This window comes from Paraliobacillus sediminis (assembly GCF_003426055.1).
In genome coordinates, this window is record NZ_QJSI01000002.1 from 1,095,758 (window position 1) to 1,153,428 (window position 57,671).

Annotated in this window: 56 protein-coding genes and 2 pseudogenes (1 of these 58 cut by a window edge); 8 read left to right on the top strand and 50 right to left on the bottom strand. The window is 35.0% G+C overall.

What is annotated here, in order from left to right; translation table 11 throughout:
• Window positions 1-14: 14 nt before the first annotated feature.
• From D2K60_RS11560 to D2K60_RS11585, 6 genes are all read right to left on the bottom strand, one after another.
• Complete coding sequence (locus tag D2K60_RS11560) at window positions 15-848, bottom strand: cupin domain-containing protein (RefSeq protein ID WP_338048370.1); 834 nt, start codon at window positions 846-848, stop codon at window positions 15-17.
• A gap of 365 nt (window positions 849-1,213) precedes the next feature.
• Window positions 1,214-1,924, bottom strand: coding sequence for a M23 family metallopeptidase (locus D2K60_RS11565; protein ID WP_117170137.1), 711 nt, complete (start codon window positions 1,922-1,924; stop codon window positions 1,214-1,216).
• A gap of 35 nt (window positions 1,925-1,959) precedes the next feature.
• On the bottom strand, window positions 1,960-2,349 hold the full coding sequence (locus D2K60_RS11570; protein ID WP_117170138.1) for a tautomerase family protein: 390 nt from the start codon (window positions 2,347-2,349) through the stop codon (window positions 1,960-1,962).
• Window positions 2,350-2,547: 198 nt separating this feature from the next.
• Window positions 2,548-3,816, bottom strand: a complete 1,269-nt coding sequence (locus tag D2K60_RS11575; protein WP_117170139.1) for a hypothetical protein — start codon at window positions 3,814-3,816, stop codon at window positions 2,548-2,550.
• A 237-nt stretch (window positions 3,817-4,053) separates the two neighbouring features.
• Window positions 4,054-4,395, bottom strand: a complete 342-nt coding sequence (locus D2K60_RS11580; protein WP_240335301.1) for a hypothetical protein — start codon at window positions 4,393-4,395, stop codon at window positions 4,054-4,056.
• Between the two features lie 21 nt (window positions 4,396-4,416).
• Window positions 4,417-4,833: an HIT family protein gene (locus D2K60_RS11585; protein WP_117170140.1), complete on the bottom strand. Its 417-nt coding sequence runs from the start codon at window positions 4,831-4,833 to the stop codon at window positions 4,417-4,419.
• 582 nt (window positions 4,834-5,415) lie between these two features.
• Between D2K60_RS11585 and D2K60_RS11590 the strand changes: the two genes are divergently transcribed.
• The gene (locus D2K60_RS11590; RefSeq protein WP_117170141.1) at window positions 5,416-5,613 is read left to right on the top strand and encodes a DUF2281 domain-containing protein; all 198 of its coding nucleotides are present in this window, start codon (window positions 5,416-5,418) and stop codon (window positions 5,611-5,613) included.
• Window positions 5,606-5,950, top strand: a pseudogene (locus D2K60_RS11595) (type II toxin-antitoxin system PemK/MazF family toxin). The gene D2K60_RS11590 and the pseudogene D2K60_RS11595 overlap by 8 nt, the downstream one beginning before the upstream one ends.
• 84 nt (window positions 5,951-6,034) lie before the next feature.
• On the opposite strand, the pseudogene D2K60_RS21320 reads toward D2K60_RS11595, so the two are convergent.
• The 5 genes and pseudogenes from D2K60_RS21320 to D2K60_RS11610 all read right to left on the bottom strand — a co-directional run.
• Window positions 6,035-6,144: pseudogene (locus D2K60_RS21320) on the bottom strand (DNA mismatch repair protein MutT); the annotation flags it as partial.
• Window positions 6,145-6,166: 22 nt separating this feature from the next.
• Entirely contained in the window at window positions 6,167-6,577 is a 411-nt protein-coding gene (locus D2K60_RS11600; RefSeq protein ID WP_162880766.1) for a DUF4306 domain-containing protein, read from the bottom strand.
• Window positions 6,578-6,674: 97 nt separating this feature from the next.
• Window positions 6,675-7,157 carry a DUF4825 domain-containing protein gene (locus D2K60_RS11605; RefSeq protein WP_117170143.1) on the bottom strand — a complete coding sequence of 161 codons (483 nt, stop codon included), beginning with the start codon at window positions 7,155-7,157 and terminating at the stop codon, window positions 6,675-6,677.
• A 113-nt stretch (window positions 7,158-7,270) separates the two neighbouring features.
• A complete protein-coding gene (locus D2K60_RS20690) occupies window positions 7,271-7,447 on the bottom strand; it encodes a hypothetical protein (protein WP_162880767.1) in 177 nt (58 codons plus the stop codon).
• Window positions 7,448-7,821: 374 nt separating this feature from the next.
• Window positions 7,822-9,513, bottom strand: a complete 1,692-nt coding sequence (locus D2K60_RS11610) for a methyl-accepting chemotaxis protein (protein WP_117170144.1) — start codon at window positions 9,511-9,513, stop codon at window positions 7,822-7,824.
• A 1,145-nt stretch (window positions 9,514-10,658) separates the two neighbouring features.
• On the opposite strand from D2K60_RS11610, the gene D2K60_RS11615 reads away from it, so the two are divergent.
• Complete coding sequence (locus tag D2K60_RS11615; RefSeq protein WP_117170145.1) at window positions 10,659-11,555, top strand: glycine betaine ABC transporter substrate-binding protein; 897 nt, start codon at window positions 10,659-10,661, stop codon at window positions 11,553-11,555.
• Between the two features lie 98 nt (window positions 11,556-11,653).
• Here D2K60_RS11615 and D2K60_RS11620 read toward each other — a convergent pair whose 3' ends face one another.
• The 7 genes from D2K60_RS11620 to D2K60_RS11655 form a co-directional block, all read right to left on the bottom strand.
• Window positions 11,654-12,382 (bottom strand): MOSC domain-containing protein, encoded by a 729-nt coding sequence (locus D2K60_RS11620; protein WP_117170146.1) that lies wholly within the window; start codon window positions 12,380-12,382, stop codon window positions 11,654-11,656.
• Between the two features lie 233 nt (window positions 12,383-12,615).
• Window positions 12,616-13,497, bottom strand: coding sequence for an aminoglycoside 6-adenylyltransferase (locus D2K60_RS11625; protein WP_117170147.1), 882 nt, complete (start codon window positions 13,495-13,497; stop codon window positions 12,616-12,618).
• 220 nt (window positions 13,498-13,717) lie between these two features.
• A complete protein-coding gene (locus D2K60_RS11630; RefSeq protein ID WP_117170148.1) occupies window positions 13,718-14,314 on the bottom strand; it encodes a class I SAM-dependent DNA methyltransferase in 597 nt (198 codons plus the stop codon).
• Window positions 14,315-14,508: 194 nt separating this feature from the next.
• Complete coding sequence (locus D2K60_RS11635) at window positions 14,509-14,694, bottom strand: zinc ribbon domain-containing protein (protein WP_117170149.1); 186 nt, start codon at window positions 14,692-14,694, stop codon at window positions 14,509-14,511.
• Window positions 14,695-15,304: 610 nt separating this feature from the next.
• Complete coding sequence (locus D2K60_RS11645; RefSeq protein ID WP_117170151.1) at window positions 15,305-15,583, bottom strand: autorepressor SdpR family transcription factor; 279 nt, start codon at window positions 15,581-15,583, stop codon at window positions 15,305-15,307.
• Window positions 15,584-15,996: 413 nt separating this feature from the next.
• The gene (locus tag D2K60_RS11650; protein ID WP_117170152.1) at window positions 15,997-16,884 is read right to left on the bottom strand and encodes a serine/threonine protein kinase; all 888 of its coding nucleotides are present in this window, start codon (window positions 16,882-16,884) and stop codon (window positions 15,997-15,999) included.
• A gap of 480 nt (window positions 16,885-17,364) precedes the next feature.
• Window positions 17,365-17,460, bottom strand: coding sequence for a putative holin-like toxin (locus D2K60_RS11655; protein WP_112180420.1), 96 nt, complete (start codon window positions 17,458-17,460; stop codon window positions 17,365-17,367).
• Between the two features lie 356 nt (window positions 17,461-17,816).
• Between D2K60_RS11655 and D2K60_RS11660 the strand changes: the two genes are divergently transcribed.
• Window positions 17,817-18,200 carry a DUF4183 domain-containing protein gene (locus tag D2K60_RS11660; RefSeq protein ID WP_117170153.1) on the top strand — a complete coding sequence of 128 codons (384 nt, stop codon included), beginning with the start codon at window positions 17,817-17,819 and terminating at the stop codon, window positions 18,198-18,200.
• Between the two features lie 47 nt (window positions 18,201-18,247).
• Here D2K60_RS11660 and D2K60_RS11665 read toward each other — a convergent pair whose 3' ends face one another.
• The 11 genes from D2K60_RS11665 to D2K60_RS11710 form a co-directional block, all read right to left on the bottom strand.
• Entirely contained in the window at window positions 18,248-18,613 is a 366-nt protein-coding gene (locus D2K60_RS11665) for a DUF4183 domain-containing protein (protein ID WP_240335302.1), read from the bottom strand.
• Between the two features lie 390 nt (window positions 18,614-19,003).
• Window positions 19,004-19,078, bottom strand: coding sequence for a putative holin-like toxin (locus D2K60_RS21325; protein ID WP_420818825.1), 75 nt, complete (start codon window positions 19,076-19,078; stop codon window positions 19,004-19,006).
• 292 nt (window positions 19,079-19,370) lie between these two features.
• Window positions 19,371-20,207, bottom strand: a complete 837-nt coding sequence (locus D2K60_RS11670; RefSeq protein WP_117170154.1) for a nuclease-related domain-containing protein — start codon at window positions 20,205-20,207, stop codon at window positions 19,371-19,373.
• 348 nt (window positions 20,208-20,555) lie between these two features.
• Entirely contained in the window at window positions 20,556-22,004 is a 1,449-nt protein-coding gene (locus tag D2K60_RS11675; RefSeq protein ID WP_117170155.1) for a glycoside hydrolase family 1 protein, read from the bottom strand.
• Between the two features lie 21 nt (window positions 22,005-22,025).
• The gene (locus D2K60_RS11680; protein WP_117170156.1) at window positions 22,026-23,918 is read right to left on the bottom strand and encodes a beta-glucoside-specific PTS transporter subunit IIABC; all 1,893 of its coding nucleotides are present in this window, start codon (window positions 23,916-23,918) and stop codon (window positions 22,026-22,028) included.
• 103 nt (window positions 23,919-24,021) lie between these two features.
• Window positions 24,022-24,861 (bottom strand): BglG family transcription antiterminator LicT, encoded by an 840-nt coding sequence (gene licT / locus D2K60_RS11685; RefSeq protein WP_162880769.1) that lies wholly within the window; start codon window positions 24,859-24,861, stop codon window positions 24,022-24,024.
• 363 nt (window positions 24,862-25,224) lie between these two features.
• Window positions 25,225-26,352: an MFS transporter gene (locus D2K60_RS11690; RefSeq protein WP_117170158.1), complete on the bottom strand. Its 1,128-nt coding sequence runs from the start codon at window positions 26,350-26,352 to the stop codon at window positions 25,225-25,227.
• 116 nt (window positions 26,353-26,468) lie between these two features.
• Complete coding sequence (locus D2K60_RS11695; RefSeq protein ID WP_117170159.1) at window positions 26,469-27,011, bottom strand: TetR/AcrR family transcriptional regulator; 543 nt, start codon at window positions 27,009-27,011, stop codon at window positions 26,469-26,471.
• 728 nt (window positions 27,012-27,739) lie between these two features.
• Window positions 27,740-28,579, bottom strand: coding sequence for a sugar ABC transporter permease (locus D2K60_RS11700; protein ID WP_117170160.1), 840 nt, complete (start codon window positions 28,577-28,579; stop codon window positions 27,740-27,742).
• Window positions 28,579-29,880, bottom strand: coding sequence for a carbohydrate ABC transporter permease (locus tag D2K60_RS11705; protein ID WP_117170161.1), 1,302 nt, complete (start codon window positions 29,878-29,880; stop codon window positions 28,579-28,581). The genes D2K60_RS11700 and D2K60_RS11705 overlap by 1 nt, the downstream gene beginning before the upstream one ends.
• A 100-nt stretch (window positions 29,881-29,980) precedes the next feature.
• The gene (locus tag D2K60_RS11710; RefSeq protein ID WP_117170162.1) at window positions 29,981-31,264 is read right to left on the bottom strand and encodes a sugar ABC transporter substrate-binding protein; all 1,284 of its coding nucleotides are present in this window, start codon (window positions 31,262-31,264) and stop codon (window positions 29,981-29,983) included.
• Between the two features lie 636 nt (window positions 31,265-31,900).
• On the opposite strand from D2K60_RS11710, the gene D2K60_RS11715 reads away from it, so the two are divergent.
• From D2K60_RS11715 to D2K60_RS11725, 3 genes are all read left to right on the top strand, one after another.
• Window positions 31,901-34,018, top strand: a complete 2,118-nt coding sequence (locus tag D2K60_RS11715; protein WP_117170163.1) for an alpha-amylase family glycosyl hydrolase — start codon at window positions 31,901-31,903, stop codon at window positions 34,016-34,018.
• A gap of 106 nt (window positions 34,019-34,124) precedes the next feature.
• Window positions 34,125-35,882 (top strand): alpha-glycosidase, encoded by a 1,758-nt coding sequence (locus D2K60_RS11720; protein WP_117170164.1) that lies wholly within the window; start codon window positions 34,125-34,127, stop codon window positions 35,880-35,882.
• 230 nt (window positions 35,883-36,112) lie between these two features.
• Window positions 36,113-36,853, top strand: a complete 741-nt coding sequence (locus D2K60_RS11725) for a TspO/MBR family protein (protein WP_117170165.1) — start codon at window positions 36,113-36,115, stop codon at window positions 36,851-36,853.
• A gap of 198 nt (window positions 36,854-37,051) precedes the next feature.
• On the opposite strand, the gene D2K60_RS11730 is transcribed toward D2K60_RS11725, so the two are convergent.
• The 4 genes from D2K60_RS11730 to D2K60_RS11745 all read right to left on the bottom strand — a co-directional run bounded on the left by D2K60_RS11730 (window position 37,052) and on the right by D2K60_RS11745 (window position 40,183).
• Window positions 37,052-37,822, bottom strand: coding sequence for an isoprenyl transferase (locus tag D2K60_RS11730; protein ID WP_117170166.1), 771 nt, complete (start codon window positions 37,820-37,822; stop codon window positions 37,052-37,054).
• A 64-nt stretch (window positions 37,823-37,886) separates the two neighbouring features.
• The gene (locus D2K60_RS11735; protein ID WP_117170167.1) at window positions 37,887-38,105 is read right to left on the bottom strand and encodes a helix-turn-helix domain-containing protein; all 219 of its coding nucleotides are present in this window, start codon (window positions 38,103-38,105) and stop codon (window positions 37,887-37,889) included.
• 12 nt (window positions 38,106-38,117) lie between these two features.
• Window positions 38,118-38,609, bottom strand: coding sequence for a DUF2975 domain-containing protein (locus D2K60_RS11740; protein ID WP_117170168.1), 492 nt, complete (start codon window positions 38,607-38,609; stop codon window positions 38,118-38,120).
• Window positions 38,610-38,965: 356 nt separating this feature from the next.
• The gene (locus D2K60_RS11745) at window positions 38,966-40,183 is read right to left on the bottom strand and encodes a Bcr/CflA family multidrug efflux MFS transporter (protein WP_117170169.1); all 1,218 of its coding nucleotides are present in this window, start codon (window positions 40,181-40,183) and stop codon (window positions 38,966-38,968) included.
• Between the two features lie 189 nt (window positions 40,184-40,372).
• On the opposite strand from D2K60_RS11745, the gene D2K60_RS20695 reads away from it, so the two are divergent.
• A complete protein-coding gene (locus D2K60_RS20695; RefSeq protein ID WP_162880770.1) occupies window positions 40,373-40,528 on the top strand; it encodes a hypothetical protein in 156 nt (51 codons plus the stop codon).
• Window positions 40,529-40,692: 164 nt separating this feature from the next.
• Here D2K60_RS20695 and D2K60_RS11750 read toward each other — a convergent pair whose 3' ends face one another.
• The 17 genes from D2K60_RS11750 to D2K60_RS11830 form a co-directional block, all read right to left on the bottom strand.
• Window positions 40,693-41,118 carry a PH domain-containing protein gene (locus D2K60_RS11750; RefSeq protein WP_117170170.1) on the bottom strand — a complete coding sequence of 142 codons (426 nt, stop codon included), beginning with the start codon at window positions 41,116-41,118 and terminating at the stop codon, window positions 40,693-40,695.
• A 54-nt stretch (window positions 41,119-41,172) separates the two neighbouring features.
• The gene (locus D2K60_RS11755; protein ID WP_117170171.1) at window positions 41,173-41,880 is read right to left on the bottom strand and encodes a M23 family metallopeptidase; all 708 of its coding nucleotides are present in this window, start codon (window positions 41,878-41,880) and stop codon (window positions 41,173-41,175) included.
• Between the two features lie 170 nt (window positions 41,881-42,050).
• A complete protein-coding gene (aspD, locus tag D2K60_RS11760) occupies window positions 42,051-43,658 on the bottom strand; it encodes an aspartate 4-decarboxylase (RefSeq protein WP_117170172.1) in 1,608 nt (535 codons plus the stop codon).
• Window positions 43,659-43,795: 137 nt separating this feature from the next.
• Window positions 43,796-44,107: a hypothetical protein gene (locus tag D2K60_RS11765; RefSeq protein ID WP_117170173.1), complete on the bottom strand. Its 312-nt coding sequence runs from the start codon at window positions 44,105-44,107 to the stop codon at window positions 43,796-43,798.
• A gap of 279 nt (window positions 44,108-44,386) precedes the next feature.
• On the bottom strand, window positions 44,387-44,587 hold the full coding sequence (locus D2K60_RS11770; RefSeq protein WP_162880771.1) for a hypothetical protein: 201 nt from the start codon (window positions 44,585-44,587) through the stop codon (window positions 44,387-44,389).
• 195 nt (window positions 44,588-44,782) lie between these two features.
• On the bottom strand, window positions 44,783-45,325 hold the full coding sequence (locus tag D2K60_RS11775) for an RNA polymerase sigma factor (RefSeq protein WP_117170175.1): 543 nt from the start codon (window positions 45,323-45,325) through the stop codon (window positions 44,783-44,785).
• 83 nt (window positions 45,326-45,408) lie between these two features.
• On the bottom strand, window positions 45,409-46,632 hold the full coding sequence (locus D2K60_RS11780; RefSeq protein WP_117170176.1) for a hypothetical protein: 1,224 nt from the start codon (window positions 46,630-46,632) through the stop codon (window positions 45,409-45,411).
• A gap of 12 nt (window positions 46,633-46,644) precedes the next feature.
• Window positions 46,645-47,478, bottom strand: a complete 834-nt coding sequence (locus D2K60_RS11785) for a hypothetical protein (RefSeq protein WP_117170177.1) — start codon at window positions 47,476-47,478, stop codon at window positions 46,645-46,647.
• Window positions 47,475-48,164: an ATP-binding cassette domain-containing protein gene (locus D2K60_RS11790; RefSeq protein ID WP_117170178.1), complete on the bottom strand. Its 690-nt coding sequence runs from the start codon at window positions 48,162-48,164 to the stop codon at window positions 47,475-47,477. The genes D2K60_RS11785 and D2K60_RS11790 overlap by 4 nt, the downstream gene beginning before the upstream one ends.
• Window positions 48,165-48,166: 2 nt before the next feature.
• Window positions 48,167-48,541, bottom strand: coding sequence for a GntR family transcriptional regulator (locus tag D2K60_RS11795; RefSeq protein WP_117170179.1), 375 nt, complete (start codon window positions 48,539-48,541; stop codon window positions 48,167-48,169).
• Between the two features lie 408 nt (window positions 48,542-48,949).
• The gene (locus D2K60_RS11800; protein ID WP_117170180.1) at window positions 48,950-50,995 is read right to left on the bottom strand and encodes an ABC transporter ATP-binding protein; all 2,046 of its coding nucleotides are present in this window, start codon (window positions 50,993-50,995) and stop codon (window positions 48,950-48,952) included.
• A complete protein-coding gene (locus D2K60_RS11805) occupies window positions 50,992-52,737 on the bottom strand; it encodes an ABC transporter ATP-binding protein (protein WP_117170181.1) in 1,746 nt (581 codons plus the stop codon). Before D2K60_RS11805 ends, D2K60_RS11800 begins: the two co-directional genes overlap by 4 nt.
• A 688-nt stretch (window positions 52,738-53,425) precedes the next feature.
• On the bottom strand, window positions 53,426-53,731 hold the full coding sequence (locus tag D2K60_RS11810) for a DUF805 domain-containing protein (protein WP_117170182.1): 306 nt from the start codon (window positions 53,729-53,731) through the stop codon (window positions 53,426-53,428).
• Window positions 53,732-53,813: 82 nt separating this feature from the next.
• On the bottom strand, window positions 53,814-55,649 hold the full coding sequence (locus D2K60_RS11815) for a glycoside hydrolase family 3 protein (protein WP_117170183.1): 1,836 nt from the start codon (window positions 55,647-55,649) through the stop codon (window positions 53,814-53,816).
• A gap of 236 nt (window positions 55,650-55,885) precedes the next feature.
• A complete protein-coding gene (locus tag D2K60_RS11820; protein WP_117170184.1) occupies window positions 55,886-57,289 on the bottom strand; it encodes an NAD(P)(+) transhydrogenase (Re/Si-specific) subunit beta in 1,404 nt (467 codons plus the stop codon).
• Window positions 57,282-57,587, bottom strand: coding sequence for an NAD(P) transhydrogenase subunit alpha part 2 (locus tag D2K60_RS11825; protein WP_117170185.1), 306 nt, complete (start codon window positions 57,585-57,587; stop codon window positions 57,282-57,284). The genes D2K60_RS11820 and D2K60_RS11825 overlap by 8 nt, the downstream gene beginning before the upstream one ends.
• A protein-coding gene (locus tag D2K60_RS11830) for an NAD(P) transhydrogenase subunit alpha (RefSeq protein WP_117170186.1) crosses the window boundary here: on the bottom strand, window positions 57,587-57,671 show its 3' portion. The gene runs 1,046 nt beyond the window's last position; 85 of the gene's 1,131 nt are visible here — the last part of the coding sequence; the start codon falls outside the window, past its right edge; its stop codon occupies window positions 57,587-57,589. Before D2K60_RS11830 ends, D2K60_RS11825 begins: the two co-directional genes overlap by 1 nt.

A 57,671-nucleotide genomic window follows, 5' to 3' on the forward strand; every position in this document is an offset into this window, starting at 1 on the left:
TTCACATTCTAATTCTACATATTTTTACTTTGCTGAAGAAGTTGAGATTCACCTGTGCGTTCCCATTCTTCAACAGTTTCATATGCCTTTTCAGGAGAATAGCCTTTGCCGACGAGCACTCCCATTAGGATAAATTCCTGAAGTATATGTGTAGCATTAATACCTCTTTTAACGTCCTCTAGCCCTTCTCCAACTAGAAATCCTGTGTACTTTACCCATTCATCCGGGGTCTTACCGAATACATTTGTATTATCGTTACCATGACCTTCCTCCGTGGCCACTACATCTGCTTTGGTGACATGTACAGTACCGAATGGATGATTAGGTGGCGCGTAAATTGAGTAAAGTTTTAAAGGAGTATTGCCTGTATTGGTTAGATTATGCCAATATCCAGCTGGTATCACGATTGCAAAATCATCTTTGACTTTTCTTTCAAAGTTTAAATCATTTTTATTTTTACCCATTTTAACAATTCCTTGACCTTGTTCTATACGTAAGAATTGATCAACATTAGGATGCATCTCCAAACCAATATCTTCTCCAACATTTATTCGCATTAAAGTAACTTGCAGATGTTCACCCGTCCACAAAGCAGTACGAAACGTTTCGTTTTGCTTCGTTGCTTCGTTAATATCTATCACAAATGGATTTGGTCCATAGTCTCCTAAAGAAATAGGAGCCTTACCATTGGAAGATCGAAAATCCTTAAAACCATTTGCATGCTCCACCTCATTAGGTAAAGCTCCGTAAATATACTGTCTTCCATGATCATTCATTGGTGCGTTTGCATAATAAGGATAGTGATATTGCCATGGATACGTGTAAGGAACATAGTAAATTTTTCTCAACCCCTTTATAAATTCTATAAAATCAGCTTATGCATTTATAAAGGGAATGTACTATGAATTCACTAATTTTAGTTATTTCCAATGTATATTTTGGATCTTTAAATCGACATTTAGTTCGTGTGTTAACCTACTCATTAATTTAAGTGTTATTATTATCAATTTTTTACATAAAAACAGAAAAAGCAATGCCTTTTTACAACATCGCTGTTCGTTCAAAATATATGAGGAACCTGCTTTTTCTTGTGGAATAGCACGTATTAGTCAACCGTATTTACCTATAAGGTCACGATGTTGATCATAAATGTTTTGAGATAACTATATCTTCTTTTCCAGTAGTTGCTACTAACGATCATTATTCTGATGATTTACTTAGGACTGACAATAGTGTCAGCGTCTGGAAAAGCATTCTCACGAGTCTTAAGCTCACTTTCTCCTTTTTTCCACTGGGAAAATTCACGGAAGTATAACTGGACGCCTTTTGTAATAGAAAAGTCTGTACTATTCATTGCTTGAATATGGATATGAGGTTGCGTTGAGTTTCCTGAATTCCCACAATTAGCGATATGTTGCCCTTCTGATACATACTGCCCCTCTTCCACTACAAGTGAATCTAACTGTAAGTGAACAATGGCAATAAATACATCAGAATCGTCTGGTGCAATTATTGCGTAATTTCCAACAATCGTTTCCGGTCCCCTACGAATTCTATTACCTTGTCCCAACATATAAGGTATTAATGTAAGAATGGAACGCCGTGCTTCATGATCGGGTTTGCCATTATGAATGCTGACTACTTTTCCAGAAACAGGTGAGACAACTGGCAGACCAAATGCATAGAATATTTCAGGAGACTCGGTACCTAAAAGTGTACGCCAACTTGTCGAAGAACTTGATCGATTTTGCTCATCCACTGCAATAAAGTCAATAGCATAACCTACCCCAAACATATCTGTGCCATGACTCGGCACCCGTTTTGCTGGTGTAGAACCTACTAACCATCTGCCAGTAAAAGACAGAGACCCAATCACGCCTGGACCACTAACAAGACTTGACACAGATGTTTCATTATCATACATACTAAACACCATTCCTATCATAGCAATAAAAAAACTTAAATATTAACTTTATAATTTAACGTTAACTCATCCGCTGGTAATCCTCTGATTCCCCAATTATTCTTCGGTGTTTCAAAAATTGTTATTTCAATATCTTGAGGAGATATATTCAATTCCATTTTAATTCGTTCAAATAATAAATTTATTAACTGCTTTTTAACTTCTATCGTTCTACCTTCAAACATACTAACCTCTATCACGGTATATGCTTCGGTTCTTCCGCTTGCATAATAAAAATTTTCTTTATCCATAGGAAAAAAACGATGGAATTTCTTATCAGGTGGAAATTGAAGTGTTTCCACCATACACGAATGAATAACATCCGATACTCTTTCCTTAATTGGATTTAACTTGTCTTTTACTCCATATATTTTAATTTGCCCCATTCTCATCTCACCTTTCTATTCTTAACTAACAATAAATACTATTCTATGAAGCGAATAGTATTCCTCTTATTCAAGTATCCTGTCACGTTAGTTGAAGTGTAAAATTTCACAATCACTGTATTATCTCTATTACTATTTTAACATAAATACCCAAATATATTATCATATTTGACATGCTAAATGAATCTTTCATAGAAGCTATATATCAGATGTTACTCGCTGCGGCATAATTACGTATCCATTAGCCTTTCTTGATTTTAGAACTTTAATCATTTGCTCCTTCATAGCGGTATTACATGTTACCTGCATAAAAACCTCATTCTTACGACTCGCTGTAAGCTTTATTTTATTTTTTTGTAAAGCTAGTTCGATTATTAATCCTAAGAAGAAACCACCAACTAAGCCTATTAAACCCCAAATAACTGGGCCCCAGTACCATATGAAACCATATATCGTTCCTAAAAGCATAAAAATTGTTCCGCTCACCATCGCTCCGTCCAGCACACTTCTACCATCAACCCGATGAAGGGAGTCAATTATATATGTATCGGATTCAATGTTTTCTAGCGGCAATGCAACAATATCTTTCGATCGTATTCCTATCGTCTCCATATCATGGATAGCCATCTCTACAAAAGGGGAATGTTCAAATGTGGCAATTATTTGTATTGTATCTTTTTCTAGCGTGTTTTGTTTTTGTTGTGCCAAGTTTTCATCCCTCACTCTAAGGTAACGTACTTGCTCAATATCGTATAATATATTATTTTCATTTACCGCTACATAGGCTTGATAGATAGCAAAAGCAAACATAGAAGGCAAGAATAGGAACCATTGCCAGTCCACCATTGCGGTTGCATTGTTAAAATCCCCAATGAAAGAATAAAACCAGCTACCAATCGTGTTAGCCTTATAGGTAATAAATATCCACCATGCCAAAATAAATGTACCTGCAATCGTATGACCACTATATAATTGTCCTAAACCAGGTGATAATGCTGACCAAACTGCTGCTAACAGAGGGTTTTTCTTAGAGACGATGACTATATCAAAAGCGCTCACAACTGAAGGTGCGACAGGGGCATCCTCCACTTCGGAGAGAATGTGACTTTTGCTTATTTCAACAGCAGAGTTATAACTATCCCAGATACTAAATATATACGCTCCTATGTATAGCAGAATCCACTCCTCGTTTATCACTGCTTTTGCCTCTTCGAACCTACCATGCATGGATAAGGCTATTCCCATGTTTAGATTAGCCTGCGTGTTTACCACAAGTTCCCAAATAATCAGTATAAAACCAGGTAAGTACCTACCTAAATAGATATGACCAAAACCCGGGAATGTAAGCGACCACCAAGCAGCTACCCAAGGAATTCGAGGATAAACGGAGTTAGCACCAAATGTAGATAATGCTCCTTTTGCATAGCGAGGTTTTATGGTAGCTGACTGAAACTTCTGATGTGGCATAGGCATCCTCACTTTCGGCTTGAAATCTTTTATATCATTCCAATAAATTACAAGTATTATTCGTTTTCTCTTAATTTACCTTTTGTAATTAGCTACTTGATCAACTGTTGGTGCTCGTGTATTGATATCCATACCAAAAGGACTACGTTTATTAAATTACATACGTAGTCCAAATTTTTTTATTGTATTGTTGAAATATCGCACTAAATTGCATAATTAGTTAACTTATCAAACCGTCTAATTAATAAAATAATCTTTATAATAAAAAGCTGTTATAACGAGCGCTACTACGGTATATCCAATAGCAGTGTAGAATGCGACACTAGGGTTAAACGTTTGTTTTTCTTCATCTATTTTTATTCCAGTTTGGGCTTGTGTATTCATTCTAATACTAGTAGATCCTATACCACCTGTTGAATTCATGAATCGTATAATTCCTACAACTACAACACCAACAAAAAGAGAATATTCAATAAACATTCCACTAAACAAAACTGCGACACCCCAATTAAGAAGTAGCATGACACAAACAGTCACAATTGACCAAATTATATTCTTTCCAATCGTAATCCCCTCCAATAATTATTCTCTTTTTTTATACTATTCTTGTACCTTTCGTTTTACTCTCTTATTTTCAGGTTGTTTTAACCAATAACGAACGCCTTTTCCCGATAACGGCTCATCGTTATACCTTGGGATGACGTGAAGATGACTGTGGGGAATAGACTGATTGGATACTTCACCAACATTCCAACCAAGTGTATAACCATCAGGAGAAAACGCGCTATCTATATACGCTTTAGCATTTTGTAAAAGTTCATATGTATCGTTCCATTCATCTCGTGTTAATTCAAAGGTATTTGCGTGATGTTTTTTAGGAACGATTACTGCAGAACCTTCCAACACATCTTGTTCTTTATTATGCTGTAGCAGGTAGCATGTTTCATTTTCAGATAATATATTTTGGTCTTTATCCCTCTGAAAATTACAAAATGGACAATTTTCTTGATATTCCATAATTTTTCTCATCCTTTATATATTATTGAATTATTCTGATTTTAACATATCTACTAATTCTCTTGTTGAACTCTCGCACCCGTCATAACCGTCCAGTTTTCTTTAAACCCGCATTGAGTTTACGAATAGCGAAAATAAGAAGTAAATCCACCCATAATATAACCTATAATGGCTATTGAAGGGATGTCTCCGCCATTAGTAAGAATGCTACACTTTGAATCCATGATCGATTTTTTTGCGCTTATCTTCTTTTTAATTTCCCAGAAACTTTGAACACTGAATCTACCGAAGTTTCTAAAACATCAGTAATACCAAATGCGAATTAAAAAGAAATCAATTCACAAAAAGAGTGGTATAAAAGGTGACTTTTTACTTTGGATAACTATTGATTTCATGATAATCGGATTTGTTGTTCTATTTTCTATGAAAAAAAAGTAAATGTTGAGAAGGCTTTTTACATTAATACCGATTTTACTGAATGTATCTTCTACTAACGGCTGCCTTTACCTAAATACCAATGGTTTGTAGTATTTGGAAATGGTATAATTAGATAAAACATTCATGGAAGAGGTGATGAACATCATGAATACTGCTAAGGAACGATTACTAAAAATTATTGATGAAATTCCAGAACGAGAAGTCGATAAAATATTAGACTTTGCTGAATACTTAAAGACAAAAAAAGACAGAAGTTTATCAGAAGATTTAACACAAGCGAGCGAAAGTAGCATTGATTTTTGGGATAATTATATAGATGATGAGGTTTGGAATGATGTATAAACAAGGTGATATTGTTTTAATTCCAGTACCATTTAGTGACTTATCAAATAGAAAACAACGCCCTGTTCTCATTATTTCAAACGATAATTATAATTAGATGACTGAGGATATTCTTGTTGTTGCAATTACATCACAATTAAAAAACCTTGATTATTCAGTCGTGATTAATGAAAAAGACTTAGCCGAAGGTGCGCTTGAAGTCACATCCGCAGTGAGAGCTGACAAAATTTATACACTTTCAAAAGGAATTATAAGAAAAAGATTTGGCAAAGTGAACAACGAAGTATTAAATAGTGTTCGAACTAAAATAGAACACTTAATAAAAACTAGTAATTAAAATTTGTATAAAAGGGCTGCTGTAGGCAGTCTTTTTTTTGTAAAATGACGCTAAAATATAGGAACTCTCTTTTCATAGCTGTGCCAATGTTTCATTCTCTTCTAAGCTTCCACCAGGTAGATCGTATCGGTTTATATATGGACCACCATTTATATATCATTAAAAGTTCCAGCTTCTATACATAATCCATAGATATCAAATGCCCTGTGATATTTTTTATGACTCACAAATTAGTCCCCCATTTTTTTCCCTTATGGATAAAAGAACTGCTGCAACTAAATTGATAGCGCCAATAGTTAAGAAAGTGACAGTGAAATATCTTCCTCCAATAGTTGGTGAGTCAGTGACTACTATTCCAAATAAAACGTATATCGCAACTAATGAAAGTAGGAAAATAGTTACCTTTTTTGTATCCTTCCTTAATAATAAATAACCACTTAAAATTAAAAGATAGGTTAAGCTTAATATAATCAAAGTTGGAAATATTGGATTGAATTTTGCAGCGTATATAAAATGGTCTAATTGCGATATATCTGAAGCATTTGTTATCTCTCCATTAAACTTTTCTGAGAATATTGCTGTATATTTCCACTCCCACGGGTCATTCCTTAATCGCACTACCTTCATACCACGTAACACAAGTTGAAAATACCACTAATATCGAAGCTAATATATATTGCACTATATATTTCATATTGAAAAAGTCTCCTTTAACGCTAATCCGTTACTTCAATAAATCGTTTACTTTATCCGCATCTGCTAGGTATTCTTCGGTTAGTTTTCTTAGTTCATCTTCACTTGAATAAGCCCTTAATTCTTCACCATACCAACTTTGTACATTTTCTCTGCTTAACTGATAATCCTGATGTTCAAAATTAAATCTAACCCACTCTGCATTTTGAACTAAAGTAAAAATAAATGTCGCATTATAAATTGCTGTTTCTCTATACTTTTTTTCTATTTCCTCTGCTTCTATCTCTTCATAATTTAAAATCATTCCATAAGGTTCTTCTTTAGTCTTAAGTTCAAAATCTTTAAGATCTTCTCCATTTGGCAATTGACTAATAATGGTTCCAACCGCGCTGTTATCTCCAACGTACGAATCTTTAAACTCAAATATATCCACATTAGTATTAGTAGAATTACAACCATTCAAAAATAATAAAATGAATATTGAAAAAGAGAAAAATCCAATTGTTTTCGTCATGCTTTATTCCACCTTCTAATTAACTATTTACATGATAAATACATCTTTTAAAAATTCGATTAGCTTACTTTCATTTAACAGTTGAATTTTAAATACCTTCCTATTTTGCTTGATTATCTTTGAAAAATGATGGCGATTAGCCAAACTATACCTTTAAATAACCAAATTAGAATCCTAATAGGAAGAAAAAGCAATTCAGGAATCCAAGACAGTATTTCTGATATATATAAAGACCTTCTCATTTTTTTATCAGTGCGCTCTCTTTTTCTCAATTGCTCGTTAAAACCCATTTATATTCCTCCTAAACTTAGCATCATAACCAGATAATCACCATCATTTTAATATTGATTCTCAAATCCTTAAATGAGGGAACTTATTGAATCACGCACCTCTTTCAAATATTTTACCATAATAAACCTTATTTGTTATTAAATAATACCCACATAGATATGATTACAATAAAAATATTTTCACGGTGAAGTTTACATTAATTTTCAACTGTAATTGTAAAGCTAAAGCTATCAAATGTACCTATATTCTGAATGTCCAAGACGTTTCTCTCTCAGATGCCTTGCGAGTATCATTGTAAAACTTGGTCGAAATAAAAAAAGCCTGATCTATTTTCATAGATACAGGCCTTTCTTATCAGAAATTTATTTAACCTTTAAACTTTAAATTTGCTGATTAAATCTTGGAACTCCTCCGCTAAATTTGATAATGAATTTGCTGATGCAGTAATCTCTTCCATTGAAGCAAGCTGTTCCTCTGCTGAGGCTGCAACATTTTGAGAGTGCATGGATGTTTCATTGGAAATTTTTGTGATACCAGTAACCGTGGCAGAAACCTCTTGCGTACTAGCGGAAATTTCCTGAGCTGTTGCTGCCATATCCGTTATCTGTTCCGATAACTGTTCCATAAACACGTAAATTTCTTTGAAGTTTACTTCTGTCTGTTTTACAATATTCAAGCCCTCTTTTACATCTACTGACACCTTATCAATTGATTGGTTTGAAAGCACCATATCCTCTTGTATTGCTTTGATAAGATTTGAAATTTGGGAGGAAGATATTTGCGACTGTTCAGCTAATTTTCGAACTTCATCCGCAACAACTGCAAATCCCTTTCCATGCTCACCAGCTCTAGCTGCTTCAATTGCTGCATTCAGTGCCAAAAGATTCGTTTGTTCTGCTATATTAGAAATGACTTCAGTAATCTCTCCTATTTCTTGAGATCGATTTTCTAATGTTTTCATTACCTTAGCACTCTGTGTAACAGAGTGACTAATTTCATTAATTTGTTTAACTGTATTGTCTACAAACACTCCGCCTTCTTTTGCTTTCTCAGTCGCTTGTGAACCTACATCTGAGATTAATGAAGCATTTTCTGCAATAGCTTGAACACCCGTATTTACTTCTTCTAAGGATGTCGCACTCTCTTGAACGCTGTTAGTTGCATGTTCTGCACCATTTGCAACTTGTTGGATAGACTCTGAAATGGTTTCAGTGGATTTGCTTGTTTCTTCTGCACTTGTAGTCAATTCCTCAGCTGATGACGCTACTAAATCAGAAGTTGAAATGACTTGATGCATCATTGATTTAAGATTAGTAGCCATTTTGTTAAAGCTAGTCGCCAAGTCACTTAATTCATCTCCTGCTTGATCCTGAATTTCAGACCTGAAATCACCATCACCTGCTAATTCAAGCGCACTTGCAATAGTTGTCAGTCTTTTTCTTAATCTTCTTGTAAATATATATACCAATAGTACCGAAATACCTATCATAATAGCTAATACTGTTAAAAATTTAACTAAGAACGAATTTAAAATGCTATTAATCATTTCATCTGCCGCACCAACATAAAAAATCCCAATTACTTCTCCAGATCCATTTTCAATTGGCATATATGCTGTTTGATATTGATTTCCTGCCACATCAGCCTCACCATAAAAACTTTCCCCATTCGTGATAACTGATTTAATAACCTCTGCTGAAGCTTGTGTTCCTATAGCGCGTTCTCCATCTAACATTACATTAGTTGCGATTCGTGTATCGCCTTGAAAAATTGTAACTGTATCCTCTGTATCTTCACCTATCTTATCAACAACTTCAAAATTATCATTCATTAATGTGGTACCTTTATACAACTGGTTATTCTCAATCTCCCAATCCCCAGGATATTTGTTATCAATATAGCGATATGCTAAATTCAAATCTCCTTTCGCTTTTTCAACAGCAAACTCTTTTACACCATCGGTAATTTCTCGAGTCACCACAATTCCGATAACTGTAGATAAGATAAGAATAATTCCTAACACGATTAAATTTATTTTTGTAGCTAATTTTAGTTTTAAATTCATTTCATTCACCTCATATTGATAAAATGTAAATCTATAATTTATTATCTTCCATTTAACTATTAGTCTAAAAAATTCTGAATAGGTATATATTTACAAATAACAAAAATGATGGGCTGTTTTTATACAGAGACCGTCATCTTCTTTTGTAATAATTACTCACTTTGACTATCTATAATTCACATTCAATTTTCAAGATGAATACGTAGTAATATTCACCACATTATTAAGATGCTACAAATTTTGTTTTTTTGGTATTTTAGTCAGTTAAGTAAATCATAGTAAAAAGAAATAATGAATTTGTAACATTTTATTGATAGATTTCTGACTTCTTGTTCCATTATTCTTCTATTTTACCGACGCAATCCTCCGTAAGACTCACTTCTAAAGATGAAGGTTATTGGAGTTGTTTAGGTGGGGTAGACGGCTGCTAACACACTAATTGTAGTTTCTCTATATTTAAAGGATTTCAACTTATTATCCCACTAAAAATTCACCTCTTTCGATTATGATTTGAATGCATTCGACAATCCAGCTACATTAGAACTTTATACGCAGACATGTGGATTTTTTACCCCTAAATACTTTAAGTTTGCTAGTATTCTGCAATCCATTTAGTAATATGATAATATCATGATCAATTAGAAAATAACAGATTTTATTTCATATTTCGATAAAATTAGACAAATTATTCATTTTTTACTTTGAGTGTAAAATAATACCAATCAACTTCAACCTTTAATATCTTCCTTTGCTTATAACTTTCTTTTCAACAATGAATATGCCAATCAATTAGGTTGGATTTCGCCAGTTGAATTCCACTGTTGTGATAAGCAACATATAAATCCTCCGAAACCAGTTTACCTGAAGCAAAAATGGATAGAATAGTCTATAGACGGAGCATAACAAAGTAAATAAACGTTTTAGCATTGGAAATTATCTCATATCTAACCTGTATATTCTATTTGGACATTACAAATGGTATTTGCTGTTTGAGGAATACATCAAAGAAAAGGTATAATTTAAGATAGTTCGTTTTTTTGGAAACTTCATACGTTCTTTACTATTTAGGACATAAATGAAGATAACTATGAATTGCTACATATTAGAAAAATATTAGTAAAACTAACTAGAGGAGTGTATCATACATGTTTAATTGGAAAAAGATTGGGGTTATTGCTAGTTTATCTTTATCACTTGTAGTCGCTGGGTGCGGCCAAGAAGGGTCAGATGATTCGGCTAGTGTAAGTGAAGAATTGGAATATAAAATTACCGGTATTGAGCCAGGTGCAGGACAAACTGAGACAAATGAATTAGCTATAGAGGAGTATGAAAGTCTTGCTGGTTGGGAACAAGAAACATCTTCATCAGCTGCCATGTTAACGGCTTTAGGTGATGCTATTGATAACGAAGAACCCATTATTGTCGCAGCATGGTCTCCGCACTATATGTTTGCAAAATATGATATCAAGTATTTAGAAGATCCTGACCAAGTCTTCGGTGAGGAAGAACACATTACAACAATTGTAAGAAACGGATTGGAAGAAGACATGCCTAATGCTTACACGATTCTTGATAGACTTTATTGGGAACTACCAGTCTTGGAAGAAGCCTTACTTGATGCACAAGAAATAGATTTTGATTTTGAAACAGTAGCCCAAGATTGGGTGGATGAGAATTCAGAAATAGTTGCAGAATGGACAGAAGGGGTAGAACCTGTTGATGGTGAGTCATTAGATTTAGTTTTAACTCCTTGGGATGCAGAGAATTTTACAACGAATGTTGCTAAAATTGTATTTGAACAACAAGGGTACGATGTTACACTTACACCAGTTGATCCATCTGTTATGTTTGAAGCAATAGCAACTGGGGACTCTGATGCTTCTCTTTCTCCATGGATGCCTGCAACGCATGGTGCGTTCTATGCAGAGTATGAAGGTCAATTTGAAGACTTAGGCGCGAACGTAGAAGGCGCTCGGATCGGTTTAGCTGTACCAAGCTATATGGAAATTGATTCAATTGAAGATCTTGAACCTGCAGAGTAAGCAAACTGCATACTAAATAGAAATGCTCCTCTTTAAAGTAGCTTGACTACTAAAAGGGAGCATTTCTTTTATTTACAGGCTTCATGTTATTTTTAAATTCATTCAAGAAGGTGGATTTCATCATCGACGTGAATATCTCCTGTTTTTATCACAGAAGCATAAACGCCAAAGTTATTGTTATTTTCTTTAATCACTGTTTTATGTAAACTCGAATCTCGTTCTGAATCATCAGGATTAACAGTAATGATCATACACCTTTTACAATGTCCGACGAATTCCATTTCTACTTCAGTTCCTATTTTAATACGTCGTCCAATCCATTCCTCTTCTATAAAAGGCCTCTTTTCCTTTAATGAAATGAATAAATTAGGACGAAACCTTCTCAAATCAACTTCATCTTTCCCCCATAGTTCGGTCAACTTATTTAATGAAGCATCTGTTGCAAGCAAAACGTGTTCTACTGCAATTGGGCCAATTGGTACATGCACTGGGGTATATCTCCTAGTGGCTATTTGCCGTTTGGATTTATATTCCATTTCGTTAATTAATGTTTGATCTTCCCAATCAAAAACCTTTCCCTCAGGCGTAGTTATTTCGACCTTAGGATATGCCTCCATTGATTCTTCTCCGACAAAACGTGCTTTATATCGAACCATTTCTTGAAATTGTGTGATCGTTAAAAAATTTCCGCTTTTTGTTTCATCTAAATAAGTATGACTACGATCTCCATATAACCCATACGCCATTATTTTAGATTGTTGCACACTTTCTCCACGAAAAGATTTTACCGGATGACGAACGATTTCTTTTATATGACCGATTAACATTTCATTCACTCCAATATTAATTTTATTCTATTGTGAGTTTAACAGAAAGAAGCAGGAAAAGAAGCAGGGGACGGTTCTCTGCTTCCATTAAAAAGAATGAATCCAACTTTTAAAGAACATTCATATTATTATGGAAATTATCGAAGGGATCAAGTTGAGGTTGCAACTGTTTCCTTCCACAATGAAGCACAGAACCGTCCCATGCTTCCACACCACTTCATACACCCGTTCACTTAATATATTCCCTTTGCATTAGAAGGTAAATTTCTAACACGTTTAAGGTAATTAGTCATGTTTCTATCATCATCAATTGGATATGTAAAATTAAAATGTTCCGCAACTTCTTGAGATAAAGTTCTAAACAATTCACAAGTGGCAAAGATTGATTCCCATATATTTGTATAATCGGAATTAGAATAGGTTTCTTTGTACATCTTCCAATATGATTCTGGAAGGTATGCTTTAAGATACTTCCCTAGCTTTCCAGTAGATATTTCAAAATCATGCTGCATGCCAATCCACCAAGAAACCATATTATCTAAAGGCTCTCTCATCGTATATTCATACATTTGTTTTGCGTATGGGAGTTCATCACGCCAAATCCCTTTGGCAACATTTTGTGAACACCACCAGAATTCGTTCGTAAAATGATCGTATTCACCTTTAGTCGGCTTTTTGACATGATAATCTAAATCGGTAGGACTTGGGATCGCAGGCAAAAGATTATCTTTGTCCAATAATGGAATAGTGAGCTTATCTATTCCATACGCATCAAACGTAACTTCTTTCGTTTCAATGGTAAGGTCTATTCTGTTTCCATCTGTAAAGAGCATTAAAAAAGCATAAGACTTAGTGAAGTCAACATTCATTGCCCTATTAACATCATTTTTTTTAGGTTCTTGCATCATGCGTAACTCTCCAAAAGCATTGATCCATGTCTTATCTTTTATAAAAGATGCTGTATCTGTTACAACATATACGATATCGAAGTCCTGAAAAATATCTTTTGGAACGTTAGAATTAGTTCGGGAACCGTTCATATATACGGCCCGAATTCGCTCATCTTCCCTGGCTGTGTTTAAGACTATGTCCAACATTTCTTGTTCATTTCTCATACAATAATAACCCTCCTTTCTAATTAGAGATTCCTCATAATTACTTTATTCTATATAAACACTTCAATTCCTCCTAAGTAGTACCAACGATCTTTTTAACATCCTCAATTAGTTATGAAAGAATATGGCCCTATACACAAATAAAGGGTGCAATTCTTATTATAGAATTACACCCGATTGTTGATGACACCATTAGTTTAACAAGCCATTATACTCATAATTACTTTATACTACTAGATATAAACATTGAGGAATCTTGATTCATAAAAATACGATTCCCATGATAGAATGTCTTAATTTCATTTGATTTAAATCCAACTTCGGATAACCTTTTTTTCAATCCTTCATGTGAAAAGCCGTTATGGACTTTCGGATGGTTTATTTTATCGTTTTTGTCAAAGTCAATAATAATGAGCTTGCCACCATTATTTAAAATGTTGTACAACTCTTGTAAAATCTTTATAGTATCTGGAATATGATGAAGGACTAATGACATCAAAATTATGTCTGCTTTAAGTTCAGGGGTTTCCTGAGTAAAATCTGAATAAAGCACTTTTGAGTTTGTCATTCCTCTGTAAGAAATCTTAGCTTTCGCAATCTCCGACATTTCTTTTGATGAATCTACCATCAGAATAGAATCAACTAAATCTGATAATTCTAAACTAATTAAACCAGTACCACTCCCATAATCTATTAATGATTTTGGCTTACTATTTCGCAACTCTGCCCTTACTTCCTTAACTATAACTTTTGCTAATTCAATTCTTGCTTCTGTATCATATCTTTTTGCCATCTGTTCAAAAACGTTATCTTCCATCAACAACTCTCCTATTTATTAAAAATGAAAATCACTTAGCGGTCTTATACCAAGAATAAAAATATTGAATACAATACTCTCTTTAGACGCTTATTCGTAGTATTTATCCCCCTTTGGGAGTTACCTGATTAAGTAATGAGCCGAAATCCTCCTATTTAGGATTCGCACCATATAGCTCACCAATCAAAAAGAAATTATAAAAACTTCTCTGGTTTCCTTACTTTTAGAGTCAATACATAACCGCAATTTACACAAAAATAAGCATCAACTTCGGAACTTTTTATAATAGCTTTTCTCTTAAATAATGATCCGTATCCTTTGAATTCCCCCACTTCCACCTCTTTTGAACCGCACTCTGGACAAATCTTATTAGTCTTCAAAGAAACTACCTCCAATTTCAATATGATTGATAGGCCCTATACGACAGATAAAAAGATACAATTAATGTACAAAGAAGAACAAAGAAGAAACCAATCATCATCAGATTATTTGGAAGAAACACACAAAGTAACATTGTGAGACCTCCTATGAATAATGGTAAAGAAAATGGACGTATTACAATATTCCATAGTTGATTAAATTTTTCTGTGTGTTCCTTGCTATTATTTAGATCAAGTCGAAATCTTGGAAGCGTATTAGCTGTGGTGATAAGAACGATACCTACGCTAACCGGTACTAAATATAAAAGGTTAACTTCTATACCTGTTACTAATTGAATTAAACCAAGATGAATTATAAACAGAATTATAGTAACTGATAGGAAAATGCTTTCGATCCCTTTTTTATATCGGGTATAAGAGCTTTGAAATGATATGAGTTTTGGAATAATAATTAAATTACTGTTCACTAGACACATTGCGAATGGGACACTAAACAATATTACTTCAGTTGCCCCGTATTTTGATTCTGCAGCTGTATTTGAAAAATACAAATAGACACTAATGGCAATAGATAAGAAAATAAGGAAGTTAATGCAAACTTTTTTTATCACTATTCATCTCCCTTTCCGTTTGAATTAAACTGAACAATCCACTTCAAAACATCCTGAAAAACGGTTGAATTTAAAGAGTAATAAACATACTGTCCTTTTTTGATGGCATATACTAATTCTGCATTCTTTAGAACAGATAGGTGTTGAGATATTCCAGCCTTACTCATTTCAAAATTCTCTGCAATTTCTCCAGCAGTCAAATCCCCCTTACGTAAAAGGTCTAATATTTTTCTTCTATTTTCATCGGATAGTGCTTTAAATAATTCATTGACGGACAACCAGTTTTCCTCCATTTACATATATTTAAGTAATTAAGTAATTGCTTAACTACTTAAATTATAATCAAAAAGATTATAATGTCAATAGACATACCCATATTTTATTAAATTAACCTTAACTAAAATGATTCAAAAAATAGAATATCTGTATTTAAATCCAGCCAACACATAAGTAAAAGCACATTCCTTTTTTACAGAAATGCGTCTGATTACTGTAAATCAAAATTCACAAAAACGCCATCGGCAATTAATCTCAGGGTTCCCGAATCAGCGGTTTTTTTCAAAGTTTCACTCCCGTCGTGCGTTAGATAAGCGATAGAATATATGATTAATCAATTCTTGTTCGTTCCCATTATATTCTCCAGCAAATAATGCATCTTTTACAATTGGAACGTTGATTATACTTTTTATAATTATTGATTTAAAGCAAACTTCCAGGCTTCATAAAATTCTTTTACCGTAGAATATCTTTTATTTCGTTCCTCATCGACAGCTCTTTTTGCAACTTCATAAAGATTTTCATTAGCTTCCCATTTTGAGAAGGAACGATCTAATTCACCGCCCAATAGTCCAAACACAATAGCTCCAATATTAAACACATTCGTAACAGAATCTATTAGGGATCCAAGTTCATATTCTTCAGGGGATTTCGAACGATTTGAGCCCCAAAAGTTCTCACCCAAATCATTTATTGAAGGTGATTTTCGATAAAAATCAATATCGCATATTTTTGTTTCATCATTATTAAAGTCATACAGGATACTGCCATCATAGAAATCTACTGCAACATATTCTTGCAACTCTACATAAGCATGAAACGAAAAGATTGCATCTATTGTATTTAAACGTTTTTCCACATCTAATTGCTTAAATCGATAAAATGGTGATCTAGGGTTTGTATATTTTTCTAAACCACTGTATGACCAATGAGCGTGCAAACATTCACCATCAAACCATTTAAATATTACTGCAACTCCATGATCGGTGGCGAAATAATCCAATAGATTGATTAAGTGTGGATTTTTTAATGCTTGATAAACTGGTACAGCTTGTTCCAATCTATCAATAGCATCTTTGGGATTCCCACTAAAGTCAATAGGTTTTGCACCAGCATATTTAACAAAATACTTTTGATCATTTTTTTCAATTCCGAAACTTATATTTCCTGAATCTTGTTGGTCAAATACACAAAAAACCGAACCCAATTGTTTTAACCAATCGAAATTATGCTTTTCTTGTAGTTGAAACTCTACTTTATTAAGGGTCAACGTAATAGCATTTGTTTTATCAACATTTTCCAAAATATCATCCTCCTGTTTTATAAGTAAGGTATACCGAGTTATCTAGGCTTGGTACGCTTCAATTAAATTAAATGAATTAATTTCAAGTTATCGTATTTCATAAATCAATGTTTCCTAATCAATTATTTATTCGACCTTTATAGATAGATATTTAATATGCTAAATAAACTGTTGATTTTAAATTAAAAAAGAAACCTAATGTTTTGAAATTTCTCATATTGAGTTAAACCCACAGTATAATCAAAAAATGCTACTTTTACTTCATTTATTATATTTTTAAAAATTGTCCTACAGATTTATCAGCTATGTTATTATTCCTTGTATGTAATAAATATGGTATAATTTAATTAAGATAATTATACACTAATAAACCACAGCGCGAACTGTGGTTTATAGATAAGCGGTTCCCCCAGAGGGAGGGATCGGCTATCATTTTTTTGGATAGACCTCACCTAATCACTTAAGGGTAGATAGGGAGGTCTATTTTCTATTGATCAACGTTACGATCAATGCGAGTAATGCAAGCAAGAAGGTGCCAAAACCAAACAGCACCATAAAACTTTCATACATACCCATAGGCATCACCCCCTCTCATTGGGGACTTAGCCGACCTCTCCTTAACAGAACATTATCTCTCTAAATTATACCATAAACAAAGAACAAAAAAGGAACTACTGTTCTTCTTTATTTAATTTTCTCTTAGAACCAAATGAGCACTAAGACTTTGCTTCCTATACAATCTTCTCACCTACTACAGAGTTTACTATTAATAACCGCCCATTTATTCATTTAATTCTATCTGTTCTTCAAAATAGGTTAGGCTACTGCTTTATTCTTTCTATTTTCTAGTAAATTAACTTATACATCTTGTATTAACCAGACATATACTAGTGTTGTAAGTTGTCATATTTGCTTAAAAAGGAGGGATAATATTGGCCTTACAACTAATGAAACTAGCAATCACAGCCACAACAGATGTAACAGTTGAACCATCACCTGAAAGATTTTTTTATGTCACAGCTTCAGAAACCGCTGCTGATGCAACTTTATCTATCGATGCAGCAGACTTCTTTGGAGATGATGGTTCGGCAGTAACTGAATTACCCGATTTAGCAACTGATAACAGTTATTTTAACGTTTATATCAATGGTGTCTTGCAAATGCAAGGGAATGCAACGTATACACCAGGTACTACCGGAACTGGTTCACTTGATTTCACCGTCCCAACAGGTGCTGATCCAATCTTAACTAATTCACCAGTTGTCCTCGAAGTAATAAATTACACTCCAAGTACAACTACAGATGTTGCAACATAAGATATGTTCATAGGAAAAGTAGCACAATTAATAATGTGCTACTTTTTTTAATAAACCGTGATAAATTGTATAATAATTAAGGATCTATTAATAGGGATATCTTCCGTATTCAGTATCAATTTTCCAGTTTCAATCTGATAATTCATTGGCGGTTGAAGAACCCCGTTAATAAATACGTTAATATAAGAAACGTCTTTTGGATTTAAAATACCTTTATCTCCATATTTCCTAATCTCATCACTACTCGTATATATTTTTTTTAGACCGTCTGAATATGCATTGTATTGATAAGTCTCCACTCTTCGTTTCAAAGGTGAAAAATTTAATTTAATATTGTGCGCAGTTGTTGTTTTAACTGTATCATAGACACGTGGAACAGTTATATAGTGTTTATTTTTTTTAGTGGATTCCACTTCTGATACTCCTCACATATAAAATAATTATAATTATAATGTATGTAAGTTTAATAATACCTGTGTAGTGAAGAGGCCCTTACTATGATCAGCTGTGGCTATTGTGGAACGTTCTAAATATGATATGCCTTTTTCTGGCCCTATTATGGAATTTGGCTCCAAAAAATCCGATTGCAAGAATATCTAAGTATTTACTTTCTAATTGAGACTTTTCAGCTATTTTACTATTTCTTGTATGTAATAAATATGGTATAACTTAATTAAGATCATTATATACTAATAAACCACAGCGCGAACTGTGGTTTATAGATAAGCGGTTCCCTAAAGTGGGATCGGCTATCGTTATTCCGGATAGACCTCACCTAAGAACTTAAGGGTGAATTGGGAGGTCTATTTTCTATTGATCAACGTTACGATCAATGCGAGTAATGCAATCAATAAGGTGCCAAAACCAAACAACATCATAATGGAAGCAAGGCATGATTCTCTGCTTTCAATAACAAAAAAACGAAACCACAGATTAGTTCATAATCTGTGGTTTCCCATAATATAAAAGTCATTATTTACAATCCTTACTATAGGATAATAATTATCTCCGCTTAAGAAACACTTGTTACAGATCTTGGAGGTACTTTATCGCAATCTATTGTAACAACCCGAACTCAAAAGTCTTCATATTATTATAGGAATCACCAAGGTAATCAAGCATTGATTTTAACTGCTCTACATAAGGAAGCACAGAACCGTCCCCTGCTTCCTACTGATGCTCGTAACAATACACTTTCCCTTTAAATCGTTCATTATCTAAACAATACTGCTTCACCTTTTCGGTAACAGCTTTATCACATACAACACACGTGCTTGTGGAAGTAGTGGTTTTAGTTGGAGTAGCATTAGCAGTCACAGCCTTTATCGCTTCATTATGCTGCGCTCGAATCGATTGATCCGTGATGTTTGCATCTAGTAAACTTTGATAGATGCGATCGATCTGATCCTCTGTCAAAAGGGGATTTTTATGTGTAATCTTTTGGACATTCACTTTTCTATAGATAAATTCCGATAATTCAATATCATAGACAATCAAATTATTAGAAGTAATCTTCCGTAATTCCAGTCCGACTTTGAACGTACAGCGTTTTGTGAAAGACACCATCGAAATAATAAGGTCCTTTTGCTTCACACCCGCTACCTGCACTAACGCTTTAATATGTCCAAAATTCTGATTGAAAGGATTCATGAACTTAAACTTCCCATTCACAAGCCAAGTCTTTCTATCTTTTCCACCATAAATTGTTCCCTGGTAATTTTTCGTCTCAATCACAAAAATCCCATAAGGCGTAAGCACAACATGATCTATTTGAGAATAACCAGACTTTGATTTAGGATTCTTAATCATAAGATCATTCACATACCGGTATTCTTTTGGCATCTGAGCCAGCTGAATATCAATCTTATGCTCCCCAATTTCTCCCTTAACCGCAGCAAGTTCCTCAATACTTCTATTTGTCGGTAATTTTTTCTTCTGAACCTTTTGCTTTTTTGCTTGTATAGGCTTTGTTTCTTTTTGCTTCTTTTTCTTAAAAAATTTAAACATTGTACTGCTCCTTATTATCCATCATTTGATTCTCTAGACTTTGCTTTAAAACCTTTTTCTATTTTAACAGAAAGTTCGAGTTAATAAGTAAAAACTATTACTTTTCTCCTATAAAAAATAAAAATGCGCTAGCCATTGGAATGGAAGGATGCTTTTGGGGTTAGGTTAGATATCTAGTAGTCAATAGACGAATCAAAAGTAGAATACCCTATGAAATAATTGTTATATCTAAACAAAAAAATCCAGATCTCACTACAAAAAGTAGAGATCTGGATTTTCAGAAACCTTATCATTCCAAGTGATATCGATTTCAAGAATAATATATGCACTGGAAGAATGAAGAAATATTTATAAGCTATCTCCATTACTTTTTATTACTTTTTTATACCAGTCAAAACTTTTCTTTTTCGAACGTTCAAAACTTCCATTACCATAGTTATCCACATCTACATATATGAAACCATATCGTTTACTTACCTCAGATGTTGAAACACTAATGATATCAATTGGACCCCAACTTGTATATCCCATTACATCTACACCATCATTGATCGCTTCACGTATTTCAACGAGATGCTCCCTTAAATAATTAATGCGGTAATCATCATCAATACTGCCATCTTCATTTATCTTATCAATTGCGCCTAGACCATTTTCAACTATAAAGAGTGGGATTTGATAACGGTCATATAATTTATTTAATGTGATTCTTAAACCTACAGCATCAATTTGCCAACCCCATTCAGAAGATTCAAGATATGGATTCTTTAAACCTGAAAACAAGTTACCAGGTGCTCTATCTCCTTTTGGTCCTGCACTCTCTACAAATGACATATAGTAGCTAAATGAAATAAAATCAACCTTATTAGCTAGTAGTACAGCTTCATCATCTGCTTTCATATCGATCACGATATTATTCTCTGCAAAATATTTCTTAATGAAATTCGGGTAGTATCCTCGTACTTGAACATCCGTATAGAAAAAATTCATTTGCTCTTGTTTTAACGTTTTCAAAACATCAGCAGGATTACACGTTTCCGGATAAGTTTCTAATCTAGCAAGCATACACCCTATTTGTGCATCAGGATTTATTTCACGACATAACTTTACAGCTACGGCACTTGCAACAAATTGATGATGAAGTGCTTGATAAATAGCTTGATCAATATTTTCAAATCTATCTGTTATTAGCCCGCCACCATTATAAGGTGCTAGTGCGATTGCATTAATCTCATTGAAGGTCAACCAATACTTTACTTTGTCACGATAGCGTTTAAAAACAGTTTCCGCATAAGTAGTGAACATATCAATCACCTGTCTATCAATCCATCCATTAAATCGAGAAACTATTGATACTGGCATTTCATAATGTGATAGTGTAACAACCGGCTCAATATTGTATTTTTCCAATTCATCAAAAACACGGTCATAAAACGCTAATCCCTCTTCATTTGGTTGCAAATCATCACCATTTGGAAAGATTCGTGCCCAAGAGATAGACATGCGATAAGTTTTAAAACCCATTTCAGCAAATAACGCAATATCTTCTTCATAATGATTGTAAAAGTCTACTCCCCATCTTTTTGGATAAACTGCATTAGAACTATCATTCAGTGCATTTTCAAATTGTTCAGAAGTTAATTGAACAGCATTATCACCATTACGTTCTTCTTTAGGTATAAAAGGAATCAAATCAGCAGTTGATAGTCCTTTCCCACCCAAGTTATATCCACCTTCTAATTGATTTGCGGCAGTTGCGCCACCCCATAGAAAATTTTCAGGAAATTTATTACTCATTTTATATACACTCCTTATTTATTATTTTATAGTAGTTAAAATTGTTTCTTCTTTATTAATAGCTTGATGAGCATCAAAGGACTTTCTATCAACTTTTGTGAATTGATCGTTATTTGTAACAATGATCAATGTCACCATATTGTAACCCTTATCTGTAATAGCTTTTCTATCAAAAGTAATCAATTCTTGCCCTTTTTTCACTACTTCCCCTTGTGTCACTTTTATCTCAAAATGTTCTCCATCTAAATTAACAGTTTCAAGACCTATATGAATCAAGATCTCTACTCCGGTATCTGATTTTAATCCAATTGCATGTTTTGTTGGATATAACATAACTACTCTACCATCAAAAGGAGAAACTAATAGATTTTCAGTTGGCTGAATTGCTACTGTAGTCCCTAATACTTCTTCTGAAAATGTTTTATCTGTTAATTCATTTAACGGAATATGTGTCCCTTTTAATGGATTACCAATTGGAAAAGATCCTTCTGAAATAGTATTAATTTCTGTCGATTCTTCCGTTTCTGCATGATCAGTTATCGTATCGTCATCAGATGGTACATCCTCAAAGCCGAGAATTACCGTAAAAATAAATCCAAGAACAAATGCTATAAATACTGATATACCTGTATAAACTAAATTCATAGAATCAGCTGGATCAATATACACAGGGAATGCTTCCAATCCTTGGGCTACAAAACCGAAACATTTGATACCAAAATACATTGCAAACCCGCCACTGATAGCACTCGATATCATGGTAGCATATAATGGTCTTCTTAATTTCAAACTCACTCCAAATATTGCTGGTTCTGTAACACCTAGCAAAGCGGAAATACCTGAAGAAACCGCAATTGATTTGAATTTCTTGTTTTTAGTCTTTAATGAAACAGCAAAAGCCGCTCCAGCCTGTGACAAACTGTTAACAATGTTAAGTGGTAAAATAAATGGATCGAATCCACTTTTACTCATATTTTGAAGAATAAGAGGCGCAAAACCATAGTGCATACCTGTTACAATAAATAATGGTAATAGACCACCAACGATTATACCAGCCATTACACCACCATACTCGTATAACCAACCAACACCAATACCAACATAATCTCCAATGATAAAGCCAATTGGTCCAGCAACAATTAGTGCGAATGGAATCATAATCATGAAAACGAGTGTTGGTGTTAATACGATTCTTAACGCATTTGGAATAATTCGATTAATCCACTGATAAACATAGCTCAGAATCCAAACCATGAGAATAACAGGGATTACTGTAGCACTGTAATCTATAAACGGTATTGGCATTCCGAGAAAATCTAAACCAGATTCTCCACCAGTAACTCCAGCGGTTATAGTTGGATACAATAGTGCTCCAGAAATAGCTACCGCTAAATATTCACTAACATTAAATCTTTTTGCTGCAGAAATAGCTAATAAAAATGGTAGAAAGTAAAACGCCGCATTTGATATTATTGTTAATACTTGAAATGCATCACTATCCTGTGAAATCCAACCGGTTACTTGTAATAATGCAAGGAAACCTTTCATCATTCCAGCACCAGCGATGGCAGGAATAACAGGAGAAAACACACCTGAAATCATATCAAGGAATCGGCTAGCCATACCTTTCTTGTTTTCATTTTTATCAACGCTTTGCTCTTTATTTTGCAAACCAACGATGGCTTCAATTTCTTTAAATACATCAGCTACTTTGTTACCAATAATAATTTGCAATTGTCCATTTTGAAATTGTGCACCCATTACATCAGATATTTCTTTTATTCCGGTTAAATTAACTTTTTGCTCATCTTTAACATGGAACCGCAACCGTGTAACACAATGCCATGCTCGAGTAATATTACTCTCTCCTCCAATTTGCTCAACAATCTTCTTTGCCAATTCTGAATGATTCATAATTATCACCTATTCTCTTGTTATTTTTGAAAAAAAATACCTAAGTATATCTAATAGATATACTTAGGTAATGCCTGATTTAACAGTGACACCCTATGCTTCATTATTCTTTTCTAGTGGTCATGCGATGAATATGAATCGTTAAATAAGCTAACTCCTCATTCGAACAAACCCATTTATATTCTACACTGAGATATCGCTCGATTTTTTTTACACAGTTATACGCATTCGTATATCTTTCCTTTATATGGTCATATAAAGAAGCAATCTCTTCGTTTTGGTTTTTCTCGCTGTTTAATTGTCTTATTATAAAGTATCTTAAATGCGTCATTAATCTGGAAAAATTAATCGAGTTTTCTTCCAACTTGATTTGAAAATGATAGCTTATAATTTCTAATACCTTATTCATAATCTCTGTAATTTGAAATGTCTCTTTCATTTCCTCTTGTTGATACTGTGCATTAACAAAATGCAGGGCAATAGCTGTAGCTTCATTGTCAGGAAGAACAATGCTTGTTTGTTCTTTTATTAGTTCCAATGCTTCCCTTCCAATTTGGTATTCATTATGATAAATATTTTTCACTTCCCAATGAAGTGGATTTTGTATCACAATATTCTGTTTTTCTTTTTCAAAAGCAAAGTTTAAATGATCAGCTAACGTCACTAGAAAGACATCATTAAATTCTTTTTGTAAAACTTTTTCCCCGATTTCAATAATCTTATTTGTTAAATAAATATAGTCTGCTGGAATATCATTAAAAATATTGGATAGTTGACTAGATTCAGGTTTATTTAATGAATATGTTTTATCAATTAATGACTGGTCAATTTCTTCAAATTTTTGTTTTTTAAAACCAACACCTTTCCCCATAACTATTATTTCGTTTCCGTTTTGATCTAACACTAAAGCAACATTATTATTAAAGGCTTGTTTTAATTTCATTTTACATCCCTCTTTATTGTTCAATAAAATAAAAAAACCAATTACAAACATGAGGAGATATTTTCCCCACAGTTTATAATTGGTTATGCCTGATCTAGTCAGTGACAATCCAGTAACTTAAATAAAGAATAGCATTAAGTGAAAGCGTAGTCAACAATATTTTTAATCTTTTATTATAAAATAATAATAACTGGCTAGATCATTGTCTTAGGGAAGTATACTCGCTAATAACACTTTAATCAACTAGTTCCTTAAGTATCTTTAACTCTGTCAAAACTAGTCTTTACTACGTTTGCTACGTTACAATTGCTTTTGTTTATGGTAGATATAATTCCAATCATTATATTTATAAAGTAAGGAACCTTATTTTTTTGGTTTAAAAATTAAAGCAATAAAACTAGTCATAGCAAATACGGTAAACATGACTTCATAACCTGCAAACGCAGCGACAATTCCACCAATAAATGAGCCAAATACTTGCCCTAAAGCTAATAGTAAAAATGGTAAACCAAGACCAAATGAAGAATTTGTTTTAAAGATATTGATGCCCCAAATGATCAGAACACCTGTCATGAATATATAGGAACTTCCAAACAAAATCGCTGATATGACAACAGGGAGAGAGCCCGAAAATAAACCTAGTAACAAGGAAGAACTTCCTAGAAAAATAACACTTACTCGGTAGGAAGCTAATAATCCGATTTTCGAGCTAAAATAACCGGCAAAACCGCCTAATACTCCTGCCATACCAATAATGATCCAAAACCCTTGCGTGAGCGCTTCAGGAATATTCTCCATTTGAAGTAAAAAATCTCTTGAAAACGTCCAATAAGCAGCACTCGTTATACCTAATAGTAAAGAAGATAAAATTAAAGGATAAGCATTACTAATATCCTTTTTTGTCACATGAAATGCTTGGGTCTGACGACTTTTTTTTATATCTTTATGTTTTGGAATGATCTTATAATTAAGCATCAATATAATGAACGCTATTAGTGTAAACAGAAGGTAAGTCAGTCTCCAGTTGGAACCTAAAAAAATAACCATAACTCCTGTTAATGCAGTTCCCAAACTAGTACCAGCATTGATCCACGTATTTGTTGGAGAATGCTTATCCTGATCCACCCATTTTTTTATCACATCTGCATAAGGAGGGGAGGACAACCCCGTACTTATGCCAGCAATAAAGATCCCAATTCCCAAAGATATTGCATCATTGGCCATAGATATGATGCCCATTCCAATAACTGCTGTAATCCCCGCTATTAAAATCAGTATATGGGAACCAATTTGCTGCATATACAATATCGCCATGATAATTGCTATACAATATGCCAAATACGATAATGAAGAGATTACTCCCGCCTCAGATGGGTTGATATCCAGAGATTTCCTTATATAAGGGAGAACTAATCCATAACTAAACCTCGCAAAACCATAAGTTACCGCAATCATCGGTAAACCCACCATAATTAATCTTTTTGAATCCATTAACAACACCTTTACCTTTCTATATAGAACGATCATTATATTTTTTAGTAAATGAAAAAATCTTGAGCAAACACCGCCCTAAGACTTTTCATTCTAGTTGTGCGACACTTTTTTATTTAACCCTCATATGAAGCGCCATAGTCCATAGACTTTATCGAATCTATAAATGCCATCTCCACATCATCCATATTCAAGGATTCAGATAAAGCCGTGGCTCCTTCGAACAATAACACTAACTGTATAGCCTCGCTATGATTGAAGCTAAGTTCTTCAAAAAAAGCCAGCAACGACCTTTTATGTTCAGTTACATATTGGACAATCTCATGATCTTCATCAGAAGAAAACTCTTCTTTAGCCCTTAAAAACATACATCCATTCTTATTATTTTTTCGAATAAAATCAATATGCACTTCTGCTAAGGACAATAGCGGTGAGCTTTTGGAATTTCTAACAGCTGATTTCAGTATAGTAAAATACTTTTCATCTCTTTTTTTAAGTACGTCTAGGATCAAAGCTTCTTTTGAGTCAAAATGATTATATAACGTCATAAGCGCAACGTTTGATTCTTTGATAATTCGCTTTAAGCCAATAGCATGAAAACCATGGTTATAAAATAACTTTTCCGCATGTTCAATCAGATCTTGTTTCTTTTTGCTCATAAGATGAACACTCCTTTTTATATAGAACGATCACTATAAAAAATATCACAAAATCATTTCTCTTGCAACATTTTCATCTTACATTTTCTTAATAGCAGCAACAATGTAAAATAACATTATTGTTCAGTAAAATGTTGTGCATTTAAATGAAAACACCAGTATTATGTAGTGGTCTCCAACAATATGGCTTCATTATGACAAGACGCGAACTCAATTAGAGATTCACAACTTTTTGTTGACATATTCTTTTTGATGGTGATATTATCTACGCTTATATCCCCGTCATGTTTTATATCCTCTTAACAAGCTGAACTAGATTTATTTAGTTGCTATTATATGCTGTTTTCATAACAAAAAGAAACTAGATAAAATAAACACTGTCTACATGACATTACAATGGAAAAGTCAAGGCGATGTAGAATTGTAAAAAAAATCACAATTCCTTCACAATAGTTTTATCAATATAGTCCCCAAGTAAGACTTCTTACTTTAATAACTCTTTGGGACAACACATCAACAAAGTAATTTAAGTCTTTCAATATAGGTCTCTATCTCGATTTCTTCCCTTTCTAACACAAGTGGATTAAGTGATACAAGGCGTTCATCTGAAGCATAGTTGCTCGTGACTTTAAAAACTTCATACCATTAGAAACCCTGAATTCTCTTTATAGCAATGTAAATAAACATGCATCCAAGCAACTGATTAGCAGTTACTTGGATGCATGTGATTAACCTTTTGTTCCCCCAGCAGTTAATCCTGATATTAAATATCTTTGCAAAAATAAGTATACGGTCGCTACTGGAACTGCTATTAAGATTGAACCAGCTGCAAATCGTGTAAAGTTATTTGCAAATTGATCATTAATAAAATTAAATAACCCAACTGCAAGCGTATAGTTTTCCTGACTTGACAGAACAATAGATGGCAATAAAAAATCGAAAAGTGGCATCATAAAATTAAACAATGCAACAACAGCTAATATTGGTTTAGCTAGTGGAAGTATGATACTCCAAAAAACTCTGAAATGTCCAGCACCATCAATGCGTGCAGCTTCATCAAGTTCACGTGGAATCGTATCAAAGTAACCTTTTACTAACCAAGCGTTAAAAGGAATTTGTCCACCAAGATAAACAAATATTAATCCAGTCAACGTATCTAGCATTCCTATTATATTTAAGAATATATACAGTGCAACCATAGCCATCATAACAGGGAACATTTGAAGCAATAAAAAAATATATAAAGCATTCTTTTTACCTGCAAATTGAAATCGAGAGAAAGCATATGCAACTAATGATGTGATAATTACACTACCAGCAGCAACTGATAAGGAGACGATTAATGAATTTTTGTACCACATTAAATAATCACTATTTCTACTAAATAACCATTTATAATGCTCTAAAGAGAAATTTTCTGGGATAATAGAAGATGAATATAAGCTACTTCCTTGGTTAAATGACATACCAACAGTCCAGATTAATGGGTAAAAAATAATGACAGAAGTAATTATTATAACGAGATACATAATTAATACTTCTACTACTGACTTCTTTTTTTGATTCACTACATTTCACCTTCTTCTTTAAATGATTTTGTTTGTCTAAATTGATAAAAAGCAAAGCCTGAAATAATTAATCCCATAATTAGTGAGATAACCGCAGCCATCGCATAGTTATTCGTATCAAAGGTTAACTTATAAACCCAAGAAATCAATATATCTGTTCCGCCGGCATTTTGCCCTCTTACTGGAGGTCCGCCTTCATTGAACAAGTAGATAATGTTAAAGTTATTAAAATTCTGAGCATATTGCATAATTAGTAATGGAGCAGTAGCAAACAAAACATGTGGCAGGGTGATGAATCGGAATTTTTGAAAACGCGAACCACCATCTACATCAGCTGCTTCATACCAATCTTTAGAAATACTTTGTAACACTCCAGTAAATAAAGCAAAAATAAACGGAAATCCTAACCATGTTTGAATTAAAATGATGGCTGTTCTCGCATAGAGAGGTTCAGTCAACCAAGGAATACCATCTCCACCGAAAAGAGGAATGATAATATCTCTATTAATAGCACCAAAATCATCATTAAACATGGCCGAAAAAATTAAAATGGTAACAAATGCAGGGACGGCCCAAGGTAGAATTAAAATCGTACGAATTAGTTTTTTAAATTTTATTCTAGAATCATTCACTATTAATGCTAAGATCATCCCTAAAGCAATTTGAAGTGTTGTTGCTATGATTGTCCATACAACTGTCCATGCTAAAACACTTATAAAAGTATCTTGCCAAATTGGAACTGTAACCAATTCTTTAAAATTCTCAAAACCAACCCAATCTACTAGACTTCTAGGTGGCGAGTTATACAGATTGTAATTTGTGAATGCTAAGAGAACAGAAAAAAGCAAAGGGAAGATTACGACAATAATCATAAGTAACAACCCCGGAAGTGTCATTAAGTATGGAAAAGCATTATCATAGAAACTAATAATTGAAGCTTTAAATCCTTTAGGTACCCAACCATTTTTAATTTGAATCGCCTGTTTTCTTGCATCTATTACATTAAAGATGTAAAGTATCATCAAAATAATTGTCCCAATGAATGATAAGACGCCAAATACTAGCAATCTTATCGAATGATCTTCTCCTGGAATAGTACCTAGCGTTCTTAATCCCCATAGTCCAAAATTAATGGCGTTTATTAGCGTGCTTAGCAAGACCAATTCTAATAAAATAAAAATGAGCCCTTTAATAAATCTTCGATTGTAAAGCTGACCTAACCCTGCAAATGCGATAGACAATACAGTAGCTATGCTAGGATTATGTTTATTGGTCCTTTTGTTTATCGATGCATTATCCATTTTAATTACTCCCCTTTCAATAATTTATCAAGAATGAGAGGGAAGGATATTCCTTCCCTTTTAAATAGTTGGTATTTTAACAATCCAAAAGCGCCTCATTTTACTCTGCTCCACTAGCTTCTATGTTACTCTGGATTTGTTCTACGGCTTCATCTAGAACAGATGAAACATCCTCTCCTTCGGCTATGAATTGTAATGCATTATTCATTGGCTCCCATACTTGAGACATTTGCGGCGTGCTTGGCATAGGCACACCATTAGCAATTTGGTCACTAAATGAAGCGAAAATCGGATCTTCAATTGATTCAAGTGCATTTGTATTCGTTGGTAATTCTCCCGCGATTTCAAAATAATATGCTTGATTTTCTTGGTTAGTCATAAATAAAGCAAGATCAGTAGACCATTTAACATTCTCAGAATAGTACGATACCATCCATGCTTTCGTTCCTACTAATGTTTGCGCAGGTTGACCATTAATTTCAGGGAATGGCGCAAAAGCAAGACTCTCACCTAATGCCTCTTTATAACTAGTAATACTCCATGGACCATTAATCACAGCACCAACTTTACCTTCAGTGAACAATCCATCAATAACGTCGTTTGTAGTAGATACCGGTATCCTTCCATTTTCGAAAAATGATTGGAATAACTCTCCGCCTTCTATTGCTCCTTCATTATTAAGACCGATATCTGTCGTATCATATTCTCCAGTTTCTCCACCAAAAAGATATGCCCCATTTGTTTTGAAGAAAGGGTAAGCAAAGTATAAGTCGTTTGGTCTCATGAGAAATCCAAATTGATCTTGTGATGGGTCTGTATGTTCCTCTAATGCAACTAATAAATCATCAATGGTTTCGGGTTCATCAATAATATTTTTGTTATAGAAAATCCCATACGTTTCAATTACTGATGGAATACCATATACATTGTTTGTACCATTAAATTCATATTGAACCGACTCAATAGAAGCAGTACTATAGTTCTTTAAATTGTCCTCCGTTATCTCTAAGGGCTGAGATAGCCCTTGAGCTACAATATCACCGGTTCTATCATGAGGTTGAAAAAATAAATCAGGGCCGCGTCCTTCAGGTCCAGCTAAAGCTAATTCATCCAACTGCTCTAGCATTGATTTCGCAACGACATTAATTTTAATTCCTTCTTCTTCCTCATAATCTGAGGCTATTTTTTGTATTGCTTCTAATTGTTTTTCTTCATCATTGGCCCAGATGGTTAATTCTTCAGGTTTACTCACTTCTTCGTCATCTGTATTTCCTGAATTAGCCTCCCCATTAGTCGTGTCTTCTCTATCAGGAGAACATGCCCCTAATGTAATCATTGCAAGTAATAAAGTGATCAAAAGAATAAAAAAATTTTTATTTTTCATAATAACAGCTCCTTTTCATTTTTTATGCAATCGTTTGCTTATTCCTTGTTATTTACCAAATAACAAGCCACCCCCCTTCTTTAAAAATAAAAAAACAACCCCGACTTTTTTAAAGTCGGGGTTGTTTGCAATAGCCGCAAAATCAGCGCCCTCAATTTGTAAATTTAGTGATAACTAGGTTGTGACATCATTTTATAAAATAATGTTAATTTATGCAAGCGTTTTCTTAAATAAAATTTAGAAAGTATAATTTGCAGTAATTTTTTTAAGACATTTATACTATTGTTATTTACTTTGTGATAATTCACATAAATGGATATATATTTTAAAAATAATTGTAATATAGTGAAATTGATTGCTTTTATTTCATACGTCTTCTATTTTGATTGCAAAAAATGAAATTATAAAACCAATTTATTCAAGTAACCTTAAAATATTTATTGACATTGCAATTTGTCCTTGTAATAATAAATGTAACAACCTTGATATAACTTAATTTACAAACTAAGGGCGCTGATTTTGTAATTAAAACAAACAACCCCGACTTTAAAAAAGTCGGGGTTGTTTGTTTTTTTTTTAGAAAGGAGGATCGTTTGTTGTTTACTGTATATCAAAAATAGGAAGGTTGTGTACAATATGCTTATTAAATTTTGTTCGATAGTGAAATCGGTTACGTTTATCTGTGTCGTATTGGGGATCTTTATAAATTTATCTGATGGTGTATATGCTTCTAGCCAGTTAAACAAAGTGAATTATTCAAAAGATACCATTTATCAAATTGTTACAGACCGATTTTCTGACGGTGATTATTCTAATAACCCGGATGGTGATTTGTTTAGTGAAACAGATTTGCATAAATATATGGGAGGAGATTGGAAAGGCATAACGGACAAAATAGAAGACAATTACTTTACTGATCTAGGTATTACTGCAATTTGGATTTCTCAACCCGTCGAAAATGTTTATGATATTCATCCAGAAGGATATACCTCCTATCATGGTTACTGGGCTAGAGATTATAAAAAAAACAATCCGTTCTATGGAAGTTTTGATGACTTTGATGCTTTAATTTCCTCGGCGCATAGTCATGGCATTAAAATAATCATGGATTTCACACCAAATCATTCTTCACCAGCTTTAGCGACGGATAGTTATTATGTGGAAAATGGAGCTATTTATGACAACGGAGCATTACTTGGTAATTACTCTAATAATTTAGATTTATTTCATCATAATGGTGGTACAGATTTCTCATCTTATGAAGATGGGATTTATAGAAATCTATATGATTTAGCGGATTATAATTTACAAAATCAAACAATAGACCAATACCTTAAACAATCAATAGAATTGTGGTTAGACAAAGGTATCGACGGAATAAGAGTTGATGCGGTAAAACATATGTCGCAGGGCTGGCAAGAATCCCTTATGAACCATATTTATTCTTATCAGCCTGTCTTTACTTTCGGTGAGTGGTTTTTAGGTGAAAATGAGATAGATGCTAAAAATCATAATTTCGCAAATGAAAGTGGTATGAGCTTATTAGATTTTCAATTTGGACAGCAAATTAGAGAAGTACTTAAATCTAAAGAAGATAATTGGCTCGACTTTCATGCAATGATTGAAGATACATCCAATAGCTACAATGAAGTAAATGACCAAGTAACATTCATTGATAATCATGATATGAGTAGATTTTATGATGAAGCTGATGCAAAAACAAACACAGATATTGCTTTAGCTGTCTTGCTTACTTCTAGAGGTGTTCCGACAATATATTATGGCACAGAACAATATTTGACAGGTGAAACTGATCCAGAAAATAGAAAGCAAATGCCTGGTTTTGATCGAACAACAACATCTTATAAACTTATTAGCAAGTTGGCACATTTACGCCAATTGAATCCAGCTTTAGGTTATGGAACAACAACAGAACGTTGGACTAATGAAGATGTGTATGTATTTGAAAGGAAGTTTGGAAACAATGTTGTTATTACAGCTGTAAATAGTAGTGATCAAAGCTACACAATTAATAATCTTCAGACTTCGTTAACAGAAGGAACACATCCCGATGTATTAGAAGGTTTATTGAAAGGTGATTCGCTTCATGTAGACCAAGAAGGTCAAGCCACCAGTTTTGAATTAGAAGCAAATGAGGTAGCTGTATGGGAAGTAACTGAACCAGCAAACACACCAACTGTTGGTCATGTGGGCCCAATGGTAGGACAGTCTGGAAATGAAATCACTATAAGTGGTGAAGCATTTGGTCAAGAACAAGGTTCAGTTCTGTTTGGTAACAATCAAGCTACAATTGTATCTTGGGATAATTCAGAAATAGTAGTAAACATCCCTGATATACAAAGTGATTTCTATACTATTGAAGTGGTAACAAATGATAATATAGAAAGTAATGCTTACGCAGACTTTGAGGTCTTAACAGGTAAATTAATACCAGTTCGGTTTATAGTGGAAGAAGCAACAACTGATTATGGTAATGCTATTTATCTTGTTGGAAATACCCAGGAACTTGGAAACTGGGATGTTGAAAAAGCTATTGGACCATTCTTCAATCAAATAATGAAAGAATATCCAACTTGGTACTATGACATAAGTGTTCCCTCGAATCATACACTTGAATATAAATTTATCAAGAAAGATTCTAGTGGAAATATAGTTTGGGAAGGCGGTACTAACCGTTCATACGTCACTCCGACTGAAGGGACAGATTCCTTAACTTCAACATGGAGAAATTAAATTAAATTAAATTACAACAATTGAGAGGCAATGTTTTAATACCTAAACAACCCCATTAATAAATAACTATTAATGGGGTTGTTTATTTAGAAAAGGAGAATGCAAATTGTTACTAGAAGCGATTAAACATAGAAGCGTTAATCCATATGTTTACGGTAAAAATGAAAATGAAATTAGTATTATGATAGAAACAAGTAGAAATGATATGAAAACAGTAGAATTACTATTTGGTGACCCTTATGACTTTCCGAAAGATAAGTGGAAATATACTACAAAGCAGTTGATTAAAACAGGAGAATCAAAGTTAAAGGACTATTGGAAACTTACAATTCCACCAAAATACCGTAGACTTCGTTATGGCTTTCGTTGCATAGATCAAGATAACCAAGAAGTGATTGTTACAGAAAAAGGCTATCATGATGAAATGCCGGATGATATACAAAGTTATTTCTGCTTTCCCTACCTACACAAAACAGATATATTTCAAGCTCCAGAGTGGGTGAAGGATACTGTTTGGTATCAGATTTTTCCTGAGCGATTTGCGAATGGAGATTCATCCACAAATCCAGATAAAGTATTACCATGGGGTTCGACTAGTCCAAAACAAGATAATTTCTTTGGCGGAGATTTTAAGGGGATTATTAATCACCTAGATTATCTACAAAAACTTGGAATTTCGGGGCTATATCTATGTCCAATATTTAAAGCACATTCCAATCATAAATATGACACGATTGATTACATGGAGATTGACCCACAATTTGGTGATAAAGAGACTTTTCGAGAGCTCGTAAAACAATGTCACCAACGAGGCATTCGCGTGATGCTTGATGCGGTATTCAATCATAGTGGCTTTTATTTTGAACCCTTTCAAGATGTTCTAGCAAAAGGTGAAAAATCGCAATATAAGGATTGGTTTCATATTTGGGACTTTCCAGTACAAACAAACCCATTACCTAACTATGATGCATTTGGCTTTGTATCAAACATGCCAAAGCTAAATACGGAGAATCCTGATGTAAAGGACTATTTACTAGAGGTTGCACGCTATTGGATTGAAGAATTTGATATTGATGGTTGGCGTTTAGATGTGGCAAATGAAATTGACCATGACTTCTGGCGAGATTTCCGGAGAGTGGTTAAAGCTGTAAAATCAGATACCTATATACTGGGTGAAGTTTGGCATGACTCTATGCCTTGGCTACAGGGTGATCAATTTGATGCAGTAATGAACTACCCATTTACAACGAGTGTCATTGATTTTTTTGCTAAAGATGAAATAAGCACTTCGCAATTCGCTAACCAAATTACTGATTTACTGCACATGTACCCGGATACTGTAAATGAAACAGCCTTTAACTTGTTAGACAGTCATGACACAGCGCGTATTCTAACGTTGGCAAATGAAGAAAAAGAACGCATTCGTTTATTATATGTTTTTCACTTCTCTTTTATCGGTACACCGTGTATCTATTACGGCGATGAGATAGGAATGAGTGGTGGAGAAGAGCCTAGTTGCAGGGCATGCATGGAATGGGATGAATCCAAACAATACCAAGAACTATTTCAGTTTATCCAGCAGTTAATAAAAATGAGAACTGAGATAACAGCTTTTGGTAATCAAAGCACTTTTCGATTTTTACAAATAGATGATCAAGAGAAAGCAATTGTTTATGAAAAACAAAAAAATCATCAAAAAGTTGTTTTTGTTTTAAACAATCATAAAAACGCTAAAACGATAGCTGTAGAAACATTAAATGGTAAAGACGTAAAAGAATGTTTTTCTGGACAACGAAGAACTTTTGATGCGAAAGCAACAGTTAAGCTTGCACCATTTGGTTTTGCTTGTTTTCAAATCCTTTAAATATAGGAATTGTAGCTAAAGCGTATTTATTACTTAAAGGTAGCTTCATAGATAGTCTATACTACGACCTCCTCCCTTCTCTTCAATTGAAGGGGGATTTTTATTTGAATTAACAAGGAACGACCACGATAGTTTTACGTTTACTAATGATTATCCATCACTACAAAATTAGCAAAATTAAGGTTTTATTTTCCTGCAAAAGTGAATATAAACAATAAAGGAGTGAGAAAATGTTACGCTTTTTTATTAACCTGTTTGCACTAGTTTTTGTTATCGCAATCAATTATTTATCTAACGCATTACCATTTAACGGACAAACCACTGCAGAAATTTCTAATCGATTAAACGTCTTATTCACACCAGCTGGATATGTTTTCAGTATTTGGGGCGTAATATATTTACTTTTGGCAATATGGGTGTTTCGTCAGCTACCTAAAGGACGACGGGATTTACCTGTTTATATCAAAGGAACCCCATTATTTATTTTAAGCTGTTTCTTAAATAGTGTTTGGTTATTTCTATGGCATTACGAATATTTCAACTTATCTGTCATAATTATGCTTGCTTTTTTAATCAACTTAATCGTTTTATACACGCGTGTAAAAGCTGTTGCAACGAGCTTCAGCGACCTTTTACCTTTTTCCGTTTACTTAGGCTGGGTTAGTGTTGCAACAATAGCGAACGTTAGCTACGTACTTGTCGAGAATGGTTGGAACGGTTTTGAATTATCAGATAGCTTTTGGACGATTGCAATGCTCATTATTGCTACCTTGTTAGCAGTACTATTCCGTTTAAAAGAAAAAGATATTGCTTACCCACTCGTATTCGTTTGGGCTTTCATTGGAATAGGAATAAGGAATTCATCGGAATATTCACTCGTCGCTTACACTGCCTTTTTCTTTGCAGCAGTTGTGTTTTTAATTGCTTTGTTTGGTCGACAAAAACATTTACCGACTAGACTTCGAAAGTAATAAATGTTAGAAAATAAGAGCAAAGCACCCGCTCAGTAGTTGTAACGAAGACAACTTTGCACTCCAAAGCTATCAAATAACGACGTACCTTATATAATAGTTAATATCGCATTCAAACAAAAACGGGAGAAGCTATATGCTCTCCCGTTTTTTGATTATCTATTTTCTTTTGACAAAAACCGAAAAGCAGAGACTCCACTACTTACATTCTAATCCACCAAATCTTCTTTTTCGTAACTGGTATTCTTCCAACGCAAGCCTAAATTCATTTTCAGAAAAGTCCGGCCATAGCACATCAGTGAAACAAAACTCCGTGTAGGCCATTTGCCATAACAGGAAATTGCTCAGGCGCTTCTCTCCACCAGTTCGAATAAGCAGGTCTGGATTTGGCATACCGGCTGTTTCTAGGTACGTTGAAAAATGTTGTTCGTCTACTTCATCAAGGGAAATTTTCTTATCGATTAGATCAGCGAACATATCCTTCATCGCATGCAACATCTCATGTTTACTACCATAATTAAGGGCAAGATTCAGCTGAAGACCGTCATTATCTTTCGTAGAGTCAATCGCATATTGCAGCGCTTCACGTGTAGATACCGGAAGACCTTCCATATTACCAATTACCTCAATGCGTACATTATTGGATTTAATGTCTGGGAGATAAACATGTAGAAACTCTTTGGGAAGCTTCAATATAAAGTCGACCTCTGGCTTTGGACGCTTCCAGTTTTCTGTGGAAAACGTGTACAGTGTCAATACCTTCACCTTACATTTGACTGCTACCTTGACCACTTTTACAACGATAGATAATCCTTCTTTATGCCCAGCAAACCTTGGAAGGCCTCGTTTCTGAGCCCAACGTCCGTTTCCATCCATAATGATGGCGATATGGTCCGGTGTATGCGCTTCTGTATAATGAAAGTTTATTTTCTCATCTTTTTTAGTTAAAAAGGGAATTTTCACATTCATTGTAAACCTCCTAAAATCATTGTTTTTCTTAGATTCATCCATAACATCGTATCAGACTTTACGGTTACGCCTGATCCTCATCGTCACTTCTGTATTCTAAAATGTCTCCTGGTTGGCAATCTAGAGACTTACAAATTGCCTCTAAAGTTGATAATCGAATCGCCTTTGCCTTTCCATTTTTCAAAATAGAAATGTTGGCCATTGTTATCCCAACTCTTTCTGAAAGCTCTGTTACGCTCATCTTCCTTTTTGCCAGCATCACATCAATATTGATTATAATCATCTATTTTCCACCTCAGACTGTTAAATCATTTTCAGATTTTATCTTGATAGCTTGCTGCAAGAGTCTTTGAAGCGTCGCAACAAAGACTGCGACAACCAAGGCAGCACAAGCGATAACCAACCCGAGCAATACGAGACCAGGTGCATCGTCCCACTGAGCTATGACAAAAATCAACGGTAAAGCCACTACATACAAACCAAAGATTAGTTTAGCAGCGTTTTTTATCTTCCGCAGCGCATTCACCGATAACGTTGAGAAAGCCTGGTTCTTGTCAATATAACGTAAAAGCAATAATCCTTGATACAACGCAATATAAAACGGTATTGCCGAACCATACATAATAATTAAAATGCTAAATACAACATATGCTAACATTGCTCCATTTTGCGCTTGTTCGATTGCTTCCATTACTATCTTTGGCAATAACAAGATACACAGAGCAAGCACTGGAATTCCAATCGCAAAAATAGATATTTTTAAAAAGACTGTTGATCCTCGTTTCATCACATACACCTCACCTATTTATTTTCTATTTGTATTCTAACAAGTTATTTATCGTTTTGCAATAAAAAAATATCAATAGTCACTTTATTTTTGGTTTTAGGGAGCAGGGGACGGTTCTCTGCTTCCTTTTCCAATAAATACAAAAAAACCACAGATTAGTTGATAATCTGTGGTTTCGCATAATAATATAAAGGTGCATATTCAAAAGTTCGAGATATTCGTACTGAAAGATAATAGTTATCTCCATTTAGGAAACACTTGTTAAAGATCACAGAGGTACTTTAGCTCAACCCACTTGAACAACCTGAACTCAAAAATCAGCCTGGTATATTGAGAATCACTAAATGTTTCCCTCATCAAATTGGAAGCACAGAACCGTCTCCTGCTTCCCGACCTTTTCGAACTAATATATAGTACGATAAGGAGGCTAAAAGGCTTGCTGAAAAGATAACAACCCCCATTGGAATTGCTGAATTTACTCCCGCTATTCCCACTAGTGGAGCAGTTAACGATCCAAGTAAAAATGGCAATACACCAAGTAATGCAGACGCACTTCCCGCCACATGCCCTTTCGTTTCCATAGCCAAAGAAAAAGCAGACGTTGCTATAATACTGATGGAGGTTACGAAAAAGAAAATAGGAATGGCAACAGCTACTAATGGCGCCTTTAATAGTAGAGCGATCAGCAATAAAATAGCTGCAGAATTAGAAATAGCTAAACCTATTTTCAAAAAAGTACGCTCAGAAATAACTGAGACGCGGCCAACAATTTGTGTACCTACGATTAGTCCCAAACCATTTACGCCAAATAACAAACTGAATACTTGTGGCGAAACACCATAGATATTTTGATAAACAAAAGAAATACCAGACACATACGCAAAGATTCCTGCCATTGTAAAACCTTGTGCAAACGCATAGCCTGTAAATTCACGGTCCTTTAATAAGGTACCGAAATTACCAACTATATTCCTGAAATTGCTTGGTATTCGCTTTTCCGCTGGTAATGTTTCTTCCAATTTGAAGGTAACAACTAGTATTAAAACCAAACTAACGAAAGCCAAGAAAAGAAAAACAACTTTCCAATTTGCAAAGGTAAGGATAGCGCCACCCGCTATTGGTGCAATAATTGGACCAAGATTTCCGACTAACATCAATGTAGCAAAAAATTTCGTGAGTTCCCTTCCACTATAGAGATCCCTAACGACCGCTCTTGATATGACAAGTCCACCCGCAGCTGCAAAACCTTGCACAAAACGCGAAGCAAGCAACGCATAGATATTAGGTGCGACGGAACAAACTAATGATGCAAGTAAATACAAGCTTAGAAAAATAAGTAACGGTTTACGACGACCTATCACATCACTCATTGGTCCAATAATCAATTGTCCAGCGCCTAGTCCTAAAAGACACGTGGTTAAACTTAATTGCACTAAAGAAGCCGTTGTATTTAAGTCTCCTACAATAGTTGGAAAGGAAGGCAAATATGTATCTATTGTGAAAGGACCTAATAAAGAAAGCGAGCCCAACAATAAAGCTATCTGTAACCGTTTCGTCTTTGTTAATGTATCCAATGTATCAATCACCCTTCATACAACATGTTTTTATGAGTTAGAAAATTTTCATTCTCTTACCACGTTACATATTGTATTACTTTAAAGAAAATTTTTCACTAATTATGTCTGACCGCTTTATTTTTGAATAAGCCAGTACTTTCTGTAAACCATATGCGTAACCAAACAATCCTGTGAGGAGACTCTTATATGCCAAAAAATAGAAAAGCGAAACAAAACTTAGATTATATGGAACCTGAATTTGCTGGAACAGATCCACAACAAGTTAAAAAGCAAATTCAAAAAGATGTAAAAAACGGACAAGGTGCAATGACTTCTCGTGAAGCCGGAGGAATGGAAGACTAAACAAAGCATTGATCAAACAAGCTTCCAAAAACAACATGACTTCTCTTGTTTTAGCAACCGGACGATATGAAAAAAAAAAATGGTGTCAGGCAACTAAAAAGTGCCTGACACCATTTTTATGCTATAAACTATCCCCTTAAAAAAACAGGTTTACAATCCTATCTTTATTTATTAATTCTAGTTCTGTTTTCATGCGCAAGCGTTGTTAACGCAACATAAATTGGTTGTACGTTAAATTTCTTACCAAATTCAAACGTATAGGTGCTAGTCTCCACATTGTTCGCCCTATAATAAGGTGAAACAATGTAGTGAACGGTGAGTTCACTATCATCAAAGCCTGTTCCACCAGTTTCCAAAGTCACATCGAAAATAGCATCCATGCTAATAGAAAGTATCCTTGTTTTCTTTCCTGTTACACCTTGATGATCAAGTAAGATTAACCGTTTCTCCGTAAATATAAATGTATCTCGAACTAACTTAAATCCCATTTGAATTTGTTCATCAAGCATTAAATACTCATCGTATTGACTATGTAGTTCGTCAATTGTTACCTCAGAGTAATTACCTAATAGACCATCCATAAAACCCATACACTTCACTCCCTCAAAATAGATATTTCTTCATAGTATATATTTCTACAAAAACTAAGGACTGACAATAGTATCAGCATCAGGGAAAGCGTTCTTACGAGTCTTTCGCACACTTTCTCCTTTATTCCACTGGGAGAATTTACGAAAGTATAACGGTACGCCTTGCGTAATAGAAAAGTCTGTACCACTCATTGCTTGAATATGGATATGTGGTTGCGTTGAGTTTCCAGAATTCCCACAATTAGCGATGTGTTGCCCTTCTAATATATACTGTCCTTTTTCCACTACAAGTGAATTTAACTGTAGGTGAACAATGGCAATAAATACATCAGAATTGTCTGGTGCAATTATTACGTAATTTCCAGCAATCGTTTTTGGTCCCTTACGAATTCTGTTGCCTTGCCCCAACATATAAGGTATCAATGTTAGAACTGATCGCCGTGCTTCATGATCGGGTTCACCATTATGAATGCTGACTACTTTTCCAGAAACAGGTGAGACAACCGGCATACCAAATGCATAGAATACTTCAGGAGACTCGGTACCTAAAAGTGTACGCCAACTTGTGGATGAACTTGATCGATTCTGTTCATCCACTGCAATAAAGTCAATAGCATAACCTACCCCAAACATATCTGTACCATGACTCGGTATCCGCCTTGCTGGAGTAGAACCTACTAACCATCTGCCCATAAAAGGCAAAGAGCCAATCACGCCAGGGCCAATAACATTACTTAACACAGATGCTTCATTATCATGCATACTAAACACCATTCCTATCATAGTATCAATCAAAATTGCAAAAGTTCTTTTTTACAGAATTCTTATCTAGCTTATGCTATTCATGCTAAATTTACCTTATCTTTTAATTACTACAATTATAACATGGGAATTATTTGTAATACATAAAAATTCTAATTAAAATAGTGGTACTATCCTTTCCATTCCTTCACATAATCTTCTAGCACGTTTTTTAATTCTTGACCAATACGCGAATATGCTTCGTCATTTAAATTAGCTAGCGACACTCTGATCGACCATGCTGGTGCTAAAAATCCTTCGCCACCTAATAATACAATCGATGACTTTTCGGCTAAGCGATATAATATGTCTACTGGTTTGTAGTTCTCTTTCAGATACGCTGTAAACCCTTCTTGATAATGATGGTTACACCAGATTTCTAAATCGATCTTGGTATAATAGTCTGCGTCATTTGGTAAGTCTTTTTTCGGCAAACCAAGACCTTCATATAATAAATGCATTCTTCGATGTAAAATGTCATTTGTCTTTTGTTTGTATGCATTATTCGTATCAAGCACCGCAAAAATTGAAAAGATCGCCATTTGTATTTGTTGTGGTGTGGAAAGTCCAGCTGTATGATTCATCGCAACGTCCCTACTATCCGCTACCATACGATTGATAAACGTCAGGTTTTCCGGCTCTGACGTAAGCGAAGCATATCTTTTGTTCAAAATATCCCTATCTTCGTCCGGTAACGCTTTAATTAATTGATCAAACACATTCGTTTGGTTGATGGCGACAGTTCCTAACCGCCAACCTGTCACACCAAAATATTTGGAAAAAGAATATACTCCGATCGTATTGTAAGGCAAGTCCATCATTAGCGACCGAAATCCTTCTACAAAAGTCCCGTAGACATCATCGGAAATAATCATCAGATTAGGATTATCTTGTTTCACAATTTGTACAATCTGTTCGATCGATTCCTTTTTGATCGACACAGATGGTGGATTGCTCGGATTAACGAGAAAGAGTGCTTTAATGTCCTTATCTTTTAACTTTTCTAATTCTTCCTCCGGATATTGCCACGTGTGATTTCCTTCATCATCTACACCACTTGCTTCTATTGGCACAAGGTGGTAATCATTATTAGGCAGCTCGGGAATCTCTATGTACGGTGGAAAAATTGGAACCATCACCGCTATTTTTGATCCCTTAGGTAGTAAGTGATTTCGATATAACGTCTCAAAGATATAACACATTGCTGCCGTTGCGCCTTCAACAGCAAATAAATCGAATGAAGTCCCTGACGCATCTTTCCCACCCATTTCTTTCATCAAAAAGTCATGAACAACTTGTTCCGTTCTGACAAGCATTCGATCGGGATTCGGATAGTTATCTCCTATAATGCCATCGACTAATTCATAGACCCATGCATCCGCTTCAAACTGTTTTTCAGTGATTCCATAAGCAATGATTTCTTCCAGCAACGGAATACCTGGAATGTCCTGATTTTCATTCACATAGTGAGATAATCGTTCCGCAATTCCATCATGACTTGGCATACCAGCTAAATCGCCTTCATTCCAAACGCTTCTTGATTCGATAACAGCGAATTGCCCAAGTGCAAAAAACGCTTCCCGAGGTGTAGCCGCTATCCAATTCGGATTACCACGTCCCGCATCTAACATGGTTCTCGTTATTCTTTTTTTTCCAATTGCTAAATCAATGAGCTTGTCTTTCAATTCAAACGGACTTATTTTATCTAATTCTTGACTTTCCTTTTTCGGTTCATCCATAAAAGATCCTCCTAAACAAACTACTATCTAACAAGAGTATTCCACAATAGATGTGGATTATAATGGAACGTATACGTTTTTTAGATAAAGTGTGCTCAAGAGGAGTTATGGACTTTCATTTTGGCTCAATTCATCCGCTATAATTCTTCTTTTGGAACAACACGCCAACCATGTGCTTCAAGTCTCTCAATATAGACCTCTATCTCGATGTCTTCCTTTTCTAACACCAGCGGACTTAATGAAACAAGGCATTCATCAGAAGCATAGTTCAGCGTGACTTTAACTACTTCATAGCCATTATGAAATCCTGGATGGAAGCCTGGATCATCTAAGATGTCACCATTAACAGGACGAATAGTAGAATCAACAGTTTTCATTAACACTTTGCCGATATTGTTTTCATTTTTCGCTTTTATTGATGATACAAAAATCAGTAAATTTATTTTCATTGTTAACACCTTTCTATTATTAGATTAATATCACTATCTACGTTAATAAAATATAAGTAAAGGTTGTCATGCTTTATTGCCGCGCCCTTAAATAGAATAATTTGTCTATTCAGTTTTATTTAAATTTGTACTTTACGAATAAATAAAACTGTAGTATCTTAGTATTATTAATAGCGGTGTATAGCTTCGGCTTGCACTTAAGGGGACTAGATGCGTCTAGTCCTCTTTTAATTATGTCTATTAAAACAGTCCCGCTTCGTAAGATACATAACTATTAATTTATCCCTTAGTCGGGTATAAAAAAGCATGAAAAAGCCCAATTATCAAGTGCTCATCTTCTATATAATCAGAATCAAATATATGTACAACAACGCTACGTTCGGCAACATCTATATTCCAATCTGCTAACTTACCTAAAGAAGCAGGGGACGGTTCTCTGCTTCCTTTACCAATAAATATGAGAAACCACAGATCGTTCATAATCAGTGGTTTCTCACAAGTTCCAGATATTCGTACTATAAGATAATAATTATCTTCATTTATGAAACACTTGTTAGAAATCACAGAGATACTTTAGCTTAATCACCTGAACAGACCGAACTCAAAAATCACCATAGTATACTGGTTAATCACCACATCAAATGGAAGCACAGAACCGTCCCCCGCTTCCTCCCATCAATACATCTCTTTCAACATCTTCTTTGCTCTAAACAAGCGTGTTTTTACGGTTGATAGATTTATATTTAACTGTTTAGCTATTTCTTTCATTGCTAGTTGCTTAAAGTAATAGAGAACAATAACATCCTTATATTTCGAGGATAGCTGGCTTAGTTTGTTTCTAAGTTCTTCATGATCACAGTTTGTTATTGCTTCAGATTCAGGCGAACAGCTCACATCACTAATAAATACCTCTAGGTTCTCATAAAGCAAATCCCGCTTACGATAACTTTTCCTGAGAAAGTCAATGCAATGATTACTTGCAATTTTATTCATCCAAGTATGAATAGAACAATCGCCTTTAAATTTCTCACTTTTTAAATAACATTTAACAAGAATTTCATGGGTAAGATCTTCTGCTAGATAGCTATCTTTTACATAACCTAGTGCTAGTCTGTAAACCCTGTTCTTACATTCCAGATAAAGTTGATTTATTTTTTGCTCCGTCATATGCTGACCAATACTTCCTAGAAAGTAGGATTGTTTTACTATTGTTTTCATTTAAAGCCCTCTCCTCATTCTAGAAAGTTTGATTTTATTCGAATCTTATCTCGGTTAAAAAATACCCGACTTGCCTACCACTTTTATCTGATAACTAATTCATGAAAATATAATTCGTAATTCCCTATTTCTTTGGAGGAATCTTTTAAAGCTATTTGGCCTTCAAACAGTGTTTCACCAGTGTTCAAGTCCGCAACGACTACATTAGCATCAACATTCTTGTTCATCTGTGATTCCGCTGCATAAATTTTACCATTATTGACTGTGATCAATGGGTCTTGTACGTCCCCCTCATTATCACTAGATAGTGGTATATTAATTGCCTGACCTACTTGATCATCTACTAGACTATAAGGAGTGACTACCAGTTCCTGTTCTTCTACTTTTGTAAAATAAAGCGTCGAACCATCAAAGAAGCTAAGCTGATTCTCTTCTAAATTCAATTCCGGCACATCAATGGTCTCTTTTTCTTTCGTTACTAGGTTATAGGAAATAATTTCTTGGTTCCTATCTCCTTTCTTAGTAATCGTGGATTCTGTTTCTTCCATTATTTCTTCTTCCGTTTTCAAAAGAATAATATGTTCATGCGCTGTGTCAGGTTTTGTTCCAATCACTTGAAAATTAGTGAACATATTGCCTTCCGCTTGAGCAAACTGGAAAAGTTTTTCATGACTACTTATCGTTTGATTGTCTAAATCAATCGTGTAAATATGTTTTTCGTCGTAGTTATCGTCATTATTTCGGATCGAATTTTGGGTAATTAAGGTTAACTCATTACCAATTAGTTGGACACTATCCACAAACATATGGTCTAAAATTTCACCATTAGGAACCTCTATTGTGAACGCATTCGTGTTCCCATCTTTTTTGTTTAAAACAGAAACAACAAGCTTAAAATCACTTGAGCGCATCGAACCCATTTTATAACGTACATCTCCATAAGCTACATACTGATCATCCTCAGAATACAAATTAATCCAACCCTTTTTACCACGCATGAAGCCTCGATACTCTTCCTGTAATTCCTTGATCATCACATCTGGCTGTCCAATTATCTGATCTAGAAATGTATGGCTTGTATATGTAGACCCTTCTGTAGTGATATTTAAGTTATTGCTTACATAACCACTAGTATCCTCGTAATATCCCTCCAATACCAATGGCTTTATCTCAGCTGCATCACCGCTTACCGTTTTAATAACAAACGCCGGGTGTTCTTCCGCTGACAAAACAGCGTTCACATAAAACGTTCCTATGCTAAGTACAATAACAGTGACAGTGGAAATTAGTTTCCAGTATTTTTTCATTTTATTCACTCCTTACACCGTGATTTTTTTCTTCAATAAGAATCCGCTCAACCAAACAGATACTGCGATAACAACCAAAGCTATAACAATTTCAATGACAAACAATTCAATCGGATAGAAGAATCCATCTAACACTAAGTCCTGTAAAAGCAATGGTAATATAAAAACGCCTACTGCAAGCGCACCGTATACGATTCCTGCGAAGATTCCTTTCCACTTAAAACTTCTTTCCAATAAAATTGCTGTAAAAAGAACACTAACTGCCAGTATCCCTGAACCATAATATAGAAGGAATTGTGTGAGGCTCTGTGGAATAATGACGCTTAATCCAGGCGTACTTGTCACAATTTCTGTCAAACTCATATCCAAGCGAAATTCATCTGGTACCATGGCTTTATGAACCATTATTTCGATTGGTAAAATAATAAGTTGAAAGGCAACCAAACCAAGTGTCATCGTTAAAATCGTCGTAAGTTTGGCATAAAGGATATTCAATCTTGTTGTTGGTAGCATTAATAAACGGTAGATAAAGGTATTTTTTCCAACCCAATCACGGTACCAAATCATAAAGATATAGAATCCTACCCCTGCCCCACATAATGCAATTGGCCCCAAGAACCATAAACTATTCACAACATCAATAAAATCCATCTGACCAAAGTCTGCTAAAAATTGTTCTTTCGGGATCATAAATTCATAGATTTGTTCATTCGCCAGATCAAGATACTTTCTTGACTCAAAAAACACCCCAGCCATCTGTGCAACAAACGTGATTCCTAATAATACGGCAAATAATTTTACCACACGGTTAAATTCAAAGTTAACGAGCTTCAAGTAATTCTTCATCTCTGATACACCTCTCTCATCACATCAATGACAGATTTCCCTTCGTCTTCACGCGCTTCTTCCGCGTTAAATTCCTTTGTCACACAACCGTTATCGAGTAGGACAACTTTATCGATTAAATGTTCAATATCTCCTACTTCATGTGTCGTAATGATAACACCACGTCCCTCAATTAAATGACTCGTGAATACATTGGCAATTTCTTCACGACTGAACATGTCAATACCGGAAAATGGTTCGTCCATTAATACATAATCGACATCAAGTGCTAAACCGAGTAAAAGATTAACTTTTGCTGTGTTTCCTTTGGATAAGGTAGAAATTCTATCCTCTTTATCTAATCGGAAAAAGCCTAGTAATTCCGTTGCGCGTTCTTGATTCCACGATGTATAAAAGTCATTCATAAATTCCATTGTCTCTACAATCTTCATTTGCGGAAGCATCGTAAATGCATCTGGAATAAAAGTGATTTTCTCAAAGGATTTTTTATCTAGTGGTTCTCCGTCGATTAAAATCTGCCCTTTATTAATAGGTGTAAGTGCCATAATTGCATTTAAAATCGTTGTTTTTCCCACTCCATTTATTCCAATCAAACACGTGATTTCACCCTTGTTTGCTGTAAAAGAAACGTCATTTAATATTTTCTTTTTCCCATATTTCTTCTCAATCCCTTTAACTTCAATCATGCTTACGCCTCCTTATCATCCGTGTACTTAGATTTAACAAGATCAAGTAATTCATCTACCGGAACATTAATTGCTCGAACCGATGTTACAAACGTATCCACAGCTTCCACCAGCAATTCTTCTCTCACCATACCTAGTGTCTTTTTGTCTGTCGTGATTTTACTCGGAAGATTCTTTTCCGTATAAATCAATCCCTGTTCCTCCATTTCCTTATACGCTCGTTGTGCGGTATTAGGATTAATTTTCATCCGACCAGCCAACTCGCGTCTTGATGGTATTTCATCACCAGGTTCGAATTCACCAATTGCAATTTTCTCTTTAAAGTACCGAACAATTTGCAAATAGACTGGATCACGATTATTTAGCTTCACATTCATCAAAACAACTCCTATACACGCTTTTATGTAATCCATTTTCGAAGTGTGTGTATTAATTAGTTCATACACTATCTGTATGTGTATTATATGGTTAATACACATTAGATGTCAACTCCTATTTAAAATTTTATTTTTTGAGGAAGCAGGGGACGGTTCTCTGCTTCCTTCACCAATAAATATGACGAAACCACAGATTAGTCCATAATCTGTGGTTCGCATTATAATATAAAGGTGAATATTCACAAGTTCGAGATATACGTACTATAAGATAATAGTTATCTCCATTTATGAAACACTTGTTAAAAATCTCAGAGGTACTTTAGCTTAATTACTTGAACAACCCGAACTCATCATGGTATTTTGGGAATTATCAAGGTAATCACGGTAAGGTTATATATACTTCCTTTATCAATTGGAAGCACAGAACCGTCCCCTGCTTCCTTCACCTTGTTGCATTTTAAACATTTGATAATAATTTCCGTCTTCATTGATCAATTGGTCATGGGTTCCCTTTTCAATAATTTGACCATTTTCTAAGACAATTATTTGATCCGCATGTTGAATTGTTGATAGGCGATGCGCAATCACAAGCATTGTACGCCCTTCGGCTAAAATATTCATGGCTTGCTGAATCATTCCTTCTGTTTCTGTGTCAATATTGGCAGTTGCCTCGTCTAACACCAGTATTGCTGGATTAAACGCTAATGCACGTGCAAACGATAACAGTTGCCGTTGGCCAGTAGAGAACTGGCTCCCATTCTCACCAACAGGCTCATCATATTGTTTCGGCAGTTTTTCGATGAATCGATCAGCACCGACAGCTTTTAGTGCGGCAATCGCTTGTTCCCGCTTAATTGTTGGGTCATTTAGTGTGATGTTTGACAATACCGTTCCAGTAAAAATAAACGGGTCTTGTAAAACAATACCGATATGTTGCCGTACTTGTTGTCTCGTTAAGGATGCGCTATCGATACCATCTATTGCGATTACTCCTTTTTGAGGATCATAGAATCTGAATAGCAAGTTCATAATCGAACTTTTCCCCGAACCAGTGTGTCCAACAAAAGCAACTGTCTGACCAGGCAACACATGAAAAGCGACGTTTTTTAGAATATAATCATCCTTTTCATAGGCAAAGCTGACGTTATCAAACGTCACTTCTCCACTAATTCGATCGATCGCTTCGTTATCAATGACTTCAGTGTCTTCATCTAATAATTCAAAGACACGACCGGCAGAAACTCTTGCCTGCTCAAGTTGTGGCAATTGATTAACCATTTGAGTTAGTGGTTCGAATAAACGTGTTAAATAGTCAACAAAAGCATAAAGAAGACCGGTTGAAATAACGTTCTCGACACTAAAAGATCTGGAACCAAAATACCAAATGAAGCCGATAAAAGCAATGCCTCTGATTGCGTTTACTAAGTTAAAGGAAGTTAACGCAGATAGGGCAATCATTTTTTTCTGATAACGATAATGTCTGTCATTCAATTGTTCAAATTCCTCTTGTCTTTCATTCGTTCGTCGAAACGCTTGAATAATTGGCATTGTTTGAATCGATTCATTAATCGAAGCGTTTATTTCACTGTTAACGGAACGAATCACCCGATTATAATTCCCGGCATATTTTTTGTAAAACTTCATAAATAAAAGCAGTATTGGCAGTAAAATCAAACAAATCGTGGCTAGTGTTGGATTCAAAAGAAATAAGGCGATCATAATGCCTGTCATGTAGATAAAACCATTAACAAACGTCTCAAGTACTTTAACATACAATTCCCTAATTGCTTCTGTATCATTTGTTACACGCGCTAGTATTTTACCTGCAGGTTGTTTTACAAAATATTGCATCGGCAGCTCTTCAACTTTTGTAAAAACATCATTTCTCATCCGCTGAATGATTTTATTCGCATGGACTTGTAATAAGTAGGTTTTCATATATTGAAAAATAGCTGCAATCAGAAGTAACCCTAAATAAAGAACAAGTAACCAGACAATTGGATTTAGTTCTGGCTCAAAAAAACGATAAAGCTCCCGAATAGCTACTTTTTCTGCGGCTATCGTTTCCGTACTATTGTTAGAGGTAACAGCTATACTTTCATCGTTAACTACCTCAATCGAACTATTTAATGGAATCTGATCATGAATTAAATAATAGTGCCTGCCCGATTGCATAAAAGTATAGGAGTCAATCACTTGATCATCCGCCTGTAAGCGATCCGACCGTTTTAAGAAGCGATCTTTGTAAGCTATTGTGTTGGTATCGTTTTGTTCTTCCACTTGCACCCAATCCGTTTGAATACCAACAATATGGTTGTCAATAATCGTTTTGGCAATAAACGGCCCCGTAAGTTCAAGTCCTACCGCAATGATTAGACAGATTAAGGCAATACTAATCGTTTTTTTACTTGATAAAGCATAACGTAATAATCTTTTTTCCGTAGAAGGTTTCATTCGATCACCTTCCTTTCCATTTTCTGGATATCGAACTGTTCTTTGTACCAGCCATTAAGCAGCATTAACCCTTCGTGCGTCCCTCTTTCAACGACTTTTCCATCGTCTAGCACAATGATCTGATCGGCATGCTTCACTGCTGACAATCGATGGGCTGCAATAAGGGTTGTTTTCCCTATCCGTTCTTCCCGTAAATGACGAATAATGTTTGCTTCGGTCATCCCATCTACTGCGGATAATGAATCATCCAAAATCAAAATTTCAGGGTCCATTAATAATGCTCTAGCAAGTGAAACACGTTGCTTTTGACCACCTGATAATGTCACACCACTTTCCCCAACTAATGTGTCTAACCCTTCTGGAAGTGCTTCGATATCATTTTTCAACGATGCTGACGCTAAAATCCGGTTAATTTGCGTCAATGTTTTTTCACCACAACCATATACGAGATTCTCTTTAACTGTTTTTGAGAATAGCACATGCTCTTGCGGGACATAGCCAATCCAACTTCTTGTTTCATCTAAAGTAAAGCGTTCAATCGGTATCTCGTTAATCGTCAAGCTACCTTTGGGTGGTACATATTCTCTGAGTAATTGTTTGAAAAGTGTTGTTTTACCAGCACCTGTTTTTCCAACTACTCCGATGGTTTCACCCTTTCTGATCGTGAGATTGACCGCATCTAATTGGTCACCTTGTGCTCCAGGATAAGCAAAGCGAACATCTTGAAAGACGATTTTTTCAGGTTGCCTGATTGATTCAGGTTGGTCTGGATCTTGCACATCTGCTTGCTGAGACAATACGCTATCGACACGATCTAGCGAAGCATTACCACGTTGCATCACATTGATTAACTCACCAATGGCAAACATTGGCCAAATCATCATCCCTAAGTAAACGTTGAACGTGACAAGATCTCCAATTGAAATCCGGTTCTCAAAAACCATTAGCGATCCATAGCCTAAGCCGATCGTATACGAAATACCAACAAGTACTTTGATTGTCGGTTCGAAAAAGGCTTCCATTTTAGCAACCGCCTTATTTTTCTGAAAAACATCTTCCGTTATTGCAGAAAATCGTTTCGTATCATGTTTTTCTTGGACAAACGCCCGAATGACACGGACACCGCGGACTGACTCTAACGTATAATTATTAAGTTCACTAAAGGCTTCTTGTGCGTCGGTAAAACGCTGATTAATTATTTTTCCATATTTATGCACGATAATTGCCATAATCGGCATTGGGATAAGTGCAGCAAAGGTAAGCTGCCAATTGATCGTGAAACCCATCATTAAAACGATAAGCCCCATAAATACGGTCGAATCAATCAATGTTAAAACACCAAATCCCGCTGTCATCATAATTGACTTTAAATCATTGGTTGAACGTGCCATTAAGTCACCCGTTCGATTTTTGCTGTAAAATCGCGGACTCATCACCAGAAAATGGCGCATTAACTTTGAGCGCATTTTTCGTTCTAACAATAAAGCGCCACCAAATAAATTATAATCCCAAATAAACATCACACTATAACTAACAACAATTAAAGAAACATAAATCAAAATAATCTCCTTTAACCGAGCGGGTGTCAGCTCATTAAACTGAATCGCATCTATCGTCATTCCAATTAATTTTGGTGGAATAAGATCAATAAAACTTACAATAATGAGTGCCGTTATTGCAATTGTATACCTTTTCCATTGTTCTTTAAAAAACCAAGATAATTTACTAAATACAGAAAACATTGTTTAACTCTCCTTCCAAACAACATGATTAACTGCTATTAATTTAGCTAACCACTCGATAGCCTTACTAATCGAATTGAACAGACATCTTTTATCAAACATCCCATCATTCTTCCTCCTCTTGCATTCATTTTTCATGTGAATCAACATAAAAAAGCGTATACATCCATGACGTATACGCTGCAGCGCACATACTTTTCCCCTCGATCAAAAAAGTACGTACGCTATTCTCCATATTGGAAAATGACAACAAAATAGGCCACGAATATGTCGTAGCCTGTGCCATTCTATGTTTTTTCGTTAAGTTAGCATAAAAGCAAATAATCTGAAATTACGCTTTTACACAGACGTCACAATAGAAGGCCACGACAGGAAGATAATTAAATTAGTAATCTGCTGATGAATCAATTTGATTTTATCCATGTTAGGTGACCTCCTTTTCGTTTTATTTAATCCATGTAAGCATAATTATATCTCAAAAAAATGATACGTCAATAAAATTTTAAAAGAAATTATTAATATCTATTATTATTTTAGCACAATAGTTTTATAATTTTAGAAATTTAATCTGTTTCCTTATATACAATAAAGACCTACTATATAAGTATTACAATTTAGAAAACACAAAATAAAAGCCGATCCTCCAATTAAGAAGATCGGCTTTTATTTTATCAATAAGCAACAAAATTTATTCAAATTTAGGATTTGGTCCATATATATTCTCATGGTCACTATCGATCAAAGTGAATACAAATAAGATAACAGAACCAACAAGCGGTACAAAGTTAATCAGAATCCAAAAACCGCTTTTACTAATGTCGTGAAGTCTACGAACTGTAACTGCTATACCTGGTATAAAAATAAATATAGCATATAGTATCGCTAGGAGCACAAATATACCACTGACCGTTTGCAAGTGTACGCAGAGTTTAGTGGAAGAGCAACGGAAAGAATATTGGATGTTCACTTTAATTAATACAATTATTGGAATCATCCTTACAAGTTTGTATTACTTTTATATACCATTCCATTTTCATTCCACCTTCTAGAACCATAAAAAAATTCCACTAACTTTATCAAGGATTATTTACTAACCCATCACCATATTTGAATTGATGGTCTATTGATTGATACATAGTCATATTGACGGTATCACTTGCTTGTTCATTTGTTTTTGGCCACGTTACAGGTAATGTGCCTTTAAATGCTTGATCTCCAAAAAGAACATCCGTCATACCATTTCCCTCAGTTCCTGGCAACCAAGCCATCACAAATCCGCTCCAATCATTTATATACGCATCGACCAGTAAAGGCCTTCCAGAAATCATGATCGTTACAATTGGTTTTCCAGATTTGTTCGCTTGATTGATTGCATCAACATTTCCATTTAAAGATAGGGCTCCATCAACAGATAAATCTGCTGTGTCACCCTCCATTTCAGCGTACGGTTTTTCACCTATAGCCAGCACGACAATATCAGCATCAGCTGGATCCTCAACTAGTTCTCCCCCATTATTGGACAAAACTTCAGCCATAGCATCCTTTAAACTTATCCCATTATAAAGATTTGGATCTATTTCACCTTGCCAGCTACTTGTCCAGCCACCAGATTGAACACCTACATTATCACTAGCTGGACCAATCAAGTGTATTTTTGCATGCTTTTTAAGTGGCAGTATATCGTCGTTTTTTAAAAGAACCAATGATTCTGCCACAGCTTCTCTTGCTATTTTTTTGTTTTCTTCTGTCCCAATTTCACCTGGTGTCTTTTCTATTTCCGCGTTAAAAAGACCTGCCTCAAACTTTAAAACTACATTTCTTCTTACCGCTTCATTTAAACGTTCTTCTGTTATTTCACCTGATTCGACATTATCTATTATTGCTGCGTAAACATCTCTCCAATTATTAGGCTGCATTAATAAATCTACTCCTGCATTAATCGCCAAAGCTACTTGTTCCGATAAATTAGGCGCAATTGTTTGAATTGCTTCCCAATCTGAAACAACAAGACCTTCAAATTCTAGCTCTTCTCTAAGCAAATCAGTTAATAATGCTTTATCACCATGTACTTTCTTACCAGCAACACTATTATAAGATGCCATAATTGTTTTGGAACCTGCATGTATTGCAGCTTGATACGCAGGTAAGTTACCTTCTGATAATGCTTCCATACTAACGGTAACATCTCCCCGATCAATTAAATTACTACCTTCACCTGTACCAAAAGTAGTATGACCGTCCCCAATAAAATGTTTTGTTGTAGTTATAATTCCTCCATCTTGCAATCCATTAATATATGGGACTGCAAGCGTAGAAACGCTTTTTATATCTTCAGAGTAGCTCTCATATGTTCGTCCCCAGCGAATATCCTGGGCAGAAGAAACAGCTGGAGCAAAGTTCCAATCAACGCCTATAGCTCTAACCTCACGCGCTGTCGCAGCCCCAATGGCTTCCATCAGCTCAGGATTATTTGCTGCGCCTAAGCCAATATTATGTGGAAAAATTGTTGCATTCGTAACATTATTATTGCCATGCACAGCATCAATTCCATAAATAATTGGAATACCCGATGAAGATTCGCCAGCACTACTTTGCATAGCATTATACATCTTAACCCAACCCTCTGGCGTGTTATCTGTTGGTACACTTCCACCACCACTGAGGATAGAACCAATATTATAATCACTAATCTCCGAGAGCTTAATCCCAGATCTCTCTGCTTGGATTAATTGTCCAGCCTTCTCTTCTACTGTCATTTCTTTTATAGCCTTATCTATATCCTGATAACTTTCAATTATGATTTTTCCACGCTTCTTATCTGTATTTCCCTCCGACTCTTCATTAGTTAACACATTACATCCAGTAAGAATTATGAGAAATACTACTAACACACCTAAGATACGTTTATCCATGTTAATACCCCTTCCTCCTCTACCCAAATTTTATTGTAGTAAAAAACTTTTCCCACTCTAAAAAAGAACGCCTATTTTTAATTGAAACCGTTTTCAAAACTTTACTTAATTTTACCATATTTAGTGCCTTTATAGATATTTTGAATTTTTTATAACTAAAAATATCCCTCAAAGCACCGTTTGAGGGAATATTAATCTTGAACTCTATTAGTCTATCCTTTCAACTCTTGATCCCATTAGCCTTTAAATTCAGCCACCAATCCTTGAGTTGATTTCTTCGCATCACCAAACAACATCCTCGTATTGTCATTAAAGAACAGTGGGTTCTCAATCCCAGCAAAACCAGGATTTAAAGAACGTTTCATCACGATAACGGTTCTTGCTTTATCCACATTAATAACCGGCATACCATAGATGGGTGAGCTTTCGTCGGTTCTTGCTGCAGGATTGACCACATCGTTTGCACCAATAACAATAACAACATCCACCATCTCAATTGTTGGATTTACATCATCCATTTCTTTTAACTTTTCATAAGGAACATTCGCTTCTGCTAATAACACATTCATATGTCCTGGCATACGACCAGCTACTGGATGAATCGCAAAGTTAACCTCGGCACCATTTTCTTCAAGTTGTTCGGCCAACTCGCAAACGGCATGCTGTGCTTGCGCAACAGCCATCCCATAGCCTGGTACAATCAGCACACTGTTAGCGGCTTCTAAGATAATATAGGTGTCTTCAACCGAGATCGGGTTGGCTTCACCTTGGAAACCAGCGCCTGCTTTGGCTTTACCTGAGCCAAAACCACTAAAGAGCACATTGGTTAATTTACGATTCATCGCTTTACACATAATGGTCGTCAAAATGATCCCACTTGATCCGACCAATGCGCCAGCCACAATCAGTACATTATTAGAAATAACAAATCCCGCTGCACAGGCCGCCATCCCACTAAAGGAGTTTAGCAAAGACATGACCACCGGCATATCACCGCCACCAATAGGAATAACAAAAGTTATCCCTAAAATACAGGATAAGACAATGATAATGATCAGTAAGGGATAGGAATCTAGCAGCATTAGATCTCGCAGTGGCGCAAATACAACAGCACCACCAATCAATAGGATTACAATTAGAGCGTTGACAATTTTCTGACCAGAATATTGGATCGGTTTGCTTGGTATTTTTCCTGCTAGTTTACCCCATGCAATAATCGACCCTGTAAAAGTCACACCACCAATTAGAATCGTTACGATAATGATGAGCAATGAAAGCACACTGATATCCATGACATCACTTGCTACTGCATAACGATGATATTCTGACCAACCCACAAGCAAACTTGCCGCACCACCAAAGCCATTGAATAAAGCCACCATCTCAGGTATAGCTGTCATGGCCACCATACGGGCAGCTAAGGCACCCACAATGGAACCAGCAATCAGGCCAACAGCAACCCATTGCCACTGAAGCACATTGTTACTGATAAGTGCTGTTACAATGGCGATGAGCATACCAATTGCAGAAATCAAGTTACCTTTTCGTGCTTTTTTAGCATTTCCTAACATTTTTAAGCCAACGATAAAGAGAATTGCAGCTACAATATATAATAAGTTAATAATGACTTCATTAATCATGTTCATTCTCCTTTTTGGCAGTTGTAAACATAGCTAACATACGATCGGTTACCATGTAGCCTCCAACAACATTAATCGTAGCAAAGAAAATCGCCAAGGTGCCAAGAACAATCGTTGCCACTTCGCTTCCTACCACAAAAGTACCTGCAAGGCTGAGGATAGCACCAACCACCGTAATCCCAGATATCGCGTTAGAACCAGACATGAGTGGCGTGTGTAACTGTGACGGGACTTTTGATATTAATTCAAAACCTAAAAACGAAGCTAAAATCAACACAAATACAAGCATTGTACCCATTAGTTACCTCCATAAATACTTTTTAGTCGTTCATTAATTACCTGTCCATCCTTGACCACAAGACACCCATTCATGATTTCATCC

Coding starts and splice junctions, on each gene's coding strand:
- D2K60_RS11565 (WP_117170137.1), bottom strand. CDS start 1,924: ATGTATGATAATGAAACATCTGTGTCAAGTCTTGTTAGTGGTCCAGGC.
- D2K60_RS11695 (WP_117170159.1), bottom strand. CDS start 27,011: ATGAGCAAAAAGAAACAAGATCTGATTGAACATGCGGAAAAGTTATTT.
- D2K60_RS11705 (WP_117170161.1), bottom strand. CDS start 29,880: ATGGATAATGCATCGATAAACAAAAGGACCAATAAACATAATCCTAGC.
- D2K60_RS11590 (WP_117170141.1), top strand. CDS start 5,416: ATGAATACTGCTAAGGAACGATTACTAAAAATTATTGATGAAATTCCA.
- D2K60_RS11600 (WP_162880766.1), bottom strand. CDS start 6,577: ATGAAGGTAGTGCGATTAAGGAATGACCCGTGGGAGTGGAAATATACA.
- D2K60_RS11785 (WP_117170177.1), bottom strand. CDS start 47,478: ATGAAGAATTACTTGAAGCTCGTTAACTTTGAATTTAACCGTGTGGTA.
- D2K60_RS11610 (WP_117170144.1), bottom strand. CDS start 9,513: ATGAATTTAAAACTAAAATTAGCTACAAAAATAAATTTAATCGTGTTA.
- D2K60_RS11780 (WP_117170176.1), bottom strand. CDS start 46,632: ATGAAAAAATACTGGAAACTAATTTCCACTGTCACTGTTATTGTACTT.
- D2K60_RS11795 (WP_117170179.1), bottom strand. CDS start 48,541: ATGAATGTGAAGCTAAATAATCGTGATCCAGTCTATTTGCAAATTGTT.
- D2K60_RS11755 (WP_117170171.1), bottom strand. CDS start 41,880: ATGCATGATAATGAAGCATCTGTGTTAAGTAATGTTATTGGCCCTGGC.
- D2K60_RS11615 (WP_117170145.1), top strand. CDS start 10,659: ATGTTTAATTGGAAAAAGATTGGGGTTATTGCTAGTTTATCTTTATCA.
- D2K60_RS11605 (WP_117170143.1), bottom strand. CDS start 7,157: ATGACGAAAACAATTGGATTTTTCTCTTTTTCAATATTCATTTTATTA.
- D2K60_RS11815 (WP_117170183.1), bottom strand. CDS start 55,649: ATGGATAAACGTATCTTAGGTGTGTTAGTAGTATTTCTCATAATTCTT.
- D2K60_RS11810 (WP_117170182.1), bottom strand. CDS start 53,731: ATGATTCCAATAATTGTATTAATTAAAGTGAACATCCAATATTCTTTC.
- D2K60_RS11670 (WP_117170154.1), bottom strand. CDS start 20,207: ATGTTTAAATTTTTTAAGAAAAAGAAGCAAAAAGAAACAAAGCCTATA.
- D2K60_RS11735 (WP_117170167.1), bottom strand. CDS start 38,105: ATGATTATAATCAATATTGATGTGATGCTGGCAAAAAGGAAGATGAGC.
- D2K60_RS11765 (WP_117170173.1), bottom strand. CDS start 44,107: ATGAAAATAAATTTACTGATTTTTGTATCATCAATAAAAGCGAAAAAT.
- D2K60_RS11570 (WP_117170138.1), bottom strand. CDS start 2,349: ATGGGGCAAATTAAAATATATGGAGTAAAAGACAAGTTAAATCCAATT.
- D2K60_RS11630 (WP_117170148.1), bottom strand. CDS start 14,314: ATGGAAGATAACGTTTTTGAACAGATGGCAAAAAGATATGATACAGAA.
- D2K60_RS11710 (WP_117170162.1), bottom strand. CDS start 31,264: ATGAAAAATAAAAATTTTTTTATTCTTTTGATCACTTTATTACTTGCA.
- D2K60_RS11730 (WP_117170166.1), bottom strand. CDS start 37,822: ATGAATGTGAAAATTCCCTTTTTAACTAAAAAAGATGAGAAAATAAAC.
- D2K60_RS11790 (WP_117170178.1), bottom strand. CDS start 48,164: ATGATTGAAGTTAAAGGGATTGAGAAGAAATATGGGAAAAAGAAAATA.
- D2K60_RS11825 (WP_117170185.1), bottom strand. CDS start 57,587: ATGGGTACAATGCTTGTATTTGTGTTGATTTTAGCTTCGTTTTTAGGT.
- D2K60_RS11725 (WP_117170165.1), top strand. CDS start 36,113: ATGTTACGCTTTTTTATTAACCTGTTTGCACTAGTTTTTGTTATCGCA.
- D2K60_RS11675 (WP_117170155.1), bottom strand. CDS start 22,004: ATGAGTAATAAATTTCCTGAAAATTTTCTATGGGGTGGCGCAACTGCC.
- D2K60_RS20695 (WP_162880770.1), top strand. CDS start 40,373: ATGCCAAAAAATAGAAAAGCGAAACAAAACTTAGATTATATGGAACCT.
- D2K60_RS11820 (WP_117170184.1), bottom strand. CDS start 57,289: ATGATTAATGAAGTCATTATTAACTTATTATATATTGTAGCTGCAATT.
- D2K60_RS11775 (WP_117170175.1), bottom strand. CDS start 45,325: ATGAAAACAATAGTAAAACAATCCTACTTTCTAGGAAGTATTGGTCAG.
- D2K60_RS11805 (WP_117170181.1), bottom strand. CDS start 52,737: ATGTTTTCTGTATTTAGTAAATTATCTTGGTTTTTTAAAGAACAATGG.
- D2K60_RS11620 (WP_117170146.1), bottom strand. CDS start 12,382: ATGTTAATCGGTCATATAAAAGAAATCGTTCGTCATCCGGTAAAATCT.
- D2K60_RS11585 (WP_117170140.1), bottom strand. CDS start 4,833: ATGGAATATCAAGAAAATTGTCCATTTTGTAATTTTCAGAGGGATAAA.
- aspD (WP_117170172.1), bottom strand. CDS start 43,658: ATGGATGAACCGAAAAAGGAAAGTCAAGAATTAGATAAAATAAGTCCG.
- D2K60_RS11655 (WP_112180420.1), bottom strand. CDS start 17,460: ATGGGTATGTATGAAAGTTTTATGGTGCTGTTTGGTTTTGGCACCTTC.
- D2K60_RS11690 (WP_117170158.1), bottom strand. CDS start 26,352: ATGGATTCAAAAAGATTAATTATGGTGGGTTTACCGATGATTGCGGTA.
- D2K60_RS11770 (WP_162880771.1), bottom strand. CDS start 44,587: ATGAACGATCTGTGGTTTCTCATATTTATTGGTAAAGGAAGCAGAGAA.
- D2K60_RS11800 (WP_117170180.1), bottom strand. CDS start 50,995: ATGAAACCTTCTACGGAAAAAAGATTATTACGTTATGCTTTATCAAGT.
- D2K60_RS11625 (WP_117170147.1), bottom strand. CDS start 13,497: ATGAGAAATGAACAAGAAATGTTGGACATAGTCTTAAACACAGCCAGG.
- D2K60_RS11575 (WP_117170139.1), bottom strand. CDS start 3,816: ATGCCACATCAGAAGTTTCAGTCAGCTACCATAAAACCTCGCTATGCA.
- D2K60_RS11715 (WP_117170163.1), top strand. CDS start 31,901: ATGCTTATTAAATTTTGTTCGATAGTGAAATCGGTTACGTTTATCTGT.
- D2K60_RS11750 (WP_117170170.1), bottom strand. CDS start 41,118: ATGGGTTTTATGGATGGTCTATTAGGTAATTACTCTGAGGTAACAATT.
- D2K60_RS20690 (WP_162880767.1), bottom strand. CDS start 7,447: ATGGGTTTTAACGAGCAATTGAGAAAAAGAGAGCGCACTGATAAAAAA.
- licT (WP_162880769.1), bottom strand. CDS start 24,861: ATGAAATTAAAACAAGCCTTTAATAATAATGTTGCTTTAGTGTTAGAT.
- D2K60_RS11680 (WP_117170156.1), bottom strand. CDS start 23,918: ATGAATCATTCAGAATTGGCAAAGAAGATTGTTGAGCAAATTGGAGGA.
- D2K60_RS11740 (WP_117170168.1), bottom strand. CDS start 38,609: ATGAAACGAGGATCAACAGTCTTTTTAAAAATATCTATTTTTGCGATT.